This window comes from Cupriavidus yeoncheonensis, from assembly GCF_905397275.1.
GTDB classification, from domain to species: Bacteria; Pseudomonadota; Gammaproteobacteria; order Burkholderiales; family Burkholderiaceae; genus Cupriavidus; species Cupriavidus yeoncheonensis.
On record NZ_CAJPUY010000006.1, the window covers coordinates 109,607 to 165,287 of the forward strand.

At 66.8% G+C, this 55,681-nt stretch carries 53 protein-coding genes and 1 tRNA gene (2 of these 54 cut by a window edge); 35 read left to right on the forward strand and 19 right to left on the reverse strand.

Annotated features, from left to right (window positions below; genetic code table 11):
- From KHO22_RS09950 to KHO22_RS09965, 4 genes are all read left to right on the forward strand, one after another.
- Window positions 1–832: the final stretch of a lytic transglycosylase domain-containing protein gene (locus tag KHO22_RS09950; protein ID WP_211946967.1), read on the forward strand. It extends 1,127 nt beyond the left edge of the window; the window shows 832 of its 1,959 coding nt (coding positions 1,128–1,959); its start codon lies beyond the left edge, outside the window; it ends in the stop codon at window positions 830–832.
- 82 nt (window positions 833–914) lie between these two features.
- Window positions 915–1,937, forward strand: coding sequence for a complex I NDUFA9 subunit family protein (locus KHO22_RS09955; protein WP_211946968.1), 1,023 nt, complete (start codon window positions 915–917; stop codon window positions 1,935–1,937).
- Window positions 1,938–2,148: 211 nt separating this feature from the next.
- On the forward strand, window positions 2,149–2,838 hold the full coding sequence (locus KHO22_RS09960) for a glutathione S-transferase family protein (RefSeq protein ID WP_211946969.1): 690 nt from the start codon (window positions 2,149–2,151) through the stop codon (window positions 2,836–2,838).
- A 37-nt stretch (window positions 2,839–2,875) separates the two neighbouring features.
- Window positions 2,876–4,123 carry a multifunctional CCA addition/repair protein gene (locus KHO22_RS09965; RefSeq protein WP_211946970.1) on the forward strand — a complete coding sequence of 416 codons (1,248 nt, stop codon included), beginning with the start codon at window positions 2,876–2,878 and terminating at the stop codon, window positions 4,121–4,123.
- Here KHO22_RS09965 and KHO22_RS09970 read toward each other — a convergent pair.
- Both KHO22_RS09970 and KHO22_RS09975 read right to left on the reverse strand, forming a co-directional pair.
- Complete coding sequence (locus tag KHO22_RS09970) at window positions 4,100–4,294, reverse strand: DUF2905 domain-containing protein (RefSeq protein ID WP_211946971.1); 195 nt, start codon at window positions 4,292–4,294, stop codon at window positions 4,100–4,102. The two genes, KHO22_RS09965 and KHO22_RS09970, sit on opposite strands and share 24 nt — an antisense overlap.
- 12 nt (window positions 4,295–4,306) lie before the next feature.
- On the reverse strand, window positions 4,307–5,509 hold the full coding sequence (locus tag KHO22_RS09975; protein WP_211946972.1) for a class I SAM-dependent methyltransferase: 1,203 nt from the start codon (window positions 5,507–5,509) through the stop codon (window positions 4,307–4,309).
- Window positions 5,510–5,524: 15 nt separating this feature from the next.
- On the opposite strand from KHO22_RS09975, the gene KHO22_RS09980 reads away from it, so the two are divergent.
- From KHO22_RS09980 to ttcA, 3 genes are all read left to right on the forward strand, one after another.
- Complete coding sequence (locus KHO22_RS09980; RefSeq protein ID WP_211946973.1) at window positions 5,525–6,349, forward strand: SDR family oxidoreductase; 825 nt, start codon at window positions 5,525–5,527, stop codon at window positions 6,347–6,349.
- Window positions 6,350–6,424: 75 nt separating this feature from the next.
- Window positions 6,425–6,826 (forward strand): dihydroneopterin aldolase, encoded by a 402-nt coding sequence (locus tag KHO22_RS09985; protein ID WP_211946974.1) that lies wholly within the window; start codon window positions 6,425–6,427, stop codon window positions 6,824–6,826.
- 79 nt (window positions 6,827–6,905) lie between these two features.
- A complete protein-coding gene (gene ttcA / locus KHO22_RS09990) occupies window positions 6,906–7,850 on the forward strand; it encodes a tRNA 2-thiocytidine(32) synthetase TtcA (RefSeq protein ID WP_211946975.1) in 945 nt (314 codons plus the stop codon).
- Between the two features lie 69 nt (window positions 7,851–7,919).
- Here the strand turns inward: ttcA and KHO22_RS09995 are convergent, their stop codons facing one another.
- Window positions 7,920–8,852, reverse strand: a complete 933-nt coding sequence (locus KHO22_RS09995; protein ID WP_230426819.1) for a DUF6279 family lipoprotein — start codon at window positions 8,850–8,852, stop codon at window positions 7,920–7,922.
- A 185-nt stretch (window positions 8,853–9,037) separates the two neighbouring features.
- Between KHO22_RS09995 and glmU the strand changes: the two genes are divergently transcribed.
- Together glmU and glmS are read left to right on the forward strand one after the other, a co-directional pair.
- Window positions 9,038–10,402 (forward strand): bifunctional UDP-N-acetylglucosamine diphosphorylase/glucosamine-1-phosphate N-acetyltransferase GlmU, encoded by a 1,365-nt coding sequence (gene glmU, locus KHO22_RS10000; protein ID WP_211946976.1) that lies wholly within the window; start codon window positions 9,038–9,040, stop codon window positions 10,400–10,402.
- A gap of 142 nt (window positions 10,403–10,544) precedes the next feature.
- On the forward strand, window positions 10,545–12,383 hold the full coding sequence (glmS, locus tag KHO22_RS10005) for a glutamine--fructose-6-phosphate transaminase (isomerizing) (RefSeq protein WP_211946977.1): 1,839 nt from the start codon (window positions 10,545–10,547) through the stop codon (window positions 12,381–12,383).
- 127 nt (window positions 12,384–12,510) lie between these two features.
- On the opposite strand, the gene KHO22_RS10010 is transcribed toward glmS, so the two are convergent.
- From KHO22_RS10010 to KHO22_RS10025, 4 genes are all read right to left on the reverse strand, one after another.
- A complete protein-coding gene (locus KHO22_RS10010) occupies window positions 12,511–12,714 on the reverse strand; it encodes a YgaP family membrane protein (RefSeq protein ID WP_211946978.1) in 204 nt (67 codons plus the stop codon).
- Between the two features lie 163 nt (window positions 12,715–12,877).
- Window positions 12,878–13,309 carry a YeeE/YedE family protein gene (locus KHO22_RS10015; RefSeq protein ID WP_211946979.1) on the reverse strand — a complete coding sequence of 144 codons (432 nt, stop codon included), beginning with the start codon at window positions 13,307–13,309 and terminating at the stop codon, window positions 12,878–12,880.
- 1 nt (window position 13,310) lies between these two features.
- Window positions 13,311–13,745 (reverse strand): YeeE/YedE family protein, encoded by a 435-nt coding sequence (locus tag KHO22_RS10020; protein ID WP_211946980.1) that lies wholly within the window; start codon window positions 13,743–13,745, stop codon window positions 13,311–13,313.
- On the reverse strand, window positions 13,739–14,077 hold the full coding sequence (locus KHO22_RS10025) for an ArsR/SmtB family transcription factor (protein WP_211946981.1): 339 nt from the start codon (window positions 14,075–14,077) through the stop codon (window positions 13,739–13,741). Before KHO22_RS10025 ends, KHO22_RS10020 begins: the two co-directional genes overlap by 7 nt.
- A 173-nt stretch (window positions 14,078–14,250) precedes the next feature.
- Here KHO22_RS10025 and KHO22_RS10030 point away from each other — a divergent pair, with 173 nt between their 5' ends.
- The 4 genes from KHO22_RS10030 (at window position 14,251) to KHO22_RS10045 (ending at window position 18,071) form a co-directional block, all read left to right on the forward strand.
- Complete coding sequence (locus KHO22_RS10030) at window positions 14,251–14,778, forward strand: winged helix-turn-helix transcriptional regulator (RefSeq protein WP_211946982.1); 528 nt, start codon at window positions 14,251–14,253, stop codon at window positions 14,776–14,778.
- A gap of 274 nt (window positions 14,779–15,052) precedes the next feature.
- A complete protein-coding gene (locus KHO22_RS10035; RefSeq protein ID WP_211946983.1) occupies window positions 15,053–16,144 on the forward strand; it encodes a porin in 1,092 nt (363 codons plus the stop codon).
- A gap of 17 nt (window positions 16,145–16,161) precedes the next feature.
- Complete coding sequence (locus KHO22_RS10040; RefSeq protein ID WP_211946984.1) at window positions 16,162–17,154, forward strand: Bug family tripartite tricarboxylate transporter substrate binding protein; 993 nt, start codon at window positions 16,162–16,164, stop codon at window positions 17,152–17,154.
- On the forward strand, window positions 17,151–18,071 hold the full coding sequence (locus KHO22_RS10045; protein WP_211946985.1) for a BMP family protein: 921 nt from the start codon (window positions 17,151–17,153) through the stop codon (window positions 18,069–18,071). The genes KHO22_RS10040 and KHO22_RS10045 overlap by 4 nt, the downstream gene beginning before the upstream one ends.
- Window positions 18,072–18,078: 7 nt before the next feature.
- On the opposite strand, the gene KHO22_RS10050 is transcribed toward KHO22_RS10045, so the two are convergent.
- Both KHO22_RS10050 and KHO22_RS10055 read right to left on the reverse strand, forming a co-directional pair.
- A complete protein-coding gene (locus KHO22_RS10050; protein WP_211946986.1) occupies window positions 18,079–18,726 on the reverse strand; it encodes a dihydrofolate reductase family protein in 648 nt (215 codons plus the stop codon).
- A 98-nt stretch (window positions 18,727–18,824) separates the two neighbouring features.
- Window positions 18,825–19,763, reverse strand: a complete 939-nt coding sequence (locus KHO22_RS10055) for a LysR family transcriptional regulator (protein ID WP_211946987.1) — start codon at window positions 19,761–19,763, stop codon at window positions 18,825–18,827.
- Window positions 19,764–19,879: 116 nt separating this feature from the next.
- On the opposite strand from KHO22_RS10055, the gene KHO22_RS10060 reads away from it, so the two are divergent.
- From KHO22_RS10060 to KHO22_RS10080, 5 genes are all read left to right on the forward strand, one after another.
- Window positions 19,880–20,857 (forward strand): Bug family tripartite tricarboxylate transporter substrate binding protein, encoded by a 978-nt coding sequence (locus tag KHO22_RS10060; RefSeq protein ID WP_211946988.1) that lies wholly within the window; start codon window positions 19,880–19,882, stop codon window positions 20,855–20,857.
- Between the two features lie 388 nt (window positions 20,858–21,245).
- Window positions 21,246–21,722, forward strand: coding sequence for a bacterioferritin (gene bfr / locus KHO22_RS10065; protein ID WP_211946989.1), 477 nt, complete (start codon window positions 21,246–21,248; stop codon window positions 21,720–21,722).
- 89 nt (window positions 21,723–21,811) lie between these two features.
- Window positions 21,812–21,886: transfer RNA gene (locus tag KHO22_RS10070), tRNA-Cys, on the forward strand.
- Window positions 21,887–22,177: 291 nt separating this feature from the next.
- The gene (locus KHO22_RS10075) at window positions 22,178–22,621 is read left to right on the forward strand and encodes a GNAT family N-acetyltransferase (RefSeq protein ID WP_211946990.1); all 444 of its coding nucleotides are present in this window, start codon (window positions 22,178–22,180) and stop codon (window positions 22,619–22,621) included.
- 76 nt (window positions 22,622–22,697) lie between these two features.
- The gene (locus KHO22_RS10080) at window positions 22,698–23,678 is read left to right on the forward strand and encodes a quinone oxidoreductase family protein (RefSeq protein ID WP_211946991.1); all 981 of its coding nucleotides are present in this window, start codon (window positions 22,698–22,700) and stop codon (window positions 23,676–23,678) included.
- A gap of 19 nt (window positions 23,679–23,697) precedes the next feature.
- Here the strand turns inward: KHO22_RS10080 and dmeF are convergent, their stop codons facing one another.
- Entirely contained in the window at window positions 23,698–24,744 is a 1,047-nt protein-coding gene (gene dmeF, locus KHO22_RS10085; protein WP_211946992.1) for a CDF family Co(II)/Ni(II) efflux transporter DmeF, read from the reverse strand.
- Window positions 24,745–25,068: 324 nt separating this feature from the next.
- Entirely contained in the window at window positions 25,069–26,517 is a 1,449-nt protein-coding gene (locus KHO22_RS10090) for an aminotransferase-like domain-containing protein (RefSeq protein ID WP_211946993.1), read from the reverse strand.
- 331 nt (window positions 26,518–26,848) lie between these two features.
- Between KHO22_RS10090 and aptA the strand changes: the two genes are divergently transcribed.
- From aptA to KHO22_RS10105, 3 genes are all read left to right on the forward strand, one after another.
- On the forward strand, window positions 26,849–28,180 hold the full coding sequence (aptA, locus tag KHO22_RS10095; protein WP_211946994.1) for an omega-aminotransferase AptA: 1,332 nt from the start codon (window positions 26,849–26,851) through the stop codon (window positions 28,178–28,180).
- A 14-nt stretch (window positions 28,181–28,194) separates the two neighbouring features.
- Window positions 28,195–29,712: a CoA-acylating methylmalonate-semialdehyde dehydrogenase gene (locus KHO22_RS10100; RefSeq protein ID WP_211946995.1), complete on the forward strand. Its 1,518-nt coding sequence runs from the start codon at window positions 28,195–28,197 to the stop codon at window positions 29,710–29,712.
- A gap of 197 nt (window positions 29,713–29,909) precedes the next feature.
- Window positions 29,910–30,128 (forward strand): hypothetical protein, encoded by a 219-nt coding sequence (locus tag KHO22_RS10105; RefSeq protein ID WP_211946996.1) that lies wholly within the window; start codon window positions 29,910–29,912, stop codon window positions 30,126–30,128.
- Window positions 30,129–30,137: 9 nt separating this feature from the next.
- Here the strand turns inward: KHO22_RS10105 and KHO22_RS10110 are convergent, their stop codons facing one another.
- A complete protein-coding gene (locus tag KHO22_RS10110) occupies window positions 30,138–31,541 on the reverse strand; it encodes a heavy metal sensor histidine kinase (protein WP_211946997.1) in 1,404 nt (467 codons plus the stop codon).
- Window positions 31,538–32,212 carry a heavy metal response regulator transcription factor gene (locus tag KHO22_RS10115; protein ID WP_211946998.1) on the reverse strand — a complete coding sequence of 225 codons (675 nt, stop codon included), beginning with the start codon at window positions 32,210–32,212 and terminating at the stop codon, window positions 31,538–31,540. The genes KHO22_RS10110 and KHO22_RS10115 overlap by 4 nt, the downstream gene beginning before the upstream one ends.
- Before the next feature lie 224 nt (window positions 32,213–32,436).
- On the opposite strand from KHO22_RS10115, the gene KHO22_RS10120 reads away from it, so the two are divergent.
- The 4 genes from KHO22_RS10120 (at window position 32,437) to KHO22_RS10135 (ending at window position 39,885) form a co-directional block, all read left to right on the forward strand.
- Window positions 32,437–35,649 carry an efflux RND transporter permease subunit gene (locus KHO22_RS10120; protein WP_211946999.1) on the forward strand — a complete coding sequence of 1,071 codons (3,213 nt, stop codon included), beginning with the start codon at window positions 32,437–32,439 and terminating at the stop codon, window positions 35,647–35,649.
- Window positions 35,646–36,863 carry an efflux RND transporter periplasmic adaptor subunit gene (locus tag KHO22_RS10125; protein ID WP_211947000.1) on the forward strand — a complete coding sequence of 406 codons (1,218 nt, stop codon included), beginning with the start codon at window positions 35,646–35,648 and terminating at the stop codon, window positions 36,861–36,863. Before KHO22_RS10120 ends, KHO22_RS10125 begins: the two co-directional genes overlap by 4 nt.
- Window positions 36,864–36,958: 95 nt before the next feature.
- Entirely contained in the window at window positions 36,959–38,395 is a 1,437-nt protein-coding gene (locus tag KHO22_RS10130; protein WP_230426833.1) for an efflux transporter outer membrane subunit, read from the forward strand.
- Between the two features lie 92 nt (window positions 38,396–38,487).
- Window positions 38,488–39,885 carry a branched-chain amino acid transporter BcaP gene (locus tag KHO22_RS10135; RefSeq protein WP_211947001.1) on the forward strand — a complete coding sequence of 466 codons (1,398 nt, stop codon included), beginning with the start codon at window positions 38,488–38,490 and terminating at the stop codon, window positions 39,883–39,885.
- 35 nt (window positions 39,886–39,920) lie between these two features.
- Here KHO22_RS10135 and KHO22_RS10140 read toward each other — a convergent pair whose 3' ends face one another.
- The gene (locus KHO22_RS10140) at window positions 39,921–41,324 is read right to left on the reverse strand and encodes an aminotransferase-like domain-containing protein (protein ID WP_211947002.1); all 1,404 of its coding nucleotides are present in this window, start codon (window positions 41,322–41,324) and stop codon (window positions 39,921–39,923) included.
- A gap of 140 nt (window positions 41,325–41,464) precedes the next feature.
- Between KHO22_RS10140 and KHO22_RS10145 the strand changes: the two genes are divergently transcribed.
- On the forward strand, window positions 41,465–41,806 hold the full coding sequence (locus KHO22_RS10145) for a DUF2917 domain-containing protein (protein WP_211947003.1): 342 nt from the start codon (window positions 41,465–41,467) through the stop codon (window positions 41,804–41,806).
- A 55-nt stretch (window positions 41,807–41,861) separates the two neighbouring features.
- Here KHO22_RS10145 and KHO22_RS10150 read toward each other — a convergent pair whose 3' ends face one another.
- Window positions 41,862–42,164: a HigA family addiction module antitoxin gene (locus tag KHO22_RS10150; protein WP_211947004.1), complete on the reverse strand. Its 303-nt coding sequence runs from the start codon at window positions 42,162–42,164 to the stop codon at window positions 41,862–41,864.
- A 19-nt stretch (window positions 42,165–42,183) separates the two neighbouring features.
- Entirely contained in the window at window positions 42,184–42,462 is a 279-nt protein-coding gene (locus tag KHO22_RS10155) for a type II toxin-antitoxin system RelE/ParE family toxin (RefSeq protein WP_211947005.1), read from the reverse strand.
- Window positions 42,463–42,689: 227 nt separating this feature from the next.
- On the opposite strand from KHO22_RS10155, the gene icmF reads away from it, so the two are divergent.
- The 4 genes from icmF to KHO22_RS10175 all read left to right on the forward strand — a co-directional run bounded on the left by icmF (window position 42,690) and on the right by KHO22_RS10175 (window position 48,016).
- A complete protein-coding gene (gene icmF, locus KHO22_RS10160) occupies window positions 42,690–45,971 on the forward strand; it encodes a fused isobutyryl-CoA mutase/GTPase IcmF (protein ID WP_211947006.1) in 3,282 nt (1,093 codons plus the stop codon).
- Window positions 45,972–46,093: 122 nt separating this feature from the next.
- Entirely contained in the window at window positions 46,094–46,531 is a 438-nt protein-coding gene (locus KHO22_RS10165) for an HIT family protein (RefSeq protein ID WP_211947007.1), read from the forward strand.
- A 45-nt stretch (window positions 46,532–46,576) separates the two neighbouring features.
- A complete protein-coding gene (locus KHO22_RS10170; RefSeq protein WP_211947008.1) occupies window positions 46,577–47,431 on the forward strand; it encodes a 3-hydroxybutyryl-CoA dehydrogenase in 855 nt (284 codons plus the stop codon).
- Window positions 47,432–47,635: 204 nt separating this feature from the next.
- Window positions 47,636–48,016 carry a hypothetical protein gene (locus KHO22_RS10175; protein WP_211947009.1) on the forward strand — a complete coding sequence of 127 codons (381 nt, stop codon included), beginning with the start codon at window positions 47,636–47,638 and terminating at the stop codon, window positions 48,014–48,016.
- 240 nt (window positions 48,017–48,256) lie between these two features.
- Here KHO22_RS10175 and KHO22_RS10180 read toward each other — a convergent pair whose 3' ends face one another.
- The 3 genes from KHO22_RS10180 to KHO22_RS10190 form a co-directional block, all read right to left on the reverse strand.
- On the reverse strand, window positions 48,257–48,856 hold the full coding sequence (locus tag KHO22_RS10180) for a DUF2459 domain-containing protein (RefSeq protein ID WP_230426820.1): 600 nt from the start codon (window positions 48,854–48,856) through the stop codon (window positions 48,257–48,259).
- A 134-nt stretch (window positions 48,857–48,990) separates the two neighbouring features.
- On the reverse strand, window positions 48,991–49,419 hold the full coding sequence (locus tag KHO22_RS10185; protein ID WP_211947011.1) for a DUF3293 domain-containing protein: 429 nt from the start codon (window positions 49,417–49,419) through the stop codon (window positions 48,991–48,993).
- Between the two features lie 4 nt (window positions 49,420–49,423).
- Window positions 49,424–50,092, reverse strand: coding sequence for a Crp/Fnr family transcriptional regulator (locus KHO22_RS10190; RefSeq protein WP_211947012.1), 669 nt, complete (start codon window positions 50,090–50,092; stop codon window positions 49,424–49,426).
- A gap of 238 nt (window positions 50,093–50,330) precedes the next feature.
- On the opposite strand from KHO22_RS10190, the gene KHO22_RS10195 reads away from it, so the two are divergent.
- The 5 genes from KHO22_RS10195 to KHO22_RS10215 form a co-directional block, all read left to right on the forward strand.
- Window positions 50,331–52,289 (forward strand): AMP-dependent synthetase/ligase, encoded by a 1,959-nt coding sequence (locus tag KHO22_RS10195; RefSeq protein WP_211947013.1) that lies wholly within the window; start codon window positions 50,331–50,333, stop codon window positions 52,287–52,289.
- A gap of 16 nt (window positions 52,290–52,305) precedes the next feature.
- Window positions 52,306–53,298: an ABC transporter ATP-binding protein gene (locus KHO22_RS10200; RefSeq protein ID WP_211947014.1), complete on the forward strand. Its 993-nt coding sequence runs from the start codon at window positions 52,306–52,308 to the stop codon at window positions 53,296–53,298.
- Window positions 53,299–53,344: 46 nt separating this feature from the next.
- Window positions 53,345–54,259, forward strand: coding sequence for a branched-chain amino acid ABC transporter permease (locus tag KHO22_RS10205; RefSeq protein WP_211947015.1), 915 nt, complete (start codon window positions 53,345–53,347; stop codon window positions 54,257–54,259).
- 26 nt (window positions 54,260–54,285) lie between these two features.
- Entirely contained in the window at window positions 54,286–55,362 is a 1,077-nt protein-coding gene (locus KHO22_RS10210) for a branched-chain amino acid ABC transporter permease (protein ID WP_211947016.1), read from the forward strand.
- Between the two features lie 95 nt (window positions 55,363–55,457).
- Window positions 55,458–55,681, forward strand: the 5' portion of a protein-coding gene (locus KHO22_RS10215; protein WP_211947017.1) for an ABC transporter substrate-binding protein. The gene runs 1,114 nt beyond the window's last position; 224 of the gene's 1,338 nt are visible here — the first part of the coding sequence; it begins with the start codon at window positions 55,458–55,460; the stop codon falls past the right edge of the window.

Consider the following 55,681-nt stretch of genomic DNA (forward strand, 5'->3'; position numbering starts at 1 on the left):
CTACGGCCAGCTCGCCAGCGAAGAACTCGGCAACCGCATCACGCTGCCGGCGCGCACCACCGTGAGCGACGCCGAGGCCATGGCCATGCGCAGCCGCGCGGGCTTCCAGCGCGCGCAGAAGCTCTACGAACTGAACCTGCGCTTCGAGGGCACCCGTGAATGGAACTGGGAACTGCGCGGCATGAGCGACCGCGAGCTGCTGGCCGCGGCCGAGTACGCGCGCCGGATCGAGCTGCTGGACCGCACCGTCAATACCGCGGACCGCACGCGCGCCGAGCATGATTTCTCGCTGCGCTTCCCGATGCCCTACCGCGACATCATGCAGCGCGCCACCGACGACGTCGGCCTCGACATGGCGTGGGCCTACGGCCTGATCCGCCAGGAATCGCGCTTCATCATGAGCGCGCGTTCCTCGGCCGGAGCGCATGGCCTGATGCAGGTGATGCCGGCCACGGCCAAGTATGTCGCGCGCAAGATCGGCATGGCGGACTTCTCGCCGTCGATGATGGGTGACCCCAACATCAACATCCTGCTCGGCACCAACTACCTGAGCATGGTGCTGACCGACCTGGACAGCTCCTGGACGCTGGCCTCGGCCGCCTACAACGCCGGCCCGGGACGGCCCAAGGCCTGGCGCAGCACGCTGTCGCGTCCGGTCGAAGGCGCCATCTTCGCCGAGACCATTCCGTTCAACGAAACGCGCACGTACGTGAAGAATGTGCTTTCCAACGCCACGTACTATGCTGCATTGATGAGTGGCCGGCCCCAGTCGCTGAAGTCGCGCCTGGGCCAGGTTGCACCGTCGGCGGTGACTACCACCAGCCTGCCCTGACCGGGTGCGCGCCCCGCCTCTGCGGGGCGCGTGCCATGACTGGCCTGCCGCCGCGTGCCGTTTCCTTCGCACGGAGGCATCCATGCAGACCAGCAATGTCCTCATCGTCGGCGGCGCCGGCTTTATCGGCAGCCATCTCGCTTCCCGGCTGGCCGGCGCTGCCTCGGCGTCGGGCGCGCCGCTGGAGCCCGGCTCCAATCCTGATTCCCCCATCGCGCCCGAGCGCATCGTGGTCGGCACCCGCAACGTGGAGCATGCGCAGCACCTGCTGCTGCTGCCGCGTGTCGAGGTGGCGGAACTGGGGCTGGCCGACAACGCGGCGCTCGACGATGCGATCGGGCCGCTCGGCACGGACGGCATCGTCGTCAACCTGGTCGGCGTGCTGCACGGCGAACGCGGCGACCCCTATGGTCCCGAATTCGCCGCGGCCCATGTGGAGATGGTGAGGCAGGTGGCCGCCTCGTGCCTGAGTACGGGCGTCCGGCGCCTGCTGCATATGAGCGCGCTCGGGGCCGACAGCAATGGCCCGTCGATGTACCTGCGCAGCAAGGGCGACGGCGAACGCATCGTGCGCAGCAGTGGCCTGGACTGGACTATCCTGCGGCCCTCCGTAGTGTTCGGCCCGGACGATCACTTCCTCAACCTGTTCGCCCACTTGCAGGAAATGGCCCCCGTAGTGCCGCTGGCCTGCGCGCACGCGCGCTTCCAGCCCATCTACGTGCAGGACGTGGTGCAGGCCATTGTCAACGCCATGGTCACGCCGGCGACCATCGGCCGCGGCTATGACCTGGGCGGGCCGCAGGTGTACACGCTGGAAGAGCTGGTGCGCTTTGCCGGGCGTGCGTCCGGCCACCCGCGCCCGGTGATCGCGCTGCCCGACGCGCTGGCGCGCGTGCAGGCCACGGTCATGGAGCACATGCCCGGCGACACGCTGCTCTCGCGCGACAACCTCGATTCGATGCAGCTCGACAACGTCTTGCACGAACCCATGGCCGGCGAGCTTGGCCTGCATCCGGTAGGACTGGAAGCCGTGATGACCGACGTGCTGTCCGGCCGCAACCGCGACGCGCAGCTCACGGTCATGCGGGCAAGCGTGCATCGGTGAGTGTGCTGGCGCTGTGACCGGCGCTTGTAACCGGCGCTTGTGACCGCGATTCACAGCGGTTGCGAGCGCTTTTCGCTTTGAGGCCGGTCATGGCGCTGGCAGAATGACTGGTTCGGCGCGCATGCCCGCTGCATGCGGGCGCGCCGGTTTCCGGGCAAGCCGCTTCATGCTGTCCGGCGACCTTTCCCTATCCCGCCTCAAGGATCCCGCGATGAAGCTCGTCATCGGCAACAAGAATTACTCGTCCTGGTCGCTGCGCCCGTGGCTGCTGATGCGCCATGCCGGCATTGATTTCGAAGAAGTGCAGGTGCGGCTGTTCGTCGGCAGCTTCGCCGCCGAGATCGCGCAGTATTCGCCGGCCGGCAAGGTGCCGGTGCTGGTGGACGGCGACATCTCGGTGTGGGACACGCTGTCGATCGCCGAATACCTGGCCGAGCGCTTCCCCGGGAAGGCGCTCTGGCCCGCAGGCCCCGCCGAGCGTGCCTATGCGCGCTCGGTCTGCGCCGAGATGCATGCCGGCTTCACCAACCTGCGCAACCTGCTGCCGATGAACGTGACCGCGGTGCTGCCTGGCCGCGGCTGGAACGTGGCGGTGCAGCGCGACGTGGACCGGATCGCGCAGATCTGGACCGAGCTGCGGGCGCGCCATGGCGATGCGGGTCCGTTCCTGTTCGGGGCCTTTACGATCGCCGACGCGTATTTCGCCCCGGTGGTGAGCCGGTTCGCGACGTACGGCATCCATCTGCCGGATGCGGCCAAGGCCTATGCGGACTTCATGCTGGAGCTGCCGGCCATGCAGGAATGGATCGCCGGGGCACATGAAGAACGTGATTTCCTGGCCGATGACGAGCCGTATCGCCTGGCGCCCGACCGCACCGATGCGATTATCATCGGCCACTGAGCGCTGCATCGGCGGCGCGCCATAGCGAGGCAAGACAATGCAGGTGTATGCCGTCGGCGGTGCCATCCGCGACGAACTGCTGGGCAAGCCCAGCCAGGACCGGGACTATGTCGTGGTGGGCGCCACCCCGGCCGAGATGGAAGCCGCCGGCTACAAGCCGGTCGGCAAGGACTTCCCGGTCTTCCTGCATCCGCGCACGAAAGAGGAATACGCGCTTGCGCGCACCGAGCGCAAGACCGCCATGGGCTACAAGGGCTTTGCGTTCTATTGCGAGCCCGATGTCACGCTCGATGACGATCTGGTCCGGCGCGACCTGACCATCAACGCGATGGCTCGCGCGGTGGATGCCGACGGCAACCTGGTTGGTCCCGTCATCGATCCGCACGGTGGCCAGCGCGACCTGGCCGCGCGGCAGTTCCGCCATGTCTCCGATGCGTTTGCCGAAGACCCGGTGCGCATCCTGCGCGTGGCGCGCTTTGCCGCGCGCTTCCACGAGTTCATCGTTGCGCCCGAGACGGTGGCGCTGATGCGCAGGATGGTGGACGCCGGCGAGGTCGACGCGCTGGTGGCCGAGCGCGTCTGGCAGGAACTCGCGCGCGGGTTGATGGAGGCCCGGCCGTCGCGCATGTTCGAGGTGCTGCGCCAGTGCGGCGCGCTCGCGCGCCTGCTGCCCGAACTGGACCGGCTGTGGGGCGTACCGCAACGTGCCGACTACCATCCGGAAGTGGATACCGGCGTACACGTGATGATGGTGATCGACTGCGCCGCCGCCATGCATATGCCGCTTGCCGTGCGCTTCGCCGCGCTGGTTCATGACCTGGGCAAGGGGACCACGCCCGAAGACGTGCTGCCGCGCCATCTGGGCCACGAAGGCCGCAGCGTCGAGCTGCTCGAAGAGGTCTGCAAGCGCCTGCGCGTGCCCAACGACTGCCGCGACCTGGCGGTGGTGGTGGCGCGCGAGCACGGCAATATCCACCGCTCCATGGCATTCGGCGCTGCCGCGATTACGCGACTGCTCGAACGCTGCGATGCGTTGCGCAAGCCAGGCCGCTTTGCCGATACATTGCTTGCCTGCGAGGCGGACAAGCGCGGCCGCAAGGGCTTCGAGTCGGATACCTACCCGCAGCGCGCGTGGCTGCTGGCCGCGCTGGAGGCGGCCGCCGGCGTCGACGCCGGTGCCATCGCCAGGGCGTCGGCCGATGACGTCAGCCAGATCAGGGAACGCGTGCACGCGGCTCGCGTGCAGGCCGTCCAGGCTCGCCTAGATCAGTTTTCCGATCACTAGCGCGAGCAGCGACAGCAGGATCGTCGACGCGAACGGCAGCATGTATTCGCGCCCGAACAGGCGGAAGCGCACGTCGCCGGGCAGCCGGCCGATGCCGAGCTTCTGCAGCCAGGGCAGGGCCGCCGACAGCACGATCACGCACAGGAAGATGGTGAGTGTCCAGCGCAGCATGGCGGCAATGGCTCAGAGCGTGTGGCAGCGGTCGCCGCGCGCAAAGCCGGCGAGCGGTTCGCTCTCGTCCAGGCCGCGGGTCAGCGCGATCACCTTGAACAGCTCGCCCATCTCGGCTTCGGACAGCAGCTTCTGCACCGCATTGGCGGCGGGCAGGAAGGCGCGCGTGTCGGACGGGTCCAGCGTCATCAGCAGGTCGGTGATGCCGGCATTCATCAGGAAGCGCGCCTGCGAGGTGTAGCCCGACACGGCCAGGCCGGCATCGACGGCGGCATGGGCAATGCCACTGAAATTGACGTGGGCCGTGATGTCCTGCAAGCCCGGGTACAGGAACGGATCCGGATGCGCGTGATGGCGGTAGTGGCACATCAGCGTGCCGCCGGCGCGTTGCGGGTGGTAATACTCGCCGGACGGGAAGCCGTAGTCGATGAAGAACGCGGCCCCGCGCGCCAGCATGGCGCCCACCGCGCGCGCAAAGCCGTCGGACTCGGCATGGGTTTCGGTGACGATGTCATGGTCGCCCGGCATGGCGCGCAGCGCATCGGGCACGCTATGCGCGGGAATCAGGCGGTCTTCGAACGAGAAGGCATGCGCGGCAGTGCTGTCGTCGCCCGTGACGGAGCGGGCCACGCCACGTTCATGCCAGCGGCCGCCCGTGCGCGCGAACAGGCGCACCGGCATCGCGTCCAGCACTTCGTTGCCGACGATGATGCCCTCGAAGCGCTCGGGCAGCGTGTCCAGCCATTGCACGCGCGTCGCCAGGTGCGGCGCGCGCTGCGTCAGCGTGTCCTGCTGGCGAGCGCGCAGTTCGCCCGACAGTTCGACGATGCAGTAGGACTCGGGAAGTTGCCCTTCCTGTTCCAGCGCCAGCAGCAGGTCGGCCGCCAGGCGGCCGGTGCCGGCGCCGAATTCGAGCATGCGCGGCAGGCCTTGTGCCAGCAGCGGCACGAACTGGCGCGCCAGCGTGCGGGCGAAGAACGGGCTCAGCTCCGGCGCGGTGACGAAATCGCTGCCGTCGCGCACATCGCGCCCGAACTTGGCGGCGCCGCCGCTGTAGTAGCCCAGCCCGGGTGCGTAGAGCGCCAGCGACATGTAGCGGTCGAAGCCGATCCAGCCACCTGCCGCATCGATGGTTTCGCCGATCAGGGTGGCCAGCGAGTCGGAGGCGGCCAGCGCATCGGCGGGGGGAAGGGGTAAACTAACGGCTTTCTGCATGCCTCGATTGTAGCAATGCCCGAATCGAATCAACCTGCCGGCGCGCCGGCCCAGACGCAAGCAGCCGCGGCGCGCGGCGTGGCCATCGTCACCGGCGGCGCGCGCCGGCTTGGCCGCGCCATGGCGCTGGAACTGGCCGAACAGGGCTGGGACGTGGCCGTGCACTGCCACCGCTCGCGCGACGAGGCCGAGGCGCTGGCCGAGCGGATCCGCGCCATCGGCCGCCGCGCCGCGGTGCTGCAGGCCGACCTGGCCGACGAGGCCGCCACCGCGCAGCTGATTGCCGCCTGCACGGCCGAGCTTGGCGTGCCGACCTGCCTCGTCAACAATGCTTCGCTGTTCCAGTACGACGTTGCGACCAGCTTCTCGTACACGTCGCTGGACACGCACATGCGCACCAACGTGGCGGCGCCGCTGCTGCTGGCGCGTGAGATGTACAAGGCACTGAGCGCCGATGCCGGCGCGGCTGAGCCGCGTGGCGTGGTGATCAACCTGCTCGACCAGAAGCTGGATAACCTGAACCCCGATTTCCTGTCGTACACGCTGTCCAAGGCCGCGCTGCAGACTGCCACCGTGCAGCTGGCGCAGGCCTTTGCGCCGCGCCTGCGCGTGGTGGGCGTGGCGCCCGGCATCACGCTGGTGTCGGGCGAGCAGTCCGAGCAGAGCTTCCGCCGTGCGCACCGTGTGACGCCGCTGGGCAAGTCGTCCACCCCGGAGGACATTGCCCAGGCCGTGGCCTACCTGGCGCGCGCGAACGCCGTGACCGGGACTACGCTGTACGTAGACGGTGGCCAGCACCTGATGCCGCTGTCGCGCGACGTGATGTTCCTGACCGAATGACGTGACCAGCCTGACGCGCCATTTCCCCGGCGCGGCAGGCCCTACCCCTTCCCGATTTACCTTTCCCCGCTTGCCATGACCATGCTCGCCGCCCTTACCCACCCCAGCCTGCAAGACTGCCGCCGCATGTTCCTGCGCAACTACGAAGTCCAGATCAATATCGGCGTGCACGAATTCGAGAAGAAGGGCGAGCAGCGCGTGCTGATCAATATCGACCTGTTCGTGCCGCTGGCCGCCAGCACGCCGCAGGCCGACAAGCTGGAAGAGGTGGTCGACTACGATTTCATGCGCAACACCGTGGCCGAGCGCATGGCGCTGGGCCACGTGCACCTGCAGGAAACGCTGTGCGACGACGTGGCCCGCGCCATGCTCAAGCACCCGAAGGTGCGCGCCGTGCGCGTTTCCACCGAAAAGCCGGACGTCTACCCGGACTGCGATTCGGTGGGCGTGGAAGTCTTCCACATCAAGCAGGACTGATCCGTCCCGGTTAAAATCTTGGCCCTTCCGAGCCGTCCGGCCATTTCATCCAGGCGGCCGCAACGATCAGGTATGTCTCATGAGCCACTCCAATAACTTCTACCGCCTCGAGACGAGGCTGCAATCGCAAACCGGCAAAGCCATCGGCGACTTCGGCATGATCGAGGACGGCGACACCGTGCTGGTCTGCATGAGTGGCGGCAAGGACTCGTACACCATGCTGTCGGTCCTGATGGCGCTGCAAAAGCGCGCGCCCATCAAGTTCAAGCTGATCGCGATGAACCTGGACCAGAAGCAGCCCGGCTTTCCCGAGCACGTGCTGCCGGAGTACCTGAAGAAGCTGGGCGTGGAATACGTGATCGTCGAGGCCGACACTTACTCGATCGTCAAGGAGAAGGTGCCCGAGGGCAAGACCACCTGCTCGCTGTGCTCGCGCCTGCGCCGCGGCGTGATCTACCGCACGGCCAAGGAGCTTGGCGCCAACAAGATTGCGCTGGGCCACCACCGCGACGACATCGTCAACACCTTCTTCCTGAACATGTTCTTCGGCGGCAAGATGAAGGCCATGCCACCGAAGCTGGCCACGGACGACGGCGCGCACGTCGTGATCCGTCCGCTGGCGTACTGCTCGGAGAAGGACATCGCCGCGTATGCGCGCGCGATGGAATTCCCGATCATTCCGTGCAACCTGTGCGGCTCGCAGGAAAACCTGCAGCGCAAGAAGGTCAGCGAAATGCTGCAAGGCTGGGAGCGCGAGAACCCGGGCCGTATCGACAACATCTTCGCCTCCCTGCGCAACGTGGTGCCGTCGCACCTGGCCGATACCGAGCTGTTCCCGTTCACCGGGCTGGCCGCGGGCCTGGCCAAGGTGGATGAGGCTTCGCTGTTCGGCGAGACCACCTTCACGCAGCAGCCACTGGTGTTTGCGGGCAGCAGCGACGAGAACCGGATGGAGTTCGTGCGCTTCGAGCGCCCCGGGCAAGCGCCCGCGCCCGCGGCCGCGCAGCAGGCCAGCGCCGAGTAATCCTGCCGGCCGCAGTGAAAAACGCCCGCGTTGTCACGCGGGCGTTTTGCCTGGGGCATCGGCCGGTCGCTACTGGTTGGCCGCCTGTGCAGTCTGGCCCTGGCGTTCGTGCATCAGGCTGTGCGTGTCGTCGATCCATTTCTGGAAGCGTTCCGCGGCATGCGCCTTCTGTTTCGGCGTGGTGAGGTTGGCAATGGTCGTGGCCAGCGCCACGCCGGCCTGGTTGTTGGCGTCGTGGCTGGCGGCGCGAGTCTCGCCGGGCGGGTGCTGCCAGTGGTCGGCGTAGCGGCGCAGCAGCTCGATGACCTGCGCCTTGGGCGGACGCGTCTGCTGGACCTGCCGCGCCAGCGCCAGCCAGTCCTCCTGGCGGCGCAGCCGCTCCGCGTAGCGCGCCTGGGCGCCCTGCATCAGCGGGCCCATGGCGGCATGGATGGCCTTTTCCTGCTCATTGGAGAAGCCTCCGTAGACCAGCTTCGCATAGTCCATCACCTTGTCGAAGCGCGCCGATTCGCGGTCCGCGGCACTGCCGCTCAGGTATTTCTTGCGGTATTTGGTGTTGCTCTCATCAAACTTCTTTTCGATGCGGTCGATCTGCGCCGGGGTCAGCGTGAGCAGCAAATCCGCTACGTCCGGCATGGCCTGGTTGAACGACTGGCGCGCCAGCCGCTGGCTCGATTCCTGGAACTGCGCGATGGCCGAGGGGCTGACCGGCTGCCGGACCTGTTCGCGGGCCTGGGTCAGCAGCGTCGAAATCTCGGGGAGCTGGGACTGCCGGTGCCACGCGAAGAAGCGGGCGATGGCATCGCGCGTGGGCGGCTCCTGCGCGTCGCTGACGTCGACATAGTGGTCGATCCACCAATAGGCCAGGCGGTCGCCCTGCTGGTAGCCGGTCTTCATCGCGCTACAGCCGCAGAGGACGGCCGCGGCGAAAATCGCCAGGATGCGACGCAGCCAGCGATTGTGAAAATCGGAAACAGGGGCGTATTGGGCAGAAACCGTCATGTTAAAATCGCCGCGCATCTTGCCAGGGTTGCCTGATCGCCCGCAAGCCCAGTCCTGGCAACGGTTCTGGCGGCTCCAGGAAAGGCGAAAGCCACCACCGCCGGGCTCACGAATGCCGGTTGTCGAACGACCGGCTGGTGCTTTAAAGAATATATTTTCCGATACACGCGCCAAGGGGTCTCCTTGTGAATATCGTCATTCTCGCCGCGGGCATGGGCAAGCGGATGCATTCCGATTTGCCCAAGGTCCTGCATCCCGTCGCCGGGCGTCCCATGCTCGCGCATGTCATCGATACGGCACGTACGCTATCACCTTCGCGGCTGGTGGTCGTGGTCGGCCATGGTGCCGGGCATGTGCGCACAGCCGTGGCCGCCGATGACGTCACCTTCGCCGAACAGGCCCAGCAGCTGGGCACCGGACATGCGGTGATGCAGGCACTTCCCCAGTTGGACGACAGCCAGCCCACATTGGTTCTCTACGGCGACGTGCCGCTGACCACGGCGGCGACGCTGAAGTCACTGGTCGAAGAAGCCGGCAATAGCCGGTTCGGCGTGCTGACAGTCGAGATGCCGGACCCGACCGGCTACGGCCGTATCGTGCGCGATGCCGCGGGCAGTATCGTCCGGATCGTCGAGCAGAAGGATGCCAGCGAGGCCGTCCGCGCGATTCGCGAGATCAATACCGGCATCATCGTGTGTCCGACCGGCCACCTGCGCCGATGGCTGTCCACGCTGCGCAACGACAACGCCCAGGGCGAGTACTACCTGACCGACACCGTCGAGCGCGCTGCGGCCGAAGGCGTCGAGATCGTCTCTGCCCAGCCCGCGGCGCTGTGGGAAACGCTTGGCGTCAACAGCAAGGTCCAGCTTGCCGAAGTGGAGCGCATCCACCAGCGCAACCAGGCCCAGCGCCTGCTCGAAGCCGGCGTGACGCTGGCTGACCCGGCACGCATCGACGTGCGCGGCGAGCTGACCTGCGGGCGCGATGTCAGCATCGATGTCGGCTGCGTATTCGAGGGCCGCGTGCATCTGGGCGACGGCGTGCAGATCGGCGCCAATTGCGTGATCCGCAATGCCACCATCGATGCCGGCGCGCAGGTGCAGCCGTTCTGCCATATCGACAGCGCGAAGATCGGCGCGGATGGCCGCATCGGCCCTTACGCGCGGCTGCGCCCGGGCACCGAGCTGGGCGAGGATGTGCATATCGGCAACTTCGTCGAAGTGAAGAACTCGCAGGTCGCGGCGCACAGCAAGGCCAACCACCTGGCCTATGTGGGCGACGCCACGGTCGGCTCGCGCGTGAATATTGGCGCTGGCACCATCACCTGCAACTATGACGGTGCGAACAAGTTCCGCACGGTGATCGAGGATGATGTCTTTATCGGCTCCGATACGCAGCTGGTGGCGCCGGTGACGGTGCGCCGCGGCGCGACCATCGGTGCGGGCACCACGCTGACCAAGGAAGCGCCGGCCGACAAGCTGACGCTGTCGCGCGCCAAGCAGATGACCGTCGCCGCCTGGCAGCGTCCGGTCAAGCAGCCGAAGCAGTAAGCAGTGCGGCCGCCGCGCGCGGTGGCCATCGGGCAACACAATACGGCGGCCGCAGCGGTTGCGGCCGTACCGGCGCGGCGCAACGGCCGTCGCCGTCATTGCAATAGGGCGCCGGTGTTGGCGCCCACCACGGGGGTACAGCATGTGTGGCATCGTCGGCGCGGTTTCCACGCGCAATATCGTTCCGGTCCTGATCGAAGGCCTGCGCCGCCTTGAGTACCGCGGCTATGACTCCTGCGGCGTTGCCGTGGTGCGCGATGCTTCTGTCGAGCGCGCGCGCACGGTGTCGCGTGTGGCGGACCTGGATGCCCAGACACAGGCTTCGGGCCTGGCCGGCACCACCGGCGTGGCGCACACGCGCTGGGCCACGCATGGCAAGCCCGACACCGTCAACGCCCACCCGCACCTGTCCGGCGAGACCATCGCGCTGGTGCACAACGGCATCATCGAGAACTACGAGCCGCTGCGCGAGGAACTGCGCGCGGTTGGCTATGGCTTCGAGTCGCAGACCGACACCGAGGTCGTGGCCCACCTGATCCACCAGGCCTACAGCTATCCGAGCAGTGCTACGCGCGGTGACCTGTTTGCGTCGGTGCGGGCCGTGACCAAGCGCCTGCACGGCGCCTACGCAATCGCGGTGTTCGCCAAGGACCAGCCCGAGCGCGTGGTCGGCGCGCGCGCCGGCTCGCCGCTGGTGGTGGCGCTCGGCGACAACGAGGCTTTCCTGGCCTCCGACGCGCTGGCCGTGGCCGGCACCGCCAACCGCATCATCTACCTGGAAGAGGGCGATGTGGTGGAAGTCACGCGTGAAGGCGCGACCATTCGCGACGGCCAGGATCATCCGGTCGAGCGCGAGGTACGCGTGGTCGAGGCGCACGCCGCCACGGTGGATCTGGGCCCGTACCGCCACTTCATGCAGAAGGAAATCTTCGAGCAGCCGCGTGCGCTGGGCGACACGCTCGAGGGCATCGAGGGCATTTCGCCGGCACTGTTCGGCGATCGGGCGGCCGAGGTCTTCCCCGAGGTCGACAGCGTGCTGATCCTGGCCTGCGGCACCAGCTACTACTCGGGCTGCACGGCCAAGTACTGGCTCGAAAGCGTTGCCAAGATCCCGACGCAGGTCGAAGTGGCCAGCGAATACCGCTACCGCGAGACCGTGCCGAATCCGCGCGCGCTGGTGGTGGTGATCTCGCAGTCCGGCGAGACCGCCGATACCATGGCCGCGCTGCGCCACGCGCGCGCGCTGGGCCATACCCACACGCTGTCGATCTGCAACGTGGCCACCAGCGCCATGGTGCGCGAGACCGAGATGCGCTTCCTCACGCGCGCCGGGACCGAGATCGGCGTGGCGTCGACCAAGGCCTTCACCACGCAACTCGCCGCGCTGTACATGCTGACGCTGGCGCTGGCCAAGGTGCGCGGCTTCCTGTCGGAAGAAGCCGAGGCGAAGGACATGGCCAACCTGCGCCACCTGCCCGCCGCGCTGCATGGCGTGCTGGCGCTCGAGCCGCAGATCATCGCCTGGTCGGAAGAGTTCGCACGCCGCGAGAACGCGCTGTTCCTGGGGCGCGGCAAGCACTACCCGATCGCGCTCGAAGGTGCGCTCAAGCTCAAGGAAATCTCGTACATCCACGCAGAGGCCTATCCCGCCGGCGAACTCAAGCACGGTCCGCTCGCGCTTGTGACCGAGGCCATGCCGGTGGTGACCGTCGCCCCGAACGACGCGCTGCTGGAAAAGCTCAAGTCCAACATCCAGGAAGTCCGCGCGCGCGGCGGGCGCCTGTATGTGTTCGCCGACAGCGACACGCATATCCAGTCGACGGATGGCATCCAGGTGATTCGCCTGCCCGAGCACTATGGCGATCTGTCGCCGATCCTGCACGTGGTGCCGTTGCAGCTGCTGGCGTATCACACGGCATGCGCGCGCGGCACGGACGTGGACAAGCCGCGCAACCTGGCGAAGTCGGTGACCGTGGAGTAAGCCGGGACAGCGTGCTTCCAGCACAGCAGGAAGTTGCGGGAAATGATGAGGGGCCCCGCTTGCGTGGGGCCCCTGTCGTTTTGTATACGGGACTTTCGAGATTTCCCGAAGGCCAGCCGACGCGAACCTACCTGGAGTCGGGCCGGGATGCAGGACATGTCTTCACGCCCAGAAGGCTGTAGGCGGGGCAGACGCGCGCGATGCCCGTCACGAGCGGCAGGATGCCAATCCATCCCCAGGCACCTATGGTCCCGGTTGCGGCCAGGACAATCAAGGCCAGGCCAATGACAATCCGGAGAACTCGATCGACGGTTCCAACATTTGCTTGCATGGCAGGCTCCTGGCCAATGTGAGATCGGAGGTGGGGGGGATGCGGGACGTTTCCACCGCCTCGCGCGATTGCAGCGTGAGGCGGAGGTTGCTGAACCACTATCGTCCCTTGCCGGCCATCGGCTCTTGATCTGGCGCAATCGCCAGGCAAGGTCAGGGCGCGCTCAGGCCCGCCGCATGCTGGATGTTGTCCTCTCGACGATCTCGAACACCGCCATCCCCGCCACCATGGCGGCCACAAAGCCAACGGCCTTCGGATAGCCCGCCCCAAGCGCCACCAGCGCCGGGCCCGGACAAAAGCCGGCCAGTCCCCAGCCTGTGCCAAAAGCCGCGCTGCCAAGCACCAGGCGCAGTGTCACGGCCGCGCCGGCCGGCAACTGCATGGGCAGCCCGAGCAAGGAGCGCTTGCGGCGACGGGCGATCAGGAAGGCGATCGAGCCGATGGCGATTGCACCCGCCATCACAAAGGCCAGGGACGGGTCCCAGCTTCCCGCCAGGTCCAGAAAGCCGAGCACCTTGGCCGGATTGGCCATGCCGGAAACCATCAGGCCAACGCCGAAGAGCAGGCCTGCAAGCCATGCGGTAATGGCGGTCATGTCAGCCTCCGATCAGGTGCCGTTGCACGAAGACGGTCAGGAATCCTGCCGCCATGAAGGTCACCGTCGCCACCAGCGAGCGGATGGAGCCGCGCGAGAGGCCGCACACGCCGTGGCCGCTGGTACAGCCGCTGGCATAGCGGGTGCCGAGGCCGACGAGGAAGCCGGCGACCATGATCTCGCCCCAGCCCGCCTGAATGTCCGCAACGGCCGGCTTGCCCAGCAGGCTCGCCAGTACCGGGGCGGCGACCAGGCCGGCCACGAAGGCCAGGCGCCATGCCATGTCGTGGCGAGGCAGGCTGAGCAGGCCACCAAGGATGCCGCTGATGCCCGCGATGCGGCCATTGAAGAGCACCAGCACGGTTGCCGCCGCACCGATGATGAGTCCGCCGGCCAGCGACAGGCCGGGCGTGAAGCTGGCAAGGTCAATCAGCATGTCGGCTCCTGGTCGGGATTGGCACAGAACTGTTCATAGAGGACGGACATGACGGCAAGTGCCCGGGCGCTCGCCACGGCGTAGTAGATGTTCTTGCCGTCGCGGCGAGTGGCCACCAGCCCGTTCTCGCGCAGCACGCCAAGTTGCTGGGACAGCGTCGGCTGCCGGATGCCGAGCTGCTCCTCCAGTTCGCCGACGGGCAATTCGCCCTGCGACAAGCGGCACATCAACAGCAGGCGATCCGGATTGGCCAGCACCTTGAGCAAGGCACAGGCCTCGGTCGCGGCGGCCTGCATGATGCCGAGGTCGATGTCGGGATGGGGCGGGTTCATAGGGCGGCTACAGTTATTGTTCTTATATTATATAAAAATATATAGTGTAGCTGAACAGACTGAATCGCATCCTGGGCAGGCCCTGCATGGGGTAGTCGCTTGCATGATTAAAGTAGCGGCAGTAGGATGGGATGCACCAGGGCAGCTGCCTGCCCTTCAGCGACCTCAGCATCATGCAAAGAAAGACCTTCCGGGACATGCAATGCCCGATCGCGCGCAGCCTTGAGCGGGTCGGGGAGTGGTGGAGCATCCTGATCCTGCGCGAGGCGTTCTACGGCTCGACGCGCTTCGACGCGTTCCAGAAGAACCTCGACATCGCGCCGAACATGCTCACGCGCCGCCTGAACGGGCTCGTGGAAGAGGGCTTGCTCGAACGGCGCCAGTATTCGGAGCGACCGCCGCGCTACGAATACGTGCTGACCGACGTCGGGCGCGATTTCCTGCCCGTGATGCTGTCGATGCTCGCCTGGGGCAACAAGCACTTCGCGCCCGAAGGCGCGAGCGTGCAGCTTGTCGACAAGGCCACCGGGCAGCCGATCGAGCCGGTGCTGGTCGATGCCGCCAGCGGCGCGCCGGTGGACCTGGCGCGCTTTGCGATCGCCCCCGGGCCGGCAGCCGGCGAAGGCGTGCGCACGCGCCTGGCGGATGCAGCCGCATACTTGTCGTCGCTGCCCGTCGCCGAGCCGGCCGAGACCGACTGACGCGGCGAGCCGCCGCTCTCCTGACGCTTACCGCCGCCGCCGAGCGCGCGGAATGCCGGCACCGCGGCATGTGCGTTGTCAGTGCTCACGCGCGCCTGCTGGTCGCGCGCGGCCAGCGGCTGGCGGTCTTCTTCGATCACTTCGAACAGGCTGACCGATGTGCACGGGCGAAACCCGCACATCCCCAAAATCCGCATGACGTCATGCTGACAGATTCGTATGCTGCCAAGCACTCTCGCGTTAAATTTTGCGCTCACATTTTGTATGCAAAAAAATGCTCGAACGCAAACAACGACACAAGGACGTCCAGGGTGGCAGGCGCCGCAGCACCTCATGGACGGTTGCCGGCCTGATTGGTACGGCAGCCTCGGCAGCAACGACACCGGCATGGGCGCAATCCGTCGCGCTGTATGGCCTGGTCGACACCATGGTGCGGTACTCCAGCAACAACCGCGGCGACAAAGGACTGGCGGAGCTTGGCGAAGGGTATTTCAGCGGCTCGCGCTGGGGCATGCGCGGCAACGAGGCGCTTGGCGGCGGATGGAATGCGCTGTTCAATCTCGAAAGCGGTTACGACCTGGCCACGGGCGTATCGGCGCAAGGCACCGCCACCGCGAACTATGCCCAGACCGGTACGGGTGGCGCCGGGCGCCTGTTCGGCCGCCAGGCCTACGTGGGCTTGCAGCACAACACCACAGGCACGCTGACATTCGGGCGGCAATTCACTACCGCCTATGACGCCACTTTCCGCTTCCAGCCATATGGCCATCCGAACCTTGAGGCGGTCGCCATCCTCAACGGCTACACCGGGCCGCGCCAGGACAATATGGCCAAGTACACGGGCAACTGGGGCGGTGTTTCGGCAGCCGCGCACTACAGCTTCGGCGAGGTGCCAGGTAACCCGTCGGCCAGCAGCAGCCGCGGGGTTGCACTGGCCTATGCGGATCAGCGCATCGACGTCGGCACCTTTCTCCAGCGCACCAATGCGCTGACCACCGACGAGGCCCGCACCATCTGGGGCGCAGGCGGCAGCTACCAGGCCGGCCGCGTGAAGCTGGCGGCCGGCTATCTCGACAACCGCTTCCATCTGAGCCCGACGCACAACCACGTCTTCACGGGCGGCATCAGCGTGCAGGCTGCGCGCGCGCTGACGGTCTCGCTGGCATCGCACTATGACCGGCAGACTTCCGCCTCCGGGCATCGCCTGATGGTCGCGGCGGTGGCGGAATACGCCCTGTCGCGGCGCACCGGTGTCTATGCCGAGACCGATTTCAACCGCGTGAGCGGCGCCTATGCGCTGCCCGCTTTCATGGGCGTGCGCGGCAGCAAGTTCGGCGGCGGCGTGGGCCTGCGCCACCGGTTCTGAGCGAGGGAGCATTCCGAATGATCTCCCGCAGACAGCTCCTTGGCGCGGCCATGGCGGCTCCGGCCAGCGCCTTGCTGCCGGCCAACGTACGCGCGTCCACGGCTACGCCCGCCTGGCCGCAGCGGCCCATCCGGCTGGTGGTCACGTTTCCGCCCGGCGGCTCCAGCGATATCGTGGCCCGGCTGCTGGCGCCGTTGCTGCAGGAGCGCCTTGGCCAGCCCGTGGTGACCGACAACCGGCCCGGCGCCGGCTCGACCATCGGCGCCGCGGCCGTCGCGGGCGCGCGCAACGACGGCTATACGCTGCTGATGTCGAATTCCGCGGCGCTCAGCATCTCACCATTCCTGCTGCAGCCGCGCAGCTATGACCCCATGGAGGGCTTCACGCATGTGCACTACATCGGCGCGGTGCCGGTGGTGTTCGCCGTGCATCCGTCGAACCCCGTGCAATCGCTGGCGGGGCTGGCCGCCTGGGTCCGTGCACAGCCTGAACCGGTGGCGTTCGGCAGTGCCGGCGCCGCATCGGTCGCCCATATCGTCGGCGAGCTGTTCGGGCAGCAGGCTGCGCTGCGCCTGACCCATATCCCGTACAAGGGCGCCGGCCCGATGCGTGCCGACCTGCTCGGCGGGCGCCTGCCGTTTGCCGTCGACGCGCTGCCGGCCATGCTGCCGCTGCAGCAGGCCGGCAGCGTGCGGCTGCTCGCCGTGACCTCGGCGCGTCGCGTGCCGCAGGCGGCCGACCTGCCGACGGTGGCCGAACTGCGCTTTCCCGGCCTGCTGGCCGAAAACTTCGTCGGTGTCTCGGCACCGGCCCATCTTCCTGAACCGATCATGAATACGCTGCACCATCATCTGCAGGAGATCCTGCGTACGCGCGACATCCGCACCCGTCTCGAGGCACAGGGCTTCGTGCTCGCGGAACGCACGCCGGCGCAATTCGCGGACTACGTGCGCGGCCAGGCCCGCGCCTGGGAGCCCGTGGTGCGTGCCACCGGAGCGAGTCTGTCGTGAGCGCACGCATCGAAGTCGTATTGTTCGGGCCGGAAGGCCGCGGCAGCTTCAACGAGGCCGGCAATGCCGGCGCCGGGCGCGCGCGCGATGCGGGTCACGGCGTGACAGTGACGTGGATCGCCGATCCCGCTCCGGAGGCACGCGCAATCGCACTGCTGGCGCTGTGCGAGCGCGGCGCCGACCTGATCGTCGCGCATGGCGGGCAGGGCGACTACCCGGTCTCGATCGCGGCGCAACGCTTCGCTCGCCAGCGCTTCGTCGTCACGCAGGGCAGTGTGCGCGCGCAGAACGTGGCGACGTACGACGCGCTGCAGGAACAGTCAGCGTTCCTCGCCGGCGTGCTGGCCGCGCACGTGTCGCAAACCGGCGTGGTGGGCCACATGTCCGGCGAAAAGGTGCCACCGGGGCTGAAGGGACGTGCGGCCTTCCTCGATGGCGTACGGTCTGCCGAGACCGGCGTGCGCGCACTGACCACGTTCTGCGGCAGCCAGCATGATCCACGCCGCGCGTTCGACACCTTCGCCGCCCAGCAACGTGCCGGCGCCGATGTCATCTTTGCCATGATCGACGGCGGGCGCGACGGCGCCATTGCGGCATGCCGTGAACTGGGCATCCGGCAAATCGGCAATGTGCTCGACTGGACGGTGCGCGCGCCGGACGTGTTCCTCGCCTCCGCCATTGCCGACAGCGGCCGCTGCGTCGAGCGCGCGATCGCGGACTTCCGCCGCGATGCCGTGCCGTTCGGCGGCGCGGTGACCTTCGGATTGGCCGAGCGCGACGTGGTCAGGCTTGCACTGGCGCGAGACGTCGGGCACGCCGCGCGCGCGCAGGTCGAGGCGTGGGGCAGCAAGCTGATCGACGGTACCGTGCGGCCGGGACTGCAATACGAAGGCGAGGAATTCCCCGTGGCTGCCTGACCCCGCGCTACACCCGCTTCGCCAGCACGACATGCAGCACGGCGGGCGTGCTCACGTGCTCGCGGCATGCATAGCCCAGCGCGGGCAGGTCCAGGCCCGCAAGCAGCGCCTCGCCGCCGCCGAGCAGCTTTGGCACGATGGCGAGGTGCATTTCGTCGACCAGGCCGGCCTGCAGGTACTGACGGATCGTCGCCACGCCGCCGCCCAGCCGCACATCGCGTCCCTGCGCGGCTTCGCGCGCGCGCGCGAGTGCCGCGTGGATGCCATCCGTGACGAAGTGGAAAGTCGTGCCGCCGTCCATCTCGATGGAGGGCCGCGCGTAGTGCGTCAGCACGAACACCGGCACGTGATAGGGCGGGTTGTCGCCCCACCAGCCTTTCCAGTTCTCGTCGGGCCACGGTCCGCGCACCGGGCCGAACATGTTGCGGCCGAGGATCCAGGCGCCCACATTGTCGAAACCGCGCTCGACAAAATCGTTGTCGATACCGGTGCTGCCGCCCTCGCCGCCGAACATGGACTGGAAGCGGCGCGTGGCGAAGGACCATTCGTGCAGTGCCTCGCCGCCGACGCCGAGCGGACTGGCGAGGCTCTGGTCCGGGCCCGCACCATAGCCATCAAGCGACAGCGCGAAGCCATTCACTTTGAGTCTGGACATTGGCAATCCTCCTTCAGCAGGAATCCGATCCCAAAGCATACATGGGCATCGCCGCGCGGGTGGCGGATTGCCTGAAAGGCGGCGGTCGCGACTTGTGGCTAGCGCGCGCCGCGGCGCAACGCGGGGTGTCCGTCCAGCACTTCATGCACGAGCGTCACGAAGGCCCGTGCGGCCGGCGACAACGAGTGGCCGGCAAGCGACACCACGCCATAGGGGGCGCGCAGGTCCGTGGCCGGCCGCAGCGGCAGTGCCACCGCCTGCCGGTCCGCCTGCAGGCCTGCCATCATCGCACGCGGCACCAGCACCACGGCGTCGGTGGACAGCATCAGCGTGCGCAGCGCATGCATGTCATCGCACGTGACGGTCAGCACGCTGCAGGGCGCGCCATGCGTATTGCCCTGGTCTTCGGCGAGCCTGCGGTTGAAGAACTCGCTGACGCTGGCGGGCAGGCGCGGCCCCGCCACCGGGTATTCGGTCAGCGCGGCCAGGCTGACGGCGCGGCGGCGCGCAAGCGGGTGCGTGCCGCGCACGAAGAATGCCGTCTGCAGCGGGGGCAAGCGCTCGATCTTGAGGTGAGGCAGTTGCGCCAGGCTCTGGCTCTCGCCGACGAAGACATCAAGCCGCTCCGCTTCCAGCGACTTCAGCATGGTGAGCGTGTCGGCGGTTTCCAGGTCGATGCGCAGCGCAGGGTGGCGCGCGACCAGCGCCGCGAGCACCGGCTCCAGCAGGAACGAGGCCGCGAACGGCCCGAAGCCGATGCGGATCTCGCCGATCTCGACGTCCTGCAGCATCTGCAGGTCGCGCCTGAGTTCGCGGCCCTCACGCAGCATGCGCCGCGCGCGTTCGAGCACGATCGTGCCCGCCGCTGTCGGCCGGGCCTTGCCGTAGCCGCGATCGACCAGCGGGCCCAGGTCGCCTTCGAGCGTCTGGATGCTGCGCGTCAGCGCCGGCTGCGACAGGTGCAGTGCATCGGCCGCGCGCGCGAAGCTGCCTTGCTCGATCAGCGTGACGAAATGATGGAGCTGGCGCAGGCTCATGAATTCAGTCTTTATGCATGGAAATATGAAAAATATTGCATTGGACGTATTTTCTCAAGCCGGGTAGCTTGTCTCCAGACCAAGAAAACCAGATACATCCAGACCGGAGACAAGGCATGAACCGACGTGCGCTGCTGGCGCTCGCCCTGAGTGGCATCACTGTTTGCGCCGCCCCGGCGCAGGCGCAGACCTACCCCGTCAAGCCGATTCGCATCGTGGTGCCCTATGTCGCCGGCGGAGGCACCGATACGGTGGCGCGCGCGCTCGCCGAGAAGCTCGCCAAGCGGCTCGGCCAGCCGGTGGTGGTGGACAACAAGGCCGGCGCCTCGGGCATTATCGGCACGGATGCCGTGGCCAAGGCCGCGCCGGACGGCTACACGCTGCTGGTGACCATCACCCAGACCGTCCTGACCAACCAGTTCCTGTTTGCGAAGCTGCCCTACGACCCGCGCAAGGACCTGTCGATGGTCAGCGTGCTGGCGGATGCGCAGCTCGTCCTGGTGACGAATCCGTCCTTGCCGGCGCGCACGCCGCGCGAGCTGGGCGACTATGCGCGCACGCGGCCGGGCAAGGTGAACTATGCGTCGTGGGGCGTGGGGTCCTATTCGCATCTGAGCGGCGCATACTTCAGCAAGCTTTCGCATGCCGAGTCCACGCACGTGCCCTACAAGGGCGAGGCGCCGATGCTGCAGGACCTGCTGGGCGGCCAGGTCCAGTTCGGCTTCGCGAGCATCCTCACGGCCAAGCCCTATATCCAGAGCGGCAAGCTCAAGGCGCTCGCGGTGACGGGCGCGCAACGCAGCAGCGTACTGCCCGACCTGCCCACCTTCGCGGAACTGGGCATGAGCGACAGTGCGTTCAAGACGGTGGGCTGGATCGGCATGGCCGCACCCGTCGGCGTGCCGGCGGCGATCACCGCGAAGCTGGAGGAAGAAGTGCGCGCGATCCTGCAGACAGCGGACATGCAGTCGCGCATGGTGTCGCTGGGCCTGCGCCCGCTGGGCAGCACGCCGGCCGAGGCACAGGCGATCTTCGCGCGCGACTGGCCCGTGCTGAAGATGCTGGTGGCGGACTCGGGGGCGAAGCTCGACTGATGTGAAGCCTGAAGTGCCCTGTTGGGTCCCTGATGGCTCCTTGCCGGCTGCACGACTTCGCCTTCTTCTCGTCGGACCAGTTTCCACTGGCGGATCGTTTCGCCTGAAAAGAACGGACGTTGCGGCTGGCCATTTCGTCAGCATCAGTCGGCTGCTTGGCCGTTACGGTGCTTCACGTAATTCCATGTGGTATTGATAATCGCGGTGAAAATCAAAACCATACCCATTCTCGATAAACCATGCCGCAAGTGGCGATTACCCGCGCATTTTATCGTGCCGCTTGATGTCGCGCCAATCACGCCTACCATGAAAATAGACCGGCGCAAAAGCCGGACATGATGGAAAAAGGAGAAGCAGGATTTTCGGCCCCGGGGGAAGAGGATATGCCATGAAATCGGACAAGAAGGTCATCCAGCTTCTCAATGCCCAGCTCAAGCATGAACTGACCGCGATCAACCAGTATTTCCTGCATGCGCGCATGTACCGGCACTGGGGCATCAATGCGCTCGGCAAGCATGAATACGAGGAATCGATCGAGGAAATGAAGCATGCCGACAAGCTGATCGAGCGCATCCTGTTGCTCGACGGCCTGCCGAACCTGCAGGACCTCGATAAATTGCTGCTCGGCGAAAACACCGGAGAAATGCTGGCCTGCGACCTAAAACTGGAGCAGGTTTCCCAGGCCAGCTGCAAGGAAGCGATCAAGTATTTCGAATCGGTGGGTGACTACGTATCGCGCGAAGTCGTCGTCGATATCCTGGAAGCGACCGAAGAACATATCGACTGGATCGAGTCGCAGATCGAGCTGATCGGCAAGATCGGCATCCAGAACTACATCCAGTCCGGCATGGGCGGGGTGGAGTAGCCGCGTCGCGAGCACCGTTCCTGCAGACTTTTCGATTTCCCGCTACACTGCGCCCCGCAACACGATTTGTCCCCGGACCTTTCGTCCACGGCGGGGTGGCAGAGTGGTGATGCGACGGCCTGCAAAGCCGTTTACGACGGTTCGATTCCGTATCCCCGCCTCCAGCTTCCTTCCGCGCGCCTGGCGCCGGATGTCCGCGGCGCCCTCAAGCGGCACCCGCCCCGCCGTTTTCGCCCTTCGTGTATCACCCGTTCGGGAGCGGCCCCGATACCTCACATGCCTGTGCGCGGTTTACGCGTTGTTCCCGTCTGGAACAACGCCCCGGTTTGAGGTACTGTGATGGCGCGGCTGCGCGTCGACGCACAAGGTGCACTTTGCGCAGCGGCTACGTAGCAGCCATGCAGGGCTTCCGTGGTGTTGCCGTACTCAAGTGACGCAAGAAGAAGAGGCTCCAGATGATCAAAGATCTGCGAATCCGGGCGGCGCTGCCTTCGGATGCGCCAGCGGTCGGCGCGGTGCTGGAACGCTGCAGCCTGCCAACCGATGATGTGCTCCGCATGCTGGAGCACTTCCACGTTGCCGTGCATGAATCGCAGGTTGTGGGCTGCGGCGCCGGCGAGCGCTTTGGCGAGACCGTGGTGATCCGCTCGGTCGCGGTGCTGCCGGAATACCGCGACCAGGGCATTGCCACCCACGTGGTACACGCGGTGCTGATGCGGGCGCGTGCCAACGGGGCCAAGCGCGCGGTGCTGCTGACACCGACCTGTCCGAGCTATTTCGCACGCTACGGCTTCTCGCTGATCTCTGCCTCGAGCCTGCCGGCCGAGGTGCTGTCCTCCAGGGAATTCCACCGCCATACCGACACGCCGCCGCTGTGCATGTGCTGCGAGCTGACGTGAAGCCGTGCGCGTGAGCGCCGGCACGCTTTCCCGAAACCGGAAATAATCGGGTCTTCCCAATCCGAGGAGTCCCGGTATGCCGACCGCCCGCGTCATTCGCGTCCACGCATTTGGCCCACCCGAAGCGATGCAGCTCGATCGTGTCGAGCTGGCACCGCCCGCCGAAGGCGAGGTCCTGCTGCGCCAGACCGCGATGGGCTTCAATTTCATCGACATCTACCAGCGCCGTGGCACCTATCCGCTGCCGTCCGGCACCGGCCTTGGCCACGAAGCCGCCGGCGTGATCGAGGCGGTCGGTGCCGGTGTGAACGGCTTCGCGCCGGGCGACCGGGTGGCCTACATGAATGCGGGCCTTGGCGCTTATGCCGACTACCGCAACGTGCCGGCCGCAAAGCTGGTGCGCGTGCCCGACAGCATCAGCGACGAGCAGGCTGCCGCTGTCATCTTCAAGGGCATGACCGCGCAATACCTGGTGCGCCATACCCATGCGGTGAAGCCGGGCGATACCGTGCTGGTGCATGCCGCCGCGGGCGGCGTTGGCCAGATCCTGTGCAGCTGGGCCAAGGCACTCGGCGCCTATGTGATCGGCACCGCGGGTTCGCCGGAGAAGTGTGAGCTGGCGCGCCGCATCGGCTGCGACGTGGCGATCGACTATCGCAACGGCGACTGGGTCAAGGCAGTGCGCGACGCCACCGGCGGACGCGGTGTGCGCGTGGTGTACGACGCCGTGGGCAAGGACACTTTCCTGGGCTCGCTCGACAGCGCGCAGCAATTCGGCCTGGTCGTGCTGTATGGCGCGGCCTCCGGTCCGGCTCCGGCGATCGAGCCGGAGTTGCTGAACAAGAAGGGCTGCCTGTTCCTGACCCGTCCCTCGGTCTTTCCGCACAACGCCGACCCGGATACCTTCCGCGCCAACGCGAAAGACCTGTTCGATGCGGTGACCGCCGGCCATGTGAAGGTGGAGATCGGTGCGCGCTTCGCGCTCGCGGATGTCGCGCAGGCACACATCGCTGCGGAGGCGAGGGCGACGACAGGAGCGATTGTGTTGTTGCCCTGAACGGGGCAGCAGGCAGGGATCAGGCGCGCCGCGCGGCGGGCACGCCTTGATGGCCGGTTTCCGCATCGCGGCAGACACTGATCTCCACCGTCACATGCACGAGCTCTGCATGCACGGACAGCGCGTCGCGCACGCGCTGCGGTGTCAGCGTGGTGTCATGCGTGACCAGGCAGACGATGCAGGCGAACTGCTGCTTGCCGACGCGCCAGACATGGAGATCGGTCACGCGCGTGGCATCGCGGTCATCGTCGGCGTGCTCGAATTCGGCCAGTACCTCGCGCACTTCGTCGACCACCGGGTGGTCCATCTCCCGATCCAGCAGCACGGTGCTGCTCTGGCGCAGCAGCCCGAGTGCCCAGCGGCCAACCAGTACCGCGCCGACCAGGCCCATCACCGGATCCAGCCAGCTCCAGCCGAGCCACCAGCCGCCGGCCAGCGCGACAATAGCCAGCACCGACGTGGCGGCATCCGCCACCACATGCAGGTAGGCGGAGCGCAGGTTGATGTCATGATGGTGGCCATGACTGTGCGCGTGGGCATGACCGTCGTGGTGGCCATGGTGGTCAGAGTGGCCATGCTGATGCCCGTGCCCATGGTGGTCATGGTCGTGATGCGCGCCGCCGAGGATCAGCGCGCAACCCAGGTTCACCAGCAGCCCGAGCGCCGTAATGGCCATGGCTTCGCGATAGTGGATGGCCTGCGGGCTGAACAACCGGTCCACCGAGCCGATCGCCATCAGCGCAGCCACGCCCAGCAGGAACACGGCGCTGGCGAAGCCGGCGAGCACTTCGATCTTCCATGTACCGAAGGCAAAGCGCGCATCCGACGCATAGCGGCGCGCGGCCGCGTAGGCAAATGCCGTCATGCCGATCGCGAATGCGTGCGAACTCATATGCCAGCCATCGGCCAGCAATGCCATGGAGTTGAACCACCAGCCGGCGGCAATTTCCACGACCATGGTGACGGCCGTGATCAGCATCACCAGTCGGGTGCCGCGCTCCGCCGCATGGTTGCCGGTGTCGAATACGTGGCTATGGGTCCACGAGGAAAGATCTTCTGTATGCATGGTGCTTGAAAGCTGTCGGGCAAGGCAGGAAGCGTGAGGGAAAGGGTAGCAGACTGCGGAGCCCGGACAGCGGCTCGCCGCGGCAGCCGGGTCTGCGCCAATCGGAGGCCCCATGCTTCATGTGATGCTTTCGTTTTCATACATACATTCACGAATGCATGTATAATTCCGAGAAATATTCACATTCCCGCCCCACTTTTGTTGTCGATTTCGATATGAGCTACCGTTTCATCGCTACCTGCATGGCGGTCTGGATCGGATTCTGCGCCACTGCCGGCTGGGTGGTCGAGCGCCTCTGGAGCTGATCCCCGCCAGCGCGCCGGTTCAGGCGGCGCGCACTGCGCGTTGCCGTCCGGCAAGATTGTCAAAGAATTCCCACAACTGCGGCGCGTCGCCGGTCGCCACATTGAAGCGGATCCACGGCGAATCCGTTTCCTCCGGCTCGAAATAGGATCCCGGCGCCAGCCAGATGCCATGTTCGAGCGCCAGCGTGGCGAGCCGGTTGCCGGTCATCGGCAACCCATCGGGCAGCGCGTCGCGCACACGGGCCCACGCGAACATCCCGCCTTCCGGGCGCAGCAGCACTTCCAGGCCATGCGCTTCCATCTTTTCCGTCACGCGGTCCTGCTGGGCGCGCAGCCGTTCGGCCAGCGCCGCCACGTGGCGGCCATAGTGGCCGCTGGTGAGCACCGAGTACACCAGCCGCTCCGTCACTTCCGAAGACGTCAGCCCGACCGCCATCTTGGTCCGCGTGAAGGCCTTGGCCAGGTCCGCACTGGCGGCGAGATAGCCGACACGCAGTGACGGCGTGATGGTCTTGGAAAAGCCGTTGACGTAGACCACCTGCGACAGCCCGTCCATCGCTGCCAGCATGGGCGAACCAGCCGGCGCGAGTTCGCGGTAGATGTCGTCTTCCACCACCAGCAGCCGGTGCTGCTCGGCGAGCTGCAGCACGCGGAACGCGTTCATGCTGGTGAGGCTGGCGCCGGTCGGGTTCTGCAGCACGGTGTTGACGAACAGCGCACGCGGCGCGTGGGTGCGGATGGCATCTTCCAGCGCATCGGTATCGAGCCCGGCCGCGGTGCGCGGCACGCCCACCACGCGCAGCCCGGCGATGCGCAGGATCTGCAGCAGGTTGCAGTAGCAGGGCGCTTCGACCAGCACGGTGTCCCCGGTGCGCAGCAGCGTGCGCACCACGAGGTCCAGCGCCTGCGTGGCGCCCTGGGTCAGCACCACCTGCTGCGCCTGCATCGGAATCCCGTACTGGCCAAGCCCGGCGGCAATATGCTCGCGCAGCGGCGCATAGCCATAAGGCTGGCCGTAGCCCGAGACCTGCGCGGCCGGCACGCGCGCAGCGGCGCGCATGGCCTGGTGCAGGCCTTCCTCGTTGAGCCAGTCGCCCGGCAGCCAGCCGGCGCCGGCCTTGATCGGCACCGAATGGTCGGCGAACACATCCGACAGCAGCCACGCCGCGTTGAGCCCGGGCGCTTCCCACTGGGGCGCGCGCATGCCGCCTGCCGGCGCATGGCGGTGGGCCACGGTGTAGCCGGAACCGGCGCGCGCGGCCAGGTAGCCCAGCGCGGTGAGCCGGCCGTAGGCCTCGGCCACGGTGAAGGTGCTGATGCCGTGCTGTTGCGCAAAGCGGCGTACCGACGGCAGCGCGGAGCCGGCGCGCAGCGCGCGGCGGTCCACCAGCGCGGCGATGCCGGCCACGATCTGTTCGGTCAGGGTTTCGCCGCCGCGGCGGCTGCGGGTGAGGTCAAGGGTCAGCATGCGGCACTTCGGAAGGAAGCAACCTGTACAGTTTAACGGCTGCGCGCATGCACCAGGCCGCGGTGCTGGCGCCCCGGCCCGGAAATGACGCAATGCAATGTGGGGCGCCGCACGGCACCAGATGGCAAGACCGGTCAGCCTGTCCTGGTGGGGCTGCTGCACAGGCACAATCCTGTACGGTTTGGCTTGCCTAAACTGTACGGTAAGGCGACGTTGTCCGGACTGTATATTTTGTCGCCCTTGCGCCGCCGGTAGAGTGGCCGACATCCCTGCCGCTGCACGCAATCCGCCGTGTCAGCGCGCGCCAACCCGATTGCCCAGAGGAGGACGTATGGACGCCGCCAAGACCGTGATTCCCGATCTCGATGCCCTGTGGATGCCCTTTACCGCGAACCGCCAGTACAAGGCGGCGCCGCGCCTGCTGGCCTCCGCCAGCGGGATGTACTACACCACCCACGACGGACGCCAGATCCTGGACGGTTGCGCGGGCCTCTGGTGCGTGGCCGCCGGCCACTGCCGCAAGGAAATTGCCGAGGCCGTGGCGCGCCAGGCCGCTACGCTGGACTACGCGCCGCCGTTCCAGATGGGTCATCCGTTGTCGTTTGAAGCCGCCACCAAAGTGGCTGCCATCATGCCGCAGGGGCTGGACCGCATTTTCTTCACGAACTCCGGCTCGGAGTCGGTCGACACCGCGCTCAAGATTGCACTGGCCTACCACCGCGCGCGTGGCGAGGGCCAGCGCACCCGCTTCATCGGGCGTGAGCGCGGGTACCACGGCGTGGGCTTCGGCGGCATGGCGGTGGGCGGCATCGGGCCGAACCGCAAGGCCTTCTCGGCCAACCTGATGCCCGGCACCGACCACCTGCCGGCCACGCTGAACATCGCCGAAGCAGCGTTTTCCAAGGGCCAGCCGCAATGGGGCGCGCACCTGGCCGACGAACTGGAGCGCATCGTCGCGCTGCACGACCCGTCGACCATCGCCGCGGTCATCGTCGAGCCGCTGGCCGGCTCGGCCGGCGTGCTGGTGCCGCCGGTCGGCTACCTGGACAAGCTGCGCGCGATCACCAGCAAGCACGGCATCCTGCTGATCTTCGACGAGGTGATCACCGCGTTCGGCCGCCTGGGCACCGCTACCGCGGCGGAGCGCTTCAAGGTCACGCCGGACCTGATCACCATGGCCAAGGCCATCAACAATGCCGCCGTGCCGATGGGCGCAGTGGCCGTGCGCCGCGAAGTGCACGACACGGTGGTCAACTCGGCCGCGCCGGGCGCGATCGAGCTTGCGCATGGCTACACCTATTCGGGCCACCCGCTGGCCGCCGCCGCCACGATCGCCACGCTGGACCTGTACCAGCGCGAGAATCTGTTCGGCCGCGCCGCAGAGCTGTCGCCGGTGTTCGAAGCCGCGGTCCACAGCGTACGCGAAGCGCCGCACGTGAAGGACATCCGCAATCTCGGCATGGTGGCCGGCATCGAACTGGAGCCGCGCCCGGGCCAGCCCGGCGCGCGCGCGTACGAGGTCTTCCTCAAGTGCCTGGAGCGTGGCGTGCTGGTGCGCTACACCGGCGACATCCTGGCGTTCTCGCCGCCGCTGATCATCAGCGAGGCGCAGATCGCCGAGCTGTTCGATACCGTCAAGCAGGCCCTGCGGGAAGTGCAGTAACGAGGGACATCGAAGTGAACATCGCAGAGAACCGGCAGATTGCCGAAATCCACCATTACATCGGTGGCACGGTCCGGCAAGGCGCGTCCGCGCGCTTTGCCGACGTCTTCAACCCGGCCACCGGTGACGTGGCCGCACGCGTGGCGCTTGGCACGGCGCAGGACGTGTCCGATGCCGTCGCGGCTGCCAAGGCCGCGTTCCCGGCCTGGGCCGACACGCCGCCGCTGCGCCGCGCGCGCATCCTGTTCAAGTTCAAGGAGCTGCTCGACAAGCACCACGACGACCTGGCCGCGCTGATTACGCGCGAGCACGGCAAGGTGTTCAGCGACGCCAAGGGCGAAGTCACGCGCGGCATCGAGGTGGTGGAGTTCGCGTGCGGCATTCCAAACCTGCTCAAGACCGATTTCACCGACAACGTCGGCGGTGGCATCGACAACTGGAACCTGCGCCAGCCGCTGGGCGTGGTGGCCGGCATCACGCCGTTCAATTTCCCGGTGATGGTGCCGATGTGGATGTTCCCGGTGGCGCTCGCGTGCGGCAATACCTTCGTGCTCAAGCCGTCCGAGCGCGATCCGTCGCCGAGCCTGCTGATTGCCGACCTGCTCAAGCAGGCCGGCTTGCCTGACGGCGTGTTCAACGTCGTGCAGGGCGACAAGGCGGCGGTCGATGCGCTGCTCGCGCACCCGGACGTGCAGGCGTTGTCGTTCGTCGGTTCGACCCCGATCGCCGAATACATCTACACGGAAGGAACGAAGCACGGCAAGCGCGTGCAGGCGCTGGGCGGCGCGAAGAACCACCTGGTGGTGATGCCCGATGCGGACCTCGACCAGGCCGTGGATGCACTGGTAGGCGCGGCCTACGGATCGGCCGGCGAGCGCTGCATGGCGATCTCGGTCGCGGTGGCCGTGGGCGACGTGGCCGACAAGCTCGTGCCCCGGCTGGCCGATCGCGCCGCCACGCTGAAGATCCGCAACGGCATGGAGGCCGACGCCGAGATGGGGCCGCTGGTGACCGGTGCGCACAAGGCGAAGGTCGAAGGCTATATTGAGAAGGGCGTGCAGGAAGGCGCAACGCTCGTGACCGATGGCCGCGGCCACAAGGTCGACGGCCATGAGAAAGGCTTCTACGTAGGCGGCACGCTGTTCGATCACGTCACGCCGGACATGACGATCTACAAGGAGGAGATCTTCGGCCCGGTGCTGTCGGTGGTGCGCGTGCATGACTTTGCCGAAGCGGTGGCGCTGATCAACGCGCACGAGTATGGCAACGGGGTGTCCTGCTACACCAGCGACGGCGGCATTGCGCGCGCGTTCGCGCGCCAGATCCAGGTGGGCATGGTGGGCATCAACGTGCCGATCCCGGTGCCGATGGCGTGGCATTCGTTCGGCGGCTGGAAGCGCTCGCTGTTCGGGGACCACCATGCCTACGGCGAAGAGGGCGTGCGCTTCTACACGCGCTACAAGAGCGTGATGCAGCGCTGGCCGGATTCGATCGCCAAGGGCGCTGAGTTCACGATGCCGGTGGCGAAGTAAACTGCCGGACAGGCACGAAAAGCCAGGCACAGCCACGCAGCGCAGCCAACGCCAGCCAACGCCAGCCAACGCCAACCAAGCCGCCATTTTTGATGACAGTTTTGTCATCGAACTGGCGGCTTTTCGTTGGCGTTGGACTCCTAGACTGCCTTTCACGGCGGGACTATCCCTCGCCGGGAAACTGTCAGGAGAACACCATGAAGCATGCGCATCGGTTCATCGCAGCCACCGTGCTGGCGACAGCGCTGGGTTCGGCCGCACAACTGGCGTCGGCGGTCGCCGATCCTTCTGCAACCGCCTATGACGCGGGCAATGCCGACCAGGTCCACCGCCAGCGTGATCCGTTCACCGACGGCGCCAACAACGGTGCACGCGATCCCTACCTGGACGGCGCGCATCTGCCATCGAAAGCCTGATGTAGTGTTTCACCGAGACGCCGGGCGTGCCGGGAAGACCAGCCGGAAGCTGGTCTTCCCGCCCGGGGTCGATTCGGCCTCGACGCTTCCGCGATGAAGGTCCATGATGGTCTTCACGATGGCCAGCCCGATGCCGGAAGATTCCCCCGAGTTGGCCCGTGCGGGATCACCGCGAAAGAAGCGGTCAAACAGCCTGGGCAGGTCCTCGGCGGCTATCCCTGGTCCGGGATTGCTGACTTCGATGCGGGCCTCGCCATCCAGTTCGCGTCCCGACAGCCGGATCTGCGCACCGGGCGGGGAATAACGCACCGCGTTCGCGATCAGGTTGCCCATCGCTCGCCGCAGCAGGATGGCATCCGCTTTCACCTTGCCGCTTGCGTCGACGCGGATGGTGATCTGGCGCGCGTCTGCCAGCAACTCGAAGTAATCCGCCTGGCGCGCCAGTTCCTCGGCCAAATCCAGTTCCGCGTAGTTCAGCCCGACACGCGCGTTGTCGGCGCGCGCCAGGAACAGCATGTTCTCGATCATGCGCGCCAGGCGCTCGTACTCCTCCACGTTCGAGGCCAGCAGCGCCTGGTATTCCTCCACTGAGCGCTCGCTGGACAGCGCCACCTGCGTTTGCCCCAGCAGGTTGCCGATCGGCGTGCGGAAGTCATGCGCCAGGTCGGCGGAGAACTGCGACAGGCGCTCGTAGCGCTCGCGCAGCCGGTCGACCATCTGCTGCAGCGCCTGCGCCAGTTCTTTCAGTTCCGCCGGCAGCGCCGACGGATCGATGGGCAGCGGCTCGCGGGAGAAGGTGACCTTCTTGGTGCTGGCCGCGATGCGCCTGAGGGGCGCCATGCCGGCATGCAATGCCACGAATCCGAGCACCCCCGCGCCGACTGCGCCAAGGAAAACGGCAAAGAAGATTTTCCATCGGTAGGCGCGCAGCAGCGCCACGCGCGAAGCCCCGACCTGGAACAGCTCCACCTTCACTTGCGCGGGGCCGTGCTCCAGGCGTGCCAGCATCGATACGCCCCGAACCTTCGTGCCGTCCCGGGTGTGCCAGGTGCGGATGGCGTCGGCGCCAACCGCGTCATCCGCGGCCACTACCCTGCCCTGAGGCATCGGCATGGCCGTGGCGCCCGCCGACAGCAGCAGCGTGCCGTCGGGGTCCATTACCCGGATGCCGAACTCTTCGTTGCCCGACACCACGCGGGCCATTTCCCGCCAGCGTTCCGGCGCGCTGGAGTCGTCGTCTGCCAGCTCGGTGCGGGCGCGCACGGCCTTGTGCAGGATCTCGGCGTCATCGCGATCGGTGATCTGCATGGCCAGCGCGCTGTAGAGATACAGCCCCACGCCCGCGAACGCGCAGCCCGCGATCAGCGCGAAGGCCAGCGCAAGGCGCGTGGTCAGCGAGCGTGCGGGATTCACGGCCGCCGGATCTCGAGCACGTAGCCGATGCCGCGCACGCTGTGGATCAGCTTCGGTGCGAAGTGATCGTCCATCTTGGCGCGCAGGCGGCGGATCGCCACGTCGACCACGTTGGTATCGCTGTCGAAGTTCATGTCCCACACATGGGAGGCGATCTGTGTGCGGCTGAGCACCTCGCCGTTGCGCCGCGCCAGGAAATGCAGCAGTGCGAACTCGCGCGGGGTGAGGTCGATGCGCTGGCCCGCGCGCGCGACGCGGTGGCGGATCAGGTCGATCTCCAGGTCGCCGATCTCGATGCGCTCGGCCTCGCGCACGGGTCCGCGCCGCAGCAGCGTGCGCACCCGGGCCAGCAGCTCGACGAAGGCAAAGGGCTTGGCAAGGTAGTCATCGCCACCCAGTTCCAGGCCGCGTACGCGGTCTTCCACTTCGTCCCTGGCGGTCAGGAACAGCACCGGCGTGTCCTTGTGCTCGCGCAGTTGCCTGAGCACCTGCCAGCCGTCCATGCCGGGCAGCATGACGTCGAGAATGATCAGGTTGTACTCGTGCTCGATCGCCTGATGCAGGCCATCGGCGCCCGTCACGGCGAGGTCGACGACAAAGGATGACTCGCTCAGCCCTTTGCGCAGGTATTCGCCCGTCTTGGGCTCGTCTTCCACCACCAGGATTTTCATGGTCGTTCCACCCCGGGCGCATTTGCCCGCCTTCGCCTGCTCTCGCTCGCTTTCGCCCAATTTCGCAACTTGCCACCCGATGATAGCGGCGGCGTTGTGCGCCATGGATGACAAGACCGTAATGGTTCTGTCCCCGTCGGGATTGCTGTCGTCTCCCTAGAATCCGCTTGACCTGCCGGGCAGCGCAAGTGCGCCCCGGCCGCAACGGTTTCCGGGGGAAGCAAATGTGGATTGTCAGGCTCGCCTTGCAGCGGCCCTATACCTTTGTGGTGCTCGCCATCTGCCTGCTGCTGGCCGGCCCGCTGGTGATCCTGCGCACGCCTACCGACATTTTTCCGGCGATCGATATCCCGGTGGTCAGCGTGGTGTGGACCTACAACGGCCTGTCCGCCGAAGACATGGCGCAGCGCATTGTCACCGGGTATGAGCGGTCGCTGACCAACAGCGTGGACGACATCGAGCACATCGAGTCGCAGACGCTGGCGGGCGTCGCGGTCATCAAGGTGTTCTTCCACCCGGGCGCCGACATCAACCGCGCCATTGCCCAGACCTCGTCGGGCGCGCAGTCGATGCTCCGGAGCATGCCGCCCGGCACCACGCCGCCTTTGATCCTGAGCTACAGCGCGTCCACGGTGCCCATCCTGCGCCTTGCGCTGGGCAGCGACACGCTGCCGGAACAGGAGCTCTACGATCTCGGCAACAGCTTCATCCGCACGCAGCTGGCCACGGTGCAGGGCGCGTCGATCCCGCTGCCTTACGGCGGCAAGGTACGCCAGGTGATGGTCGACCTCGATACGCACGCGTTGCAGGCGCGCGGCCTGTCGCCGCTGGACGTGGTCAACGCCATCAATGCGCAGAACCTGATCCTGCCGGGCGGCACGGCCAAGATCGGCGCGCTGGAGTACCGCGTCGACCTCAATGGCAGCACACAGACCGTCGCGGCCCTGAACGACCTGCCGATCCGCAGCGGCCCCGACGGCACGGTCTACGTGCGGGACGTGGCGCAGGTAAGGGACGGCTACGCGCCGCAGACCAACGTCGTGCGCCGCGACGGCAAGCGCGCGGCGCTGCTGGAGATCGAGAAGAGCGGCAGCACTTCCACGCTGTCGATCATCAGCCAGATCCGGGCGCTGCTGCCGAAGGTCACCGCCGGGCTGCCGAAGGCGCTGCAGGTGCAGGCAGTGTCCGACCAGTCGGTGTTCGTCCAGTCGGCCATCGATGGCGTGTTGCACGAAGCGCTGATTGCCGCCTGCCTGACCGCGCTGATGATCCTGCTGTTCCTCGGCAGCTGGCGCTCCACGCTGATCATCGCGGTCACCATTCCGCTGTCGGTGCTGGCGGCGCTGATCGCCCTGTCCGCGCTCGGCCAGACCCTGAACATCATGACGCTCGGCGGGCTGGCGCTGGCGGTCGGCGTGCTGGTGGACGACGCCACCGTGGCGATCGAGAATGTGACGCACCACCGCGAGCTGGGCAAGCCGCTGGAACAGGCCATCCTCGACGGATCGGCGCAGATTGCACTGCCCACGCTGGTGTCCACGCTGTGCATCTGCATCGTCTTCCTGCCGATGTTCCTGCTGAGCGGCGTGGCGCGCTACCTGTTCGTGCCGATGGCCGAGGCCGTCGTGTTCGCGATGATGGCGTCCTATTTCCTGTCGCGCACGCTGATCCCGACGCTTGCCCACTACCTGCTGCGCGGCGAGGCAACCGCCGATGCCAGGCCGAAGGGGCGTGCCGGCCGATGGTTCGCGCACCTGCACAGCGCCTTCGAGCGGGCATTCGAAGGCTTGCGTGCGCGCTACGGCCGTCTTCTTGGCGCCGCCCTCGCCGCTCCCAGGCGTACGGTGGTGGTGTTCCTGCTGGCCTGCACAGGCTCGATGGCGCTGGTGCCTTTCCTTGGCCAGGACTTCTTCCCGAGCGTGGACAGCGGGGAAATCCGCCTGCACATGCGCGCAAGAACGGGAACCCGCATCGAGGAGACCGCCCGCATTGCCGACCAGGTGGAAACGGCGATCCGCAACGAGATCGGCGCGGATCGCGTCGCCGGCATCGTGGACAACATCGGCCTGCCGGTCAGCGGCATCAACTTGACCTACGATTCCGCGCTGCCGATCGGCACAGCCGATGCCGAGATCCTGGTGTCGCTCAAGTCCGGAAGCGGCGGCACGGCACCGATGATCGACAAGCTGGGTACGCTGCTGCCTGCGGCATTCCCCGGTGTCGGCTTTTCGTTCCTGCCGGCGGACATGGTCAGCCAGATCCTGAACTTCGGCCTGCCCGCGCCGATCGACGTGCAGATCGTCGGCAACGACCTGCAAGGCAACCGCGCCGTGGCGCAGCGGCTGCTCGGGCAGCTGGCCGCCGTGCCGGGGCTGGCGGACCTGCATCTCCAGCAGCCCGACGACCAGCCGGCGCTGACGGTCAAGGTGGACCGCACGCGTGCACTGCAGGCCGGGCTGTCGCAGCGCGAGGTGGCGCAGGACCTGCTGATCTCGCTGTCCGGCAGCGGCCAGACCTCTCCCAACTTCTGGCTCAACCCGAAGAACGGGGTCAGCTATCCGCTGATGGTGTCGGTGCCGCAATACGCGATGGATTCGCTGCAGACGCTGGCGAACATTCCGCTCGGGATCGGGGCTGCCACGGCGAGCCTGGGCGGCGCCGGTGGCCTCGGCCAGTTCAGCAGCGTCAGCCGTACCAGCCAGCAGGGCGTAGTGTCGCACTACAACGTGCAGCCGGTGCTGGACATCTTCGGCTCGGTACGCGGCCGCGACCTGGGCGCGGTGGCGGCGGACATCGACCGCATCGTCACGGCTGCGCGCAAGGATCTGCCGGCCGGATCCGACCTTGTGGTGCGCGGGCAGGTGCGGACCATGCGGGCATCCTTCTCCGGACTGCTGGCCGGGCTGGCCGCGGCGATCGTGCTGGTCTATCTGCTGATGGTCGTCAATTTCCAGTCCTGGATCGATCCGCTGGCGATCCTCTGCGGACTGCCCGGCGCGCTGGCCGGCATGGCGTGGATGCTGTTTGTCACGGGGACTACGGTCAGCGTGCCCGCGCTGACCGGCGCGATCATGTGCGTCGGCATTGCCACGGCGAACAGCATTCTGGTGGTCAGCCGTGCCCGCGAGCTGGTGGGCGAAGGGAAATCCCCGTTCCGTGCCGCGCTCGACGCCGGCGAGGGGCGTTTCCGCCCGGTGCTGATGACCGCGCTGGCCATGCTGTTCGGCATGGTGCCGATGGCGCTCGGCGCCGGCGGGGCCGGGGCCCAGAACGCGCCGCTGGGCCGTGCCGTGATTGGCGGACTGGCTTGCGGCACGGTGGCCACGCTGCTGCTTGTCCCGGTCTTCTTCGCGATGTTCCGCGCCTGGCTCGACAAGCGCCGCGGCGCGAAGCCCTTGCTTCTGACTCCTGTTCCCGATGAAAAAGGTCTGGTATGACATTGCCTACGCTGCCCGATTCCGCCGATGACACGTTGCCTGAAACGGCCCGCCCGGCGCGCCGCGTCCGGGGGCGGGCGCGCCCGGTACTGGCCGGTGCCGGGATACTGGCTTGTGCGCTTGCGGCCGGCATCGTCCCGAGGCTGAACGCGAATGCCGCGCTCTCGCAGCGCACCGCGCAGGCGATGGTGCCGGCCGTCAGCGTGGTGCGGCCGGCGCGTGCGTCGGCCGCACGCGAGATCGTCCTGCCCGGCGATGTGCGGGCCTACCAGGATGCCGCGGTCTATGCGCGCGTCAACGGGTACCTGCGGCGCTGGGTCGCGGATATCGGCACGCCCGTCAGGCAGGGCCAGCTGCTGGCGGAGATCGACGCGCCGGAAGTGGCCGACCAGTTGCGCCAGGCGCGCGCGGAAGAGGCCACCGCCGCCGCCAACTATGCGCTGGCCAAGACCACCGCGGACCGGTGGAAGGACCTGCAGGCGTCCAACTCCGTCGCGCAGCAGGAGACGGACCAGAAGATCGCCGACATGCAGGCAAAGGCCGCCGCGCTCGCGTCGGCGCGCTCCAATACGTCGCGGCTGGCGCAGATGGCGTCCTACACGCAGATACGTGCCCCGTTCGACGGGGTCGTCACGGCCAGGAACGTCGACACCGGGGCCCTCATCGATGCGGGCAGCAGCCCGGGCCAGGGGCGCGAACTGTTCCATCTCTCCGCCGGCCATACGCTGCGCGTCTATGTACAGGTGCCGCAGGACGCCAGCGCGATGGTCGGGCCGGACCTGCAGGCGTGGCTGACCTTGCCGCAGGCGCCGGGCCAGCGCTTCCCGGCAAGGGTGGCGCGCAATGCCGGCGCCATCGATCCCGTCACGCGCAGCCTGCGCGTCGAGCTGGATGTGGACAGCCAGGGCGGCCGCATCCTGCCGGGCGCCTACGCCGAGGTGCACCTGAGTTCGGCCGCCGGCGCGGCGGGATTCGACTTGCCCGCCAGCACGCTCGCGTTCCGCCCCGAGGGCCCGTGCGTGGCCGTGGTCGGCCAGGACGGGCAGGTGGCCATCCGCAAGGTCGTGCTCGGCCGCGATTTCGGTTCGCACGTGCAAGTACTGGATGGGCTGCAGGGTGCGGAGCAGGTGGTCGTCAATCCGGGCGATGGCCTGACGGCCGGTGCCCGGGTGCGGGTGGTCGCCGCCAGGCCCGGTACCGACAGGAGCTCCTGATGGCCGCGCCAGACATCATGCTTATGACGCCAATGAAGGAAAGCCACGAGAAGCGAGCCGGCTGGCAAGGGCAGCCCGCGCGCGCGGCAGTGCGGATGCTGGCGGCGGGGTTGCTCGCCCTGATTGCCGGATGCGCGGCCGCGCCGCCATACCGGCCGCCGGCCATCGACCTGCCTGCCGCCTACAAGGAAGCGGGTGCCAGCCCGGCCCACCCGGGTGGGCCGGACGCGATTGCACCGGACTGGTGGCGCGGCTATGGCGACGACACGCTCGACAGCCTGGAAGGCCGTATCGAGGTGTCGAGCCAGGCCCTGCGCAAGGCCGTTGCACTGCTGCAGGATGCGCGGGCCCAGGCGCGAGCCGCCCGTTCCGCCTACTTTCCGACGGTGACGGCCGGCACGGCATTCAGCAGGAGCCGCGTATCGGAAAACGTAGTCGGGCGATCCCTGGCGGGCAAGACCACCAATGACTACCTGCTCGGCCTGGGCGCGTCATGGGAGCCGGACCTGTTCGGACGGATCGGCGGCACCGTCGATGCCGCCGAGGCCCGCGCCCAGGCCAGCGCGGAAGACGTGGCGGCGGTACGGCTCGGGCTGCAGGCAGAACTGGCCGTCGACTACTTCGGCGTGCGCTCGCTGGACCGCGAGGCCGCATTGCTGCAGCAGACCATCGACGCCTACACCTCCGTGCTCGATCTGGTGACGAACCGCTACCGCGGCGGCATTGCCACGGAAGGCGATGTGGCCCAGGCGCGCGCCCAGCTGGAAAGCACCCGGGCGCAGCTGTCCGATCTGCGCCTGAACCGGACCCAGCTTGAGCACGCCATGGCAACGCTGGTGGGAGAACCCGCCAGCCGCTTCACGCTTGCTCGCGCCGCCGGGGCAGGCAGCCAGGAACTGTTGCCAGCCGTGCCGGCCGCGCTGCCCTCGCAACTGCTCGAGCGCCGGCCGGACATCGCCGCCGCCGAGCGCAGGGTGGCTGCCGCCAACGCGCAGATCGGCGTGGCGCGGGCCGCCTTCTTCCCCAGCCTGATGCTGACGCTGGGCGGCGGGCTGGAAAGCTCCAGCCTGGCCAGCTGGCTGACCGCGCCCAGCCGCTTCTGGGCAATCGGTCCGGCACTGGCCGGCACGCTGCTGGATGGCGGGCGCCGCCAGGCCGGCGAAGACAGCGCCCGTGCGCAGTTCGACGCGAGCGCCGCGGACTACCGCGCTGCGGTGCTGCGCGCGGTGCAGGAGGTGGAGGATGGCTACGCCGCCACCCAGGCGCTGCACGACGAAGCATCGAGCCAGCAGATTGCGTCGCAGGCTTCGGCCAGGGCGCTGGCCATCGGGCTGGACCGCTACCGCAAGGGCGCGGTGGCCTACCTGGACGTCAACATCCTGCAGGCGGCATCGCTGTCCAGCGACCGCGCGCTTGAAAACGTCCATCGGCGCCAGCTTGCCGCGAGCGTGGGTCTGGTCAGGGCGCTCGGTGGCGGCTGGGAGGGCGCAGTTGACATCGGTCAGGCGGCATCGCCGGGCGTACCCCGATAGTGATGAATCCGGCACCACCACAAGAGTAAACTCCGGTCCTTTCCAGGAAAGGCGAAGCCATCCACAAGACGGCATTCGCGGGAGTTGTTCTGATGAGTCTGTTCCGCACCAAGAATATCGACGCCATGCTCGCCGTGGCGCATGACGACGGCCTGAAGAAGGTGCTCGGCCCGATCGATCTTGTCATGATGGGCATCGGCGCCATCATCGGCACCGGCATCTTCGTGCTGACCGGCACCGGCGCGCTGACCGCCGGGCCCGCGCTGACGGTGTCGTTCGTGATCGCCGCCATGGCGTGCGGGTTTGCCGCGCTGTGCTATGCCGAGTTCGCGTCCGCCATTCCCGTATCGGGATCGATCTATACCTACAGCTATGCCACGCTTGGCGAGATCATCGCGTGGATGATCGGCTGGGACCTGCTGCTCGAATACGGGCTGGCCACGTCGGCGGTGTCGGTGGGCTGGTCGGGCTACTTCCAGTCGCTCGTGGCCGGCTTCGGGCTGAAACTGCCGGCGGCGCTCACGGCGGCGCCGGGCGCGGTGCCTGGCGTCGGGACCATGGTGAACCTGCCGGCCATGCTGATCATGCTGGCGATCACGTGGGTGGTCTCGTACGGCGTGAAGGAATCGACGCGGCTGAACAACGTGATGGTGGCGATCAAGATCAGCGTGGTGCTGCTGTTCATTGCCGTGGGCGTGTGGCACGTGAAGCCGGTGAACTGGCAGCCGTTCGCGCCGTTCGGCATGAGCGGCGTGTTCAATGCGGCCGCGCTGGTGTTCTTTGCGTTCATCGGTTTCGACGCCGTGACCTCGGCGGCCGAGGAAGTGCGCAACCCGAGCCGCGACCTGCCCGTCGGCATCATTGGCTCGCTGGCGGTCTGCACGGTGCTGTACGTGGTGGTGGCCGCGATCATGACGGGCATCGTGCCCTTCGCCAAGTTCGCGGGCGTGGACCATCCGGTGTCGCTGGCGCTGCAATTCGCCGGGCAGAACTGGGTCGCGGGCTTTGTCGACCTGGGTGCCATCCTCGGCATGACCACGGTGATCCTGGTGATGACCTACGGCCAGACCCGCATCATCTTCGCGATGTCGCGTGACGGGCTGCTGCCCGAGCGGCTCTCGTCGGTGCACCCCGTGCATGCCACGCCGTACTTCGCCACGTGGACCGTGGGCATCGTGTTCGCCGTGATTGCCGGCTTCGTGCCACTCAATGTGCTGGCCGAGCTGATCAATATCGGCACGCTCGCGGCCTTCACGCTGATCTCGATCGCCGTGCTGGTGCTGCGCCGCACGCGCCCGGACCTGCCGCGCGCGTTCCGTTGCCCTGGCGTGCCCGTGGTGCCGCTGCTGTCCGCGGGCTTCTGCCTGTTCCTGATGGCACACCTGCAGGCACTGACGTGGATGGCATTCCTGGTGTGGCTGGCGATCGGCCTCGCGATCTATTTCCTCTATGCAAGGCGCAACGCCGTGCTGCACAACCACGGCGGCTGAAGCGCAGGCGCCGGCCGTCCCCGCTCAATCCCCGCTTACCCGCGCGAGGCGGCCTCACGCAGGAAGGCCACGGCGCGGGGCTCGTTGACATAGGCGGTGTTGACGCGAATCCATGCCGAGGTTTCGCCGCCCGGCCGGAAGTAGTTGCCCGGCGCCAGCGTCACGCCGAACTGTTCGCCCAGCGTGACCAGCTCGCGCGAATCCTCTACCCCCGGCGGGCGCGCCCACAGGAAATTGCCGCCCGCCGGTTCGCAGAACACCTCCCATCCACATGCCGTCAGCTGCCGCACGGCATTGGCCGATGACTCGCGCACGCGCAGGCGCAGCCGCTCCACATACTTGCGATAGCCGCCGCGCTCCAGCAGCGTGGCGATGACCGCCTCGGCAAAGTGCGAGCCGGCTATGCTGGTCAGTACCTTCACATCCACCAGGTCTTTCACCAGCGCCTTGTCCGCGACCAGGTAGCCGACGCGCAGCGACGCCGACACCGTCTTGGAAAACCCGCTGATGTAGATCACATGTTCCAGCTGGTCCAGTGTCGCGAGCCGGTCGGTGAAATGCGTCTGGAAGTCCGAGAAGATGTCGTCCTCGACAAAGCGGAAGCCGTGCCTGCGGGCCAGTTCCAGCAAACGGAAGGCGACCGGCGGCGCCAGCGTGGAGCCAGTCGGGTTCTGCAGCACGCTGTTGGTGAAGAAGAGCTTCGGCTTGTGCTCGCGCAGCAGCGCTTCCGTGGCATCCGGATCCGGGCCGGAAGGTGTATGCGGCACCCCCACCAGCTGCACGCCATGCAGGCGCAGCAGGCCGAACAGGTTGTAGTAGCCCGGGTCTTCCACGAACACGGTATCGCCAGGCTTGAGCAGGTGCCGCACGACCAGGTCCAGCGCCTGGCTGGCACCGGTGGTGATCAATACCTGCGGCAGCTCCGCCGCGATGCCGAGCTGCCGTACGCGGTGAAGCACCTGCCTGCGCAGCTCGGGGTGGCCCAGCGGCGTGGCGTAGTGGATCACGCTGTCGATCTCGTTGCGCGAGACGGCGCGGACGGCCTGCGTCAGCCCTTCCACGTCGCGCCAGGTCTCGGGCACGAAGCCGCCGGCCAGCTTGAGCGTGCTGCTGGGGTGGTTGAACTGCTCCAGGATGTGGCCGGACAGGTCCTCGGCCAGGCTGGGGTCGGACCAGCCACGCGTTGCCCGGCTGGCGAGCGGGCTCTCCGCCACGTAAAAGCCGGAGCCCTGGCGCGAATCCAGCAGCCCCTGCGACACCAGCCGGTCATAGGCTTCGATCACCGGGAAGCGGCTGATGCCGTGGTTGGTCGCCAGTTGCCGGATCGATGGCAGCCGTGCGCCGGGGCGAGCCTCGCTGGAACTGATCCATGCCTTCACGCCCTGGATGATCTGCTCGGTCAGGGGAATGCCCGTGGAGTGGTCAATGATCAGCTTCATGGTGGTGTCGAACTGTCAGGAAAAACTACTGAACAGTTCATCAAAAACTGTTCGCAACTGTACATGGGATTCTAGTCGCTGATGCGAATAATGGAAGCATGGCGGAGATAGGTGCCGCCGGGCTGACGAGGAGTGGCGACATGCGTGAACTGCGGGTGTTTGAACTGGATGAGCCGGAGCAGCCGGTGAGCCTGCGCGCGGGCTACGGGCAAAGCGTGAAGGTGATCGAGGGCCGGGTATGGGTCACGGTGGAAGGCTGCGTGGCCGACTTCTGGCTGCAGCCGGGCGAGGTCTTTGCGCTGGCCGAGGGCGAGCGCTTCTGGCTGTCGGGCGAGGGCGGCCCGGCGCGCTTTGCCCTGTCCGCGGTGTCGGCACCGCTGTCATGGCGGCGGCTGGCCGCCTGGCTGCGCGTGCTGGCGCACCGCTGGGGCGAGTGGAAGACCGATGCGTTCGGGGAATGCCCGCGCCTGGGCGTGCGGTGATGGCGCCTTCCGCGGAGCGAAGGCCGCCCTTGGGCGGCCTTTTCCATTCTGCAGCTCAGGCTGCGACCGAGTGCCGCTTGATTTCCGCCAGCTTGGCGGCACCGATCTTTTCTTTCGCCATTTCGGTGTCGTAGTAGGTCTGCAGGTTCATCCAGCTTTGCGCATCAGTGCCGAAGAAGGCCGCGAGGCGCACCGCGGTGTCTGCGGTGATCGCGCGTTCGCCCTTGACGATCTCGTTGATGCGACGCGGCGGCACATCGATGGCCTTTGCCAGGGCGTACTGGGATAGGCCGAGCGGTTCGAGCCAATCCGCCTGGAGGATCTCGCCCGGGGTGGCCAGAGGAACTTCGCGAGCCATTGCCTGCTCCTTTCAATGCTTAGTGATAGTCGACAATCTCGACGTCGCTTGCGTTGCCGTCGGCGAACCGGAAGCAGATGCGCCATTGGTCGTTGATCCGTATGCTGAACTGGCCTGCCCGGTCGCCCCTGAGCGCCTCCAGCCGGTTGTTCGGCGGGACGCGGAGGAAGCTCGGACTATCGGCCGCATGGATTTGCTGCAGTTTCCGGATGGCGGCCCGCTCGATGTTCGCGAACCGTGCGACCCGGGTGCCCGCGAAAAGCAGGGCAGTGTCACGGCAATTGAACGACGTGATCATGTGTATGATAACGTATCGCGTTATTAACGCAAGACGTTAATAGAGGCAATGAAGTGATTGGCTTGCCTCGTACGGTAGCTGACTTGCCTTACGTTAACGTTAACGTCATATAATCGACAGGCCTCCGCCGCAACGGGGGCAGTCCGCACGCACGGCCAAGCCGGCATCAGATCGGCGCATCAGGCTGGCAAGCGGCCGCCAGCCAATCACAGCCAGCGGTGGAGACCATGACCGACCTTTCCGATGTGCGCGATGTCCGTCGCGACGCGCCCCAGGCCCAGGGGCGTGGCCCCGTCAACAAGGTGCGTTTCGTCACGGCGGCTGCGCTGTTCGACGGCCACGACGCGTCGATCAACATCATGCGGCGCATCCTGCAATCCCACGGCTGCGAGGTCATCCACCTCGGCCACAACCGCTCGGTCGATGAAGTGGTGACCGCGGCCCTGCAAGAGGACGCGCAGGGCATTGCCATTTCCAGCTACCAGGGCGGCCACGTCGAGTACTTCAAGTACATGGTGGACCTGCTGCGCGAGAAGGGCGGCGCGCAGGTGCAGGTATTCGGCGGCGGTGGCGGCGTGATCGTGCCGGACGAGATCCGCGAGCTGCAGGCCTACGGCGTGGCACGCATCTACAGCCCCGAGGACGGCCAGCGCATGGGCCTGGCCGGCATGATTGCCGACATGGTGCAGCGCTGCGACATCGACCTGAGCCGCTACGCACCGACGACGCTGGACCCGGTGGCTTCCGGCGACCGCCGCGCGCTGGCGCAGCTCATCACCGCGCTGGAGAACGGCAAAGCGGATCCGGCGCTGGTGGCGGACCTGCACGTGCAGGCGGACAAGGCCACGGTGCCCGTGCTCGGCATTACCGGCACCGGCGGCGCAGGCAAGTCGTCGCTGACCGACGAGCTGATCCGCCGCATCCGGCTGGACCAGCGGGATACGCTGCGCATCGCGGTGATCTCGATCGACCCGTCGCGGCGCAAATCCGGCGGCGCGCTGCTCGGCGACCGCATCCGCATGAACGCGATCAACCACCCGAACATCTTCATGCGCTCGCTGGCCACGCGCGAAGCGGGCAGCGAGATCTCGCAGGCGCTCCCCGATGTCATCGCCGCCTGCAAGGTGGCCGGGTTCGATCTTGTCGTGGTCGAGACTTCGGGCATCGGCCAGGGTGATGCGGCCATCGTGCCGCACGCGGACCTGTCGCTCTACGTGATGACGCCGGAGTTCGGCGCCGCGAGCCAGCTCGAGAAGATCGACATGCTCGACTTCGCCGACTTCGTCGCCATCAACAAGTTCGACCGCAAGGGCGCGCAGGATGCGTGGCGCGACGTGGCCAAGCAGGTGCAGCGCAACCGCGAGCAATGGCATGGCAAGCCCGAGGACATGCCCGTGTACGGCACGCAGGCATCGCGCTTCAACGACGACGGCGTGACCATGCTGTACCAGGGGCTGCGCGAGGCGCTGGCCGCAAAGGGACTGAAGTTGCAGGCGGGCACGCTGCCGGCGCTGACCGGCCGCATTTCCACGGGGCAGAACGTCATCGTGCCGCCGCAGCGCAGCCGCTATCTGGCGGAACTGGCCGACACGCTGCGCGGCTATCATCGGCGCGTGGCGGAACAGAGCCGCATTGCGCGCGAGCGCCAGCAACTGCGCGCGTCGAGCCGCATGCTTGCGCAAGCGCAGGGCGAAGGCGTCGCTGCGCTGGACAATCTCGCCGCCGAGCGCGACGCGGCGCTCGGCGCGCTGGAGCGCAAGCTGCTGGCCATGTGGCCGCAGATGCAGCAGGCGTACAGCGGCGACGACTACGTAGTGAAGATCCGCGACAGGGAACTGCGCACGCGGCTCGTGACCACTACGCTGTCGGGCACCAAGGTGCGCAAGGTGGTGCTGCCGCGCTTCGAGGATGATGGCGAGGTGTTGAAGTGGCTGATGCGCGAGAACGTGCCCGGCAGCTTCCCATACACCGCCGGCGTGTTCGCGTTCAAGCGCGAGAACGAAGACCCCACGCGCATGTTTGCCGGCGAAGGCGATGCCTTCCGCACCAACCGGCGCTTCAAGCTGGTGTCGGAAGGCATGGAAGCCAAGCGGCTCTCGACCGCATTCGACTCGGTCACGCTGTATGGCGAAGATCCGCACGTGCGCCCGGACATCTACGGCAAGGTCGGCAATTCCGGCGTGTCGATCGCCACGCTCGACGACATGAAGGTGCTGTATGACGGCTTCGACCTGACCAGCCCGGGCACCTCGGTGTCGATGACGATCAACGGCCCGGCGCCGACCATCCTGGCGATGTTCATGAACACCGCCATCGACCAAAACCTCGACAAGTTCCGCGCGGACAACGGCCGCGAGCCGAGCGCCGACGAAGAGGCCAAGATCCGCGCGTGGGTGCTGCAGAACGTGCGCGGCACGGTGCAGGCCGACATCCTCAAGGAAGACCAGGGCCAGAACACCTGCATCTTCTCGACCGAGTTCTCGCTCAAGGTGATGGGCGACATCGCCGAGTACTTCGTGCACCACCAGGTGCGCAACTTCTACTCGGTGTCGATCTCGGGCTACCACATCGCCGAGGCCGGCGCGAACCCGATCTCGCAGCTCGCCTTCACGCTGGCCAACGGCTTCACCTATGTCGAGGCGTACCTGGCGCGCGGCATGCATATCGACGACTTCGCGCCCAACCTGTCGTTCTTCTTTTCGAACGGCATGGACCCGGAATACAGCGTGCTCGGCCGCGTGGCACGCCGCATCTGGGCGGTGACGATGCGCGACAAGTACGGCGCCAACGAGCGCAGCCAGAAGCTCAAGTACCACATCCAGACCTCGGGCCGCTCGCTGCACGCGCAGGAGATCGACTTCAACGACATCCGCACCACGCTGCAGGCACTGATAGCGATCTACGACAACTGCAACTCGCTCCACACCAACGCGTACGACGAGGCCATCACCACGCCCACCGGCGAATCGGTGCGCCGCGCGCTGGCGATCCAGCTGATCATCAACCGCGAATGGGGCGTGGCCAAATGCGAGAACCCCAACCAGGGCAGCTTTCTGGTCGAGGAGCTGACCGACCTCGTGGAAGAGGCCGTGCTGCAGGAGTTCGAGCGCATTGCCGAGCGCGGCGGCGTGCTCGGCGCGATGGAGACCGGCTACCAGCGCGGCAAGATCCAGGAGGAGTCGCTGTACTACGAGCAGCTCAAGCACGACGGCACGCTGCCCATCATCGGCGTGAACACATTCCGCAATCCGGACGGCGACCCGCTTCCGCAGAAGCTGGAACTGGCGCGCTCCAGCGAAGCCGAGAAGCAGAGCCAGCTCGACCGCCTGGCCGCGTTCCAGCAGGCGCATGCCGACGCGGCGCCCGCCATGCTGCAGCGGCTGCGCCAGGCCGTGATCGACAACCAGAATGTGTTTGCGGTGCTGATGGATGCGGTGCGCGTGTGCTCTCTGGGGCAGATTTCGCACGCGCTGTTCGAGGTCGGAGGCCAGTACCGCCGCAATATGTGAAACAAAAGGCAGGAAAACAGCCCTGAATCCGGGGGCGGCGGGGGGCTGTCACGGCCACGGCCGCCCCCGTGCGTTAAACTCGAAGGCTCCGCCGGATTCCGGAACGACCGCTGCACCCGACCATGAACAGCCAGTACGACACGAACAACGTTTTTGCGAAGATCCTGCGCGGGGAAATTCCGTGCAACAAGGTCTATGAAGATGCCGAAACCATCGCCTTCATGGACATCATGCCGCAATCCGACGGCCATACCCTGGTAGTGCCGAAGGAAGCCGCGGTCAACCTGTTCGACCTGTCCGAAGCCGGCGCCGAGGCCGCGATCCGCACCACGCAGCGCGTCGCGCGCGCGGTGCGCCAGGCGTTCAATCCGGACGGGTTGTCCATCGGCCAGTTCAATGGCGCCGCGGCCGGCCAGACCGTTCCGCACGTGCATTTCCATATCGTGCCGCGCTATTCGGACCAGACGCTGCGCGGCCACGCGCGCGACATGCAGAATCCGGATCTGCTCAAGGCCCACGCGGAGCGCGTCATCGCCGCGCTGCGCGAACAGGCAGCCTGAGCGTCCGCGAAGAACGAATATATAACCAGCAACGAGGAAGAAGAGATGGCAATCAGGACAGTGGGCATCGTGGGTGCCGGCACCATGGGCAACGGCATCGCGCAGGCCTGCGCGGTGGTGGGCCTGGACGTGGTGATGGTGGACATCAGTGACGCAGCGGTGCAGAAGGGCGTTGCCGCCGTTGCCGGCAGCCTGGACCGCCTGATCAAGAAGGACAAGATCAGCGAGGCCGACAAGGCCGCCGCGCTCGCGCGCATCCACGGCTCCACCGCGTATGAAGACCTGAAGAAGGCCGACATCGTGATCGAGGCCGCCACCGAGAACTATGACCTGAAGGTCAAGATCCTCAAGCAGATCGACGGCATCGTCGGCGAGAACGTGATCATCGCCTCGAACACCTCGTCGATCTCGATCACCAAGCTGGCCGCCGTGACCAGCCGTCCCGACCGCTTCATCGGCATGCACTTCTTCAACCCGGTGCCGGTGATGGCGCTGGTGGAACTGATCCGCGGCCTGCAGACCAGCGACGCCGCCCACGCCGACGTCGAGGCGCTGGCCAGGGAACTGGGCAAGTACCCGATCACGGTGAAGAACAGCCCGGGCTTCGTAGTCAACCGCATCCTGTGCCCGATGATCAACGAGGCCTTCTGCGTGCTGGGCGAAGGCCTGGCCTCGCCGGAAGAAATCGACGAAGGCATGAAGCTCGGCTGCAACCACCCGATCGGGCCGCTGGCGCTGGCCGACATGATCGGCCTGGACACCATGCTGGCCGTCATGGAAGTGCTGTACACCGAATTTGCCGATCCGAAGTACCGCCCGGCCATGCTGATGCGCGAGATGGTGGCCGCGGGCTACCTGGGCCGCAAGACCGGCCGTGGCGTGTACGTCTACAGCAAGTAAGACGCCAATGCTCTCCGCGCGGCAGCGCGGTGTGCAGCAATCGCCGGCCGCCAGCGAGGCGGCCGGTTTCTTTTTTGGCGGTGGTCCGGCTTTGCGCCGTGAAAGCCGCTTACATGGCTTTAACTGCCGAAACAATTCCCTGTCGCCGTTTACGCGGCTCTAGCGTTAGAGTGAATCATGCATCGAAGAAACAAGAGGAACCTCATGATCCGCCCCGTTCTTTCTGCCCTGGCGCTCGGCGCATTGTCGCTGGCAGTGGTCAGTCCAGCCATGGCACGTGTTGATGTCGGCGTGAGTATCGGGGTGCCCGCGCCCGTGTATGTGGCTCCGGCCCCGGTCTATGTGGCGCCTCCTCCGCCTCCGCCGGTCTATGTGGCGCCGCCGCCTGTTGTTTACGGGCCGCCGCCCGTGGTCTATGGCCCGGCGCCGGTGGTGGTGGCACCGGCCGTCGTGATCGGCTGGCATGGTGACCGCTATTGGGATGGCCGGCGCTGGTACGGTCGCAACGAGTGGTACGGCCGCGGTCATGGTCATGGTCACGGTGATGGCCACGGCCATCGCCACCACGGTCATGACGACGATTGATGCCGGTGTGATCGCAGGGACAGCTTTTGGTGCCGTTTCAGCTATAACTCTGAAGTGACTCTGAAATGCGGATCCACCACCGGAGACGGCAATGCAAAGATCCTGTCTGGCTGTCCTGCTTCTGACCCTGTCGCTCACTGGCTGTGTCTCGGTCAGTAGCAGCGATCCCAATCCTCCGGCCAACAATGCCGGGGCGAGACCGTCGTCCGGTACTACGGTCACCTGTCCGCAGGGCGGCTGCTACTGACCATCCGGTAGTCTTCGGGGCGTCAGCCCCGCGCCCGCCTGCTCTGCGGCGATCCGCCTGACCTGCATCATGATGTCGTCCGCGAAGACCGCGACCGGAGCCAGTGGCAGCCCGGCGTGGCGCAACGCGTCGGCGGTCCAGGTATTGCACGTGTAGAGCAGGCTGTAGGCGGCTGTCGCCGGCAGGTAGGCGCCGCCTTCATAGGGGCCATCGCCAAGGTGCACGGGGCCATTCTCCCCATCCCGCTGCACAGCGTTGCGCAGGTACGCACGCAATCCTTCCAGTCCGGCCTGGCTGACCGCCAGGCTGACCACATTGCCGGCGCCGAACGCCGCGGCCGGTGGCGCGCGCAGGGCGCTCAGCAGTACCACGCCGCGCCCCGGCACCAGCGCCAGCAGCATGGTGACCACGTCATGCTTGCGCCGTACCACGTAGGAGCGGTCGCCGAAGCCGAAACAGAGATAGCGCACGTCGTCGAACCCGCTGGCCAGGCGGCGGACCTCCGCGTCCGCATCCTCGCTGCGCAGGCAGACATCGGTGTGCCAGTCGCGTGCCACGACGTCGATGCTGGCCGCAACCGGGACGGCGGGCATGCCGGACGGCGCCGGCGGCAGCGGGGCGCATGCGGCTGCCACCATCGCCAGGGTGCAGGTCAGGGTCCGGCTGGCTGAAGGGACGGCTGAAGGGACGGCGGAAGGGACAGCGGAAAGGACGGCGCGGCGCACGTTCAGCGCAACAGGATCAGCCGCGGCACGGCATCGGCACCGCTCCAGACGATGGCGTTCTGGCCGTGCTTGGTGCCGAGCGCGCTGGCGGCGTCGAGCGATATACCGGGAACCAGGAAGCTCGGCTCGCCGGGCCAGCCGTTGTCCGGATGCTGGCCTGTACCCGGGATGGCCGCAAAGCCGAGCCGCGCGAGCTCATCGGCCAGCGCCTGTTGCCGCGCATCGTTGCGCGCGGCATCGCAGGGCTGGCTGAACGGATTCGCCGCCGTGATGAACGCGCTCGATGCCACACGCAGGCGTGCATGCAAGGCGGCCAGCGGTGCGCTGGACTGGTCGATCTTCAGTATCAGCGGCGCGTCGCCATGGACGCAGTATTCGGTCTCGCGATAGGCCCGCAGCGTGGCGTCGTCGATCGCGGTGCGCGCCGGCATGGTGTCACTCGCCGTACTGGCGCAGCCCGTCAAGGTCCAGCACCTGGATCACGCCGTAGTCCACGCGCACCAGGCCCTGCTGTTCGAGCACCTTGAGCGCCTGGTTGGCGCGCTGGCGCGAAATGCCGGCGAGCAGGCCGATCTCTTCCTGCGAGATCTCGAGCGTGTTGCCGATGCCCGGATAGAGATGCTCATTGAACAGCGACGACACCGCACGTGCCACGCGCGAGTCGATGTCGAGCAGGCGCTCGTACTCCACCGCGGCGATGAACTGGCCAAGCCGCTCGTTGAACTGCGTGAGCAGGAAGCGCGTGAACGGCAGGCTGGTATCCAGCAACCACTGAAAAGTCTCGCGCGGCAGGAAGGCGATGGTCGAGCGGCGCAGCGCCATCACGTCGTACTTGCGGATCTCCGACTTGAGCACCGCGCCTTCGCCGAACCAGCCGCCGGTCGGCACGCCGGTGAAGGTGACGGACTTGCCCGACGGCGACACGGTAGTGATCTTGACGATGCCTTCGAGCACGCCCAGCCAGTGCTCGGCCATGTCACCCTTGTGACAGACGTAGTCGCCCTGCGTGTACTCGCGCACGAACATCGCGCGGCGCACGCGTTCACGCTGCTCCGGACTGAGGTCCGCGGCCCATACGCAGCGGTCGACGAAATCGTTCAGCATGGCCTGGAAAGGATCCTGTAGGGATTAACCCGGAATTGTCACCGGCGTGACAACCCGGGGGGAGGGCATCGGCTATCTTACGATCACTACGGAGCCGGCAAGTGCCACAACACAAGGCACGACGGGCTTGATGCGCTGCGGCATGACAGCCGCCAGGCAAAACAGGCCAAGTATAACGACCCGGACCGGCGCTTGACACCGCGCGTGGATCCCCACGGCGGAGGGACAGGAGACAGCCATGCAGGAATCGTCGGCGACGACCTTTCCGCGATTGCTGCTGGAGCACGCCCGGCAACGGCCGGCGCATCCGGCGTATCGCGAAAAGGATCTCGGCATCTGGCAGACATACAGCTGGGCACAGGCAGCGCAGGAGGTCAGGGCGCTGGCATGCGGCCTCGCAGCACTGGGATTCACGCGCGGCATGAACCTGGCGGTGGTGGGCGACAACCGTCCACGCCTGTACTGGGCCATGACCGCGGCCCAGGCGCTTGGCGGCGTGCCGGTGCCGCTGTACCAGGACGCCATTGCCAATGAAATGGTCTACGTGCTCAACGATGCGGAGATCGACTTCGCCATCGTCGAAGACCAGGAGCAGGTGGACAAGCTGCTCGAAGTCGAAGCGCAGCTCGCCGAATCGGGCCGCAGCGTGCGCCACGTCATCTACGAGGATCCGCGCGGCCTGCGCGACTATGACCATCCTTCACTGATGTCGTACGCGCGCCTGCAGGAGATCGGCCGCGAATATGACCAGGCGCATCCCGGCTTTTACGATGAGGCGATTGCCGCGGGCGAGCCCGAAGACACCGCCATCATCCTCTATACGTCGGGCACCACCGGCAAGCCCAAGGGCGTGTGCCACGCGCACCGCGGCCTGATCGGCTCGGCGCAGAACGGGTGCGGCTTCGACGGCCTGACGGCGCAGGACGATGTACTGTCCTACCTGCCGATGGCATGGGTCGGCGACAACCTGTTCTCTTACGCGCAGGCCCTGGTGGCGGGCTTCACCGTGAACTGCCCGGAATCGCGCGAGACCGTCATGACGGACCTGCGCGAGATCGGTCCGACCTACTACTTCGCACCGCCGCGCATCTACGAAGGCCTGCTGACGCAGGTGATGATCCGCATGGAAGACGCGGGCTGGGTCAAGCGCAAGCTGTTCCACTGGGCCATGGACGTGGCGCGCCGCTGCGGCGCCGACATTCTCGACGGCAAGCCCGTGGGCCTCGCCGACCGCCTGCGCTATGCCGCCGGCGAGTTGCTGGTCTACGGCCCGCTGCGCAACGTGCTCGGCATGAGCCGCATCCGCGTGGGCTATACCGCCGGCGAGGCGATCGGCCCGGACCTGTTCCGCTTCTACCGCTCGATCGGCGTGAACCTCAAGCAGTTCTATGGCCAGACCGAAACCTGCGCCTATGTCTGCCTGCAGCCGGACGGGCAGGTCAAGTTCGACTCCGTGGGCCCGGCGGCGCCCGGCATGGAAATCCGCATCGCCGAGAACGGCGAGGTGCTGGTGCGCGGCGTGGGCCTGCTCAAGTCCTACTACAAGCGCGACGACGCCACGCGCGAGGCCATCAACGACGAGGGCTACTTCATGACCGGCGACGCCGGCGTGATCGATGCCGACGGGCATCTCAAGATCATCGACCGCGCCAAGGATGTGGGCAAGCTGGCCGATGGATCGATGTTCGCGCCCAAGTACATCGAGAACAAGCTCAAGTTCTTCCCGTACATCAAGGAAGCCGTGGCCTTCGGCACCGGTCGCGACCAGGTCTGCGCCTTCATCAATATCGACTTCGATGCGGTGGGCAACTGGGCCGAGCGCCGCCACCTGCCGTACGCCGGCTACGTCGACCTGGCAGCCCAGCCCGACGTGATCGCGATGATCGGCGAATGCGTGGACCAGGTGAACGCCGATCTCGCCAACGATGCCATGCTGGCCGGCTCGCAAGTGTCGCGCTTCCTGATCCTGCACAAGGAGCTGGACCCGGACGACGACGAGCTGACGCGCACGCGCAAGGTGCGGCGCGGCTTCATCGCGGAAAAGTACGGCGTGCTGGTCGATGCGCTGTATGCGGGCAAGACCGAGCAGTTCATCGAGACGCGCGTCAAGTTCGAAGACGGACGCGAGGGCAGCGTGTCGGCCACGCTGAAGCTGGTGGATGCCAAACGCCTGCCGCCGTCGGCACGTGCGGCGTGAGCAGGGGAGCAAGAGCATGACGCAAGTGGCCTGGCAAGGATCGGACCGCGCGCCCGCAGGGCAGCGCGGCGGACAACCCGAATGGAACGGCATGGCGCGCACGGATGCGTCGGGAGCCATTCCGGGCGGCGGCGCCATTGCGCCGGCCGGCCCGATGGCGCCCGGCGTGCCGCTGGCCGATGCCGGCCTGCAGACCGGCACGCGGCAGTCGCAGCAGACGCATGAGCAGGCGCGCACCGGCGGCGAGGTGATTCTGGACCTGCAGCACATCTCGCTGTCGTTCGGCGGCGTGAAGGCGCTGACCGATATTTCGTTCGATGTGTGCGAGCACGAGATCCGCGCCATCATCGGCCCCAACGGCGCGGGCAAGAGTTCGATGCTGAACGTCATCAACGGCGTGTACCACCCGCAGCAGGGACGCATCGTGTTCCGCGGCGAAGAGCGCCGCCAGATGCACCCGACCGCCGCCGCGCGCCAGGGCATTGCGCGCACGTTCCAGAACATCGCGCTGTTCAAGGGCATGACCGTGCTCGACAACATCATGACCGGCCGCAACACGCAGTTCCGCACCGGCATCCTCGCCCACGCGCTGTGGTGGGGCCCGGCGCGCAATGAAGAGATGCGGCACCGGCAGAAGGTCGAGGAGGTGATCGATTTCCTCGAGATCCAGTCGATCCGCAAGACGCCGGTCGGGCGCCTGCCGTACGGCCTGCAGAAGCGCGTGGAGCTGGCGCGCGCGCTCGCGGCCGAGCCGTCGATGCTGCTGCTGGACGAACCGATGGCCGGCATGAACGTGGAAGAGAAGCAGGACATGTGCCGCTTCATCCTGGACGTGAACCGGCAGTTCGGCACCACTATCGTGCTGATCGAGCACGACATGGGCGTGGTGATGGATATCTCGGACCGCGTGGTGGTGCTGGACTACGGCAAGAAGATCGGCGACGGCACGCCGGAAGAGGTCAAGGCCAATCCGGACGTGATCAAGGCCTACCTGGGCACGTCGCACTGAGCCCGCGTACGGCTCTCCATTCAACCGAATCCACCGGAACGCAGCCATGACGTTCTTTATTGAAATCCTGCTCGGCGGCCTGCTGTCGGGCCTGATGTACTCGCTGGTGGCGCTGGGCTTCGTGCTGATCTACAAGGCCTCGGGCGTGTTCAACTTTGCGCAGGGCGCGATGGTCTACTTCGCCGCGCTGGCCGTGGTGGGCCTGATGGACAAGGGCCTGCCGATGTGGGCCGCCGTGATCGGCGCCTTCGTCGTGATGATCCTGGTCGGCATGAGCACCGAGCGCTTCGTGCTGCGCAAGCTGGTCAACCAGCCGCCCATCACGCTGTTCATGGCCACCATCGGCCTGTCGTTCTTCCTGGAGGGCCTGGGGCCGCTGCTGTTCGGCAATGAAGTGCGTCCGATCAACCTCGGCATCGTCGACGAGCCGATCGAGTCGATCCTCACCAACTTCAATATCGTCCTCTCCAAGTTCGACATCGCGGCGGCGGCGATTGCCGGCGTGCTGGTCGGTTCGCTCGCGCTGTTCTTCCAGTACACCAAGGTGGGCCGCGCCCTGCGCGCGGTGGCCGACGACCACCAGGCCGCGCTGTCGCTGGGCATTCCGCTGCAGCACATCTGGGCGATCGTGTGGGGCGTGGCGGGCTTCGTCGCGCTGGTGGCCGGCATGCTGTGGGGCTCGCGCAATGGCGTGCAGTTCGCGCTGACGCTGACCGCGCTGAAGGCGCTGCCGGTGCTGATCCTTGGCGGCTTCACTTCGGTGCCGGGCGCCATCGTCGGCGGGCTGATCATCGGTGCCTCGGAGAAGCTCGCCGAGATCTACATCCCCCCGGTGTTCCAGTCGGCGTTCGGCGGCAACTTCGGCGGTATCGAAGGCTGGTTCCCGTATGTGTTCGCGCTGCTGTTCCTGCTGGTCAGGCCCGAAGGCCTGTTCGGCGAGAAGCATATCGACCGCGTCTGAACCGACTTCGCTCCAGGAGACTTTCCATGTTCTATCGTGAAGCCGGCCAGTTCAAGACGAGCTACGTCGCCGACAGCCAGATCTTCCCCATCCGCCAGGACCGCATCGGCTTTGCGGTGCTGATGGCGGTCGCCTTCCTGGTGATTCCGTTCGTTGGCTCGGAATACTGGTTCTCGGCCATCCTGATCCCGTTCCTGATCTTCGCGCTTGCGGCGCTGGGCCTGAACATCCTGACCGGCTACGCCGGGCAGCTTTCACTGGGCACGGCGGCCTTCATGGCGGTGGGCGCCTACGCGGCCTACAACTTCCAGCTGCGCGTGGAAGGCATGCCGGTGCTGCTGACGTTCATCCTTGCGGGCCTGTCCGCCGCGATGGTGGGCGTGGCGTTCGGCCTGCCGTCGCTGCGAATCAAGGGCTTCTACCTGGCGGTGGCCACGCTCGCCGCGCAGTTCTTCGTGGTGTGGGCGCTGACCAAGTTCCCCTGGTTCTCCAACAACAGTTCGTCGGGCGTGATCACGGCGCAGCGGCTGGACCTGTTCGGCATCGCCATCGACACGCCGGTGAAGAAGTACCTGTTCGTGCTGGCGCTCGTCACGGTGCTGGCGTTCATCGCCAAGAACCTGGTGCGCTCGGCCACCGGCCGTGCGTGGATGTCGGTGCGCGACATGGACGTGGCGGCCGAGGTGATCGGCATTCCGCTGATGCGCACCAAGCTGCTGGCCTTTGCTGTCAGCTCGTTCTACTGCGGCGTGGCCGGCGCGCTGTACGCGTTCTGCTACCTGGGCTCGGTGGAGCCCGACGGCTTCTCGCTGGACCTGTCGTTCCGCGTGCTGTTCATGATCATCATCGGCGGCGTGGGCAGCATCCTGGGCTCGTTCCTGGGCGCGGCGTTCATCCTGCTGCTGCCGATCTTCCTGGACAACGTGCTGCCGCCGCTGGCATCGCTGCTGCACCTGCCGTTCACGAATGCCACGGTGTCGCATATCCAGCTCATGGTGTTCGGCGGGCTGATCATCTTCTTCCTGATCGTGGAGCCGCACGGGCTGGCGCGGCTGTGGCAGATCGCCAAGGAGAAGCTGAGGCTGTGGCCGTTCCCGCACTGACCGTATTCCCTGCTGCATTCCCTGCTTTCCGACGTAGCGTTCCATCAAACGGGTACCCCATAACAAACGCACCTGCCAAGGTGAAGGAGACTGTCATGACAACCCTGATTCGCAATGTGCAGCGTGCCGTGCTGGCCGCGAGCGCCGCGGCCGCGCTGATGGCGCCGGCCGCAACGGCGCTGGCGCAGACCAACGAACAGTTCGTGGCACTGCCGAGCTACCGCGTCGGCCCGTATGGCGCCAACGGGCAGTCCTGGTATGGCGGCTTCGTCGACTACCTGAACTACGTCAACCTGAAGGACGGTGGCGTCAATGGCGT

Excerpts from the sequence above, each read along its gene's own strand:
- KHO22_RS09955 (WP_211946968.1), top strand. The coding sequence starts at position 915 with ATGCAGACCAGCAATGTCCTCATCGTCGGCGGCGCCGGCTTTATCGGC.
- KHO22_RS09960 (WP_211946969.1), top strand. The coding sequence starts at position 2,149 with ATGAAGCTCGTCATCGGCAACAAGAATTACTCGTCCTGGTCGCTGCGC.
- KHO22_RS09965 (WP_211946970.1), top strand. The coding sequence starts at position 2,876 with ATGCAGGTGTATGCCGTCGGCGGTGCCATCCGCGACGAACTGCTGGGC.
- KHO22_RS09970 (WP_211946971.1), bottom strand. The coding sequence starts at position 4,294 with ATGCTGCGCTGGACACTCACCATCTTCCTGTGCGTGATCGTGCTGTCG.
- KHO22_RS09975 (WP_211946972.1), bottom strand. The coding sequence starts at position 5,509 with ATGCAGAAAGCCGTTAGTTTACCCCTTCCCCCCGCCGATGCGCTGGCC.
- KHO22_RS09980 (WP_211946973.1), top strand. The coding sequence starts at position 5,525 with ATGCCCGAATCGAATCAACCTGCCGGCGCGCCGGCCCAGACGCAAGCA.
- KHO22_RS09985 (WP_211946974.1), top strand. The coding sequence starts at position 6,425 with ATGACCATGCTCGCCGCCCTTACCCACCCCAGCCTGCAAGACTGCCGC.
- ttcA (WP_211946975.1), top strand. The coding sequence starts at position 6,906 with ATGAGCCACTCCAATAACTTCTACCGCCTCGAGACGAGGCTGCAATCG.
- KHO22_RS09995 (WP_230426819.1), bottom strand. The coding sequence starts at position 8,852 with ATGACGGTTTCTGCCCAATACGCCCCTGTTTCCGATTTTCACAATCGC.
- glmS (WP_211946977.1), top strand. The coding sequence starts at position 10,545 with ATGTGTGGCATCGTCGGCGCGGTTTCCACGCGCAATATCGTTCCGGTC.
- KHO22_RS10010 (WP_211946978.1), bottom strand. The coding sequence starts at position 12,714 with ATGCAAGCAAATGTTGGAACCGTCGATCGAGTTCTCCGGATTGTCATT.
- KHO22_RS10015 (WP_211946979.1), bottom strand. The coding sequence starts at position 13,309 with ATGACCGCCATTACCGCATGGCTTGCAGGCCTGCTCTTCGGCGTTGGC.
- KHO22_RS10020 (WP_211946980.1), bottom strand. The coding sequence starts at position 13,745 with ATGCTGATTGACCTTGCCAGCTTCACGCCCGGCCTGTCGCTGGCCGGC.
- KHO22_RS10025 (WP_211946981.1), bottom strand. The coding sequence starts at position 14,077 with ATGAACCCGCCCCATCCCGACATCGACCTCGGCATCATGCAGGCCGCC.
- KHO22_RS10030 (WP_211946982.1), top strand. The coding sequence starts at position 14,251 with ATGCAAAGAAAGACCTTCCGGGACATGCAATGCCCGATCGCGCGCAGC.
- KHO22_RS10035 (WP_211946983.1), top strand. The coding sequence starts at position 15,053 with ATGCTCGAACGCAAACAACGACACAAGGACGTCCAGGGTGGCAGGCGC.
- KHO22_RS10040 (WP_211946984.1), top strand. The coding sequence starts at position 16,162 with ATGATCTCCCGCAGACAGCTCCTTGGCGCGGCCATGGCGGCTCCGGCC.
- KHO22_RS10050 (WP_211946986.1), bottom strand. The coding sequence starts at position 18,726 with ATGTCCAGACTCAAAGTGAATGGCTTCGCGCTGTCGCTTGATGGCTAT.
- KHO22_RS10055 (WP_211946987.1), bottom strand. The coding sequence starts at position 19,763 with ATGAGCCTGCGCCAGCTCCATCATTTCGTCACGCTGATCGAGCAAGGC.
- KHO22_RS10060 (WP_211946988.1), top strand. The coding sequence starts at position 19,880 with ATGAACCGACGTGCGCTGCTGGCGCTCGCCCTGAGTGGCATCACTGTT.
- bfr (WP_211946989.1), top strand. The coding sequence starts at position 21,246 with ATGAAATCGGACAAGAAGGTCATCCAGCTTCTCAATGCCCAGCTCAAG.
- KHO22_RS10075 (WP_211946990.1), top strand. The coding sequence starts at position 22,178 with ATGATCAAAGATCTGCGAATCCGGGCGGCGCTGCCTTCGGATGCGCCA.
- KHO22_RS10080 (WP_211946991.1), top strand. The coding sequence starts at position 22,698 with ATGCCGACCGCCCGCGTCATTCGCGTCCACGCATTTGGCCCACCCGAA.
- dmeF (WP_211946992.1), bottom strand. The coding sequence starts at position 24,744 with ATGCATACAGAAGATCTTTCCTCGTGGACCCATAGCCACGTATTCGAC.
- KHO22_RS10090 (WP_211946993.1), bottom strand. The coding sequence starts at position 26,517 with ATGCTGACCCTTGACCTCACCCGCAGCCGCCGCGGCGGCGAAACCCTG.
- aptA (WP_211946994.1), top strand. The coding sequence starts at position 26,849 with ATGGACGCCGCCAAGACCGTGATTCCCGATCTCGATGCCCTGTGGATG.
- KHO22_RS10105 (WP_211946996.1), top strand. The coding sequence starts at position 29,910 with ATGAAGCATGCGCATCGGTTCATCGCAGCCACCGTGCTGGCGACAGCG.
- KHO22_RS10115 (WP_211946998.1), bottom strand. The coding sequence starts at position 32,212 with ATGAAAATCCTGGTGGTGGAAGACGAGCCCAAGACGGGCGAATACCTG.
- KHO22_RS10120 (WP_211946999.1), top strand. The coding sequence starts at position 32,437 with ATGTGGATTGTCAGGCTCGCCTTGCAGCGGCCCTATACCTTTGTGGTG.
- KHO22_RS10125 (WP_211947000.1), top strand. The coding sequence starts at position 35,646 with ATGACATTGCCTACGCTGCCCGATTCCGCCGATGACACGTTGCCTGAA.
- KHO22_RS10130 (WP_230426833.1), top strand. The coding sequence starts at position 36,959 with ATGCTGGCGGCGGGGTTGCTCGCCCTGATTGCCGGATGCGCGGCCGCG.
- KHO22_RS10135 (WP_211947001.1), top strand. The coding sequence starts at position 38,488 with ATGAGTCTGTTCCGCACCAAGAATATCGACGCCATGCTCGCCGTGGCG.
- KHO22_RS10140 (WP_211947002.1), bottom strand. The coding sequence starts at position 41,324 with ATGAAGCTGATCATTGACCACTCCACGGGCATTCCCCTGACCGAGCAG.
- KHO22_RS10145 (WP_211947003.1), top strand. The coding sequence starts at position 41,465 with ATGCGTGAACTGCGGGTGTTTGAACTGGATGAGCCGGAGCAGCCGGTG.
- KHO22_RS10150 (WP_211947004.1), bottom strand. The coding sequence starts at position 42,164 with ATGGCTCGCGAAGTTCCTCTGGCCACCCCGGGCGAGATCCTCCAGGCG.
- KHO22_RS10155 (WP_211947005.1), bottom strand. The coding sequence starts at position 42,462 with ATGATCACGTCGTTCAATTGCCGTGACACTGCCCTGCTTTTCGCGGGC.
- icmF (WP_211947006.1), top strand. The coding sequence starts at position 42,690 with ATGACCGACCTTTCCGATGTGCGCGATGTCCGTCGCGACGCGCCCCAG.
- KHO22_RS10165 (WP_211947007.1), top strand. The coding sequence starts at position 46,094 with ATGAACAGCCAGTACGACACGAACAACGTTTTTGCGAAGATCCTGCGC.
- KHO22_RS10170 (WP_211947008.1), top strand. The coding sequence starts at position 46,577 with ATGGCAATCAGGACAGTGGGCATCGTGGGTGCCGGCACCATGGGCAAC.
- KHO22_RS10175 (WP_211947009.1), top strand. The coding sequence starts at position 47,636 with ATGATCCGCCCCGTTCTTTCTGCCCTGGCGCTCGGCGCATTGTCGCTG.
- KHO22_RS10180 (WP_230426820.1), bottom strand. The coding sequence starts at position 48,856 with ATGCCCGCCGTCCCGGTTGCGGCCAGCATCGACGTCGTGGCACGCGAC.
- KHO22_RS10185 (WP_211947011.1), bottom strand. The coding sequence starts at position 49,419 with ATGCCGGCGCGCACCGCGATCGACGACGCCACGCTGCGGGCCTATCGC.
- KHO22_RS10190 (WP_211947012.1), bottom strand. The coding sequence starts at position 50,092 with ATGCTGAACGATTTCGTCGACCGCTGCGTATGGGCCGCGGACCTCAGT.
- KHO22_RS10195 (WP_211947013.1), top strand. The coding sequence starts at position 50,331 with ATGCAGGAATCGTCGGCGACGACCTTTCCGCGATTGCTGCTGGAGCAC.
- KHO22_RS10200 (WP_211947014.1), top strand. The coding sequence starts at position 52,306 with ATGACGCAAGTGGCCTGGCAAGGATCGGACCGCGCGCCCGCAGGGCAG.
- KHO22_RS10205 (WP_211947015.1), top strand. The coding sequence starts at position 53,345 with ATGACGTTCTTTATTGAAATCCTGCTCGGCGGCCTGCTGTCGGGCCTG.
- KHO22_RS10210 (WP_211947016.1), top strand. The coding sequence starts at position 54,286 with ATGTTCTATCGTGAAGCCGGCCAGTTCAAGACGAGCTACGTCGCCGAC.